Source organism: Pseudaeromonas sp. HNCC25DJ180 (assembly GCF_055413345.1).
The window spans coordinates 286,114-343,784 of the sequence record NZ_JBVAYF010000001.1; the positions used below are offsets into that span (position 1 = coordinate 286,114).

Annotated in this window: 48 protein-coding genes and 1 pseudogene (2 of these 49 only partly in view); 22 read left to right on the forward strand and 27 right to left on the reverse strand. The window is 58.0% G+C overall.

The genetic code is table 11. The annotated features are described in order from the left end of the window. Positions 1–1,515, reverse strand: the 5' portion of a protein-coding gene (locus ACZYTD_RS01355; RefSeq protein ID WP_463888158.1) for an EAL domain-containing protein. It extends 417 nt beyond the left edge of the window; only the first 1,515 of its 1,932 coding nucleotides appear in the window; it begins with the start codon at positions 1,513–1,515; the stop codon falls past the left edge of the window. Positions 1,516–1,776: 261 nt separating this feature from the next. Here ACZYTD_RS01355 and ACZYTD_RS01360 point away from each other — a divergent pair, with 261 nt between their 5' ends. From ACZYTD_RS01360 to ACZYTD_RS01385, 6 genes are all read left to right on the forward strand, one after another. Beyond that, on the forward strand, positions 1,777–3,411 hold the full coding sequence (locus tag ACZYTD_RS01360) for a methyl-accepting chemotaxis protein (RefSeq protein WP_463888161.1): 1,635 nt from the start codon (positions 1,777–1,779) through the stop codon (positions 3,409–3,411). A 129-nt stretch (positions 3,412–3,540) separates the two neighbouring features. Beyond that, on the forward strand, positions 3,541–4,548 hold the full coding sequence (locus ACZYTD_RS01365; RefSeq protein ID WP_463888163.1) for a DUF4424 family protein: 1,008 nt from the start codon (positions 3,541–3,543) through the stop codon (positions 4,546–4,548). A gap of 83 nt (positions 4,549–4,631) precedes the next feature. After that, positions 4,632–4,937 (forward strand): DUF6506 family protein, encoded by a 306-nt coding sequence (locus ACZYTD_RS01370; protein ID WP_463888165.1) that lies wholly within the window; start codon positions 4,632–4,634, stop codon positions 4,935–4,937. Positions 4,938–5,003: 66 nt separating this feature from the next. Further along, positions 5,004–5,834 carry a helix-turn-helix domain-containing protein gene (locus tag ACZYTD_RS01375; RefSeq protein WP_463888168.1) on the forward strand — a complete coding sequence of 277 codons (831 nt, stop codon included), beginning with the start codon at positions 5,004–5,006 and terminating at the stop codon, positions 5,832–5,834. 145 nt (positions 5,835–5,979) lie between these two features. Next, positions 5,980–6,312, forward strand: coding sequence for a cupin domain-containing protein (locus tag ACZYTD_RS01380; protein WP_463888171.1), 333 nt, complete (start codon positions 5,980–5,982; stop codon positions 6,310–6,312). Between the two features lie 15 nt (positions 6,313–6,327). Continuing rightward, positions 6,328–7,080 (forward strand): hypothetical protein, encoded by a 753-nt coding sequence (locus tag ACZYTD_RS01385; protein WP_463888175.1) that lies wholly within the window; start codon positions 6,328–6,330, stop codon positions 7,078–7,080. Between the two features lie 735 nt (positions 7,081–7,815). On the opposite strand, the gene ACZYTD_RS01390 is transcribed toward ACZYTD_RS01385, so the two are convergent. The 3 genes from ACZYTD_RS01390 to ACZYTD_RS01400 are packed head-to-tail and all read right to left on the reverse strand — an operon-like array spanning position 7,816 to position 12,144. Beyond that, the gene (locus ACZYTD_RS01390; RefSeq protein ID WP_463888177.1) at positions 7,816–9,735 is read right to left on the reverse strand and encodes a hypothetical protein; all 1,920 of its coding nucleotides are present in this window, start codon (positions 9,733–9,735) and stop codon (positions 7,816–7,818) included. A 2-nt stretch (positions 9,736–9,737) separates the two neighbouring features. Continuing rightward, positions 9,738–10,379 (reverse strand): hypothetical protein, encoded by a 642-nt coding sequence (locus ACZYTD_RS01395; RefSeq protein ID WP_463888180.1) that lies wholly within the window; start codon positions 10,377–10,379, stop codon positions 9,738–9,740. Next, positions 10,372–12,144, reverse strand: coding sequence for a VPA1262 family N-terminal domain-containing protein (locus tag ACZYTD_RS01400; RefSeq protein WP_463888182.1), 1,773 nt, complete (start codon positions 12,142–12,144; stop codon positions 10,372–10,374). Before ACZYTD_RS01400 ends, ACZYTD_RS01395 begins: the two co-directional genes overlap by 8 nt. A gap of 212 nt (positions 12,145–12,356) precedes the next feature. On the opposite strand from ACZYTD_RS01400, the pseudogene ACZYTD_RS01405 reads away from it, so the two are divergent. Then, positions 12,357–13,175: pseudogene (locus ACZYTD_RS01405) on the forward strand (IS3 family transposase); the annotation flags it as partial. On the opposite strand, the gene ACZYTD_RS01410 reads toward ACZYTD_RS01405, so the two are convergent. The 5 genes from ACZYTD_RS01410 to ssb all read right to left on the reverse strand — a co-directional run bounded on the left by ACZYTD_RS01410 (position 13,168) and on the right by ssb (position 18,307). Then, a complete protein-coding gene (locus ACZYTD_RS01410) occupies positions 13,168–13,938 on the reverse strand; it encodes a hypothetical protein (protein ID WP_463888184.1) in 771 nt (256 codons plus the stop codon). The pseudogene ACZYTD_RS01405 and the gene ACZYTD_RS01410 overlap by 8 nt on opposite strands. Before the next feature lie 14 nt (positions 13,939–13,952). Then, positions 13,953–15,110, reverse strand: coding sequence for a DUF3696 domain-containing protein (locus ACZYTD_RS01415; protein WP_463888187.1), 1,158 nt, complete (start codon positions 15,108–15,110; stop codon positions 13,953–13,955). After that, entirely contained in the window at positions 15,107–16,507 is a 1,401-nt protein-coding gene (locus tag ACZYTD_RS01420; protein WP_463888189.1) for a GmrSD restriction endonuclease domain-containing protein, read from the reverse strand. The genes ACZYTD_RS01415 and ACZYTD_RS01420 overlap by 4 nt, the downstream gene beginning before the upstream one ends. 256 nt (positions 16,508–16,763) lie before the next feature. Further along, a complete protein-coding gene (locus ACZYTD_RS01425; RefSeq protein ID WP_463888192.1) occupies positions 16,764–17,423 on the reverse strand; it encodes a metallophosphoesterase family protein in 660 nt (219 codons plus the stop codon). A 290-nt stretch (positions 17,424–17,713) separates the two neighbouring features. Further along, positions 17,714–18,307: a single-stranded DNA-binding protein gene (gene ssb, locus ACZYTD_RS01430; RefSeq protein ID WP_463888194.1), complete on the reverse strand. Its 594-nt coding sequence runs from the start codon at positions 18,305–18,307 to the stop codon at positions 17,714–17,716. 350 nt (positions 18,308–18,657) lie between these two features. Between ssb and ACZYTD_RS01435 the strand changes: the two genes are divergently transcribed. Both ACZYTD_RS01435 and uvrA read left to right on the forward strand, forming a co-directional pair. Then, positions 18,658–19,311, forward strand: coding sequence for a LuxR C-terminal-related transcriptional regulator (locus ACZYTD_RS01435; protein ID WP_463888197.1), 654 nt, complete (start codon positions 18,658–18,660; stop codon positions 19,309–19,311). 581 nt (positions 19,312–19,892) lie between these two features. Further along, on the forward strand, positions 19,893–22,724 hold the full coding sequence (gene uvrA, locus ACZYTD_RS01440) for an excinuclease ABC subunit UvrA (RefSeq protein WP_463888199.1): 2,832 nt from the start codon (positions 19,893–19,895) through the stop codon (positions 22,722–22,724). A gap of 363 nt (positions 22,725–23,087) precedes the next feature. On the opposite strand, the gene ACZYTD_RS01445 is transcribed toward uvrA, so the two are convergent. Further along, entirely contained in the window at positions 23,088–23,828 is a 741-nt protein-coding gene (locus ACZYTD_RS01445; RefSeq protein WP_463888202.1) for a hypothetical protein, read from the reverse strand. Between the two features lie 468 nt (positions 23,829–24,296). On the opposite strand from ACZYTD_RS01445, the gene ACZYTD_RS01450 reads away from it, so the two are divergent. The 5 genes from ACZYTD_RS01450 to ACZYTD_RS01470 all read left to right on the forward strand — a co-directional run bounded on the left by ACZYTD_RS01450 (position 24,297) and on the right by ACZYTD_RS01470 (position 28,284). After that, positions 24,297–25,148, forward strand: a complete 852-nt coding sequence (locus ACZYTD_RS01450; protein WP_463888205.1) for a sulfurtransferase — start codon at positions 24,297–24,299, stop codon at positions 25,146–25,148. Between the two features lie 383 nt (positions 25,149–25,531). After that, entirely contained in the window at positions 25,532–26,581 is a 1,050-nt protein-coding gene (locus tag ACZYTD_RS01455) for a DUF4382 domain-containing protein (protein WP_463888207.1), read from the forward strand. A gap of 166 nt (positions 26,582–26,747) precedes the next feature. After that, on the forward strand, positions 26,748–27,149 hold the full coding sequence (locus ACZYTD_RS01460; RefSeq protein WP_463888209.1) for a DUF2750 domain-containing protein: 402 nt from the start codon (positions 26,748–26,750) through the stop codon (positions 27,147–27,149). A 24-nt stretch (positions 27,150–27,173) separates the two neighbouring features. Continuing rightward, positions 27,174–27,575, forward strand: coding sequence for a DUF2750 domain-containing protein (locus ACZYTD_RS01465; protein WP_463888211.1), 402 nt, complete (start codon positions 27,174–27,176; stop codon positions 27,573–27,575). Positions 27,576–27,807: 232 nt separating this feature from the next. After that, positions 27,808–28,284 carry a GyrI-like domain-containing protein gene (locus ACZYTD_RS01470; protein ID WP_463888214.1) on the forward strand — a complete coding sequence of 159 codons (477 nt, stop codon included), beginning with the start codon at positions 27,808–27,810 and terminating at the stop codon, positions 28,282–28,284. A gap of 93 nt (positions 28,285–28,377) precedes the next feature. On the opposite strand, the gene ACZYTD_RS01475 is transcribed toward ACZYTD_RS01470, so the two are convergent. From ACZYTD_RS01475 to rimK, 3 genes are read right to left on the reverse strand one after another with little or no spacing between them, the layout of a single operon-like run. Next, positions 28,378–29,109: a hypothetical protein gene (locus tag ACZYTD_RS01475; RefSeq protein ID WP_463888216.1), complete on the reverse strand. Its 732-nt coding sequence runs from the start codon at positions 29,107–29,109 to the stop codon at positions 28,378–28,380. Between the two features lie 45 nt (positions 29,110–29,154). Then, positions 29,155–29,712: an N-acetyltransferase family protein gene (locus tag ACZYTD_RS01480; protein ID WP_463888219.1), complete on the reverse strand. Its 558-nt coding sequence runs from the start codon at positions 29,710–29,712 to the stop codon at positions 29,155–29,157. After that, the gene (gene rimK, locus ACZYTD_RS01485; protein ID WP_463888222.1) at positions 29,693–30,580 is read right to left on the reverse strand and encodes a 30S ribosomal protein S6--L-glutamate ligase; all 888 of its coding nucleotides are present in this window, start codon (positions 30,578–30,580) and stop codon (positions 29,693–29,695) included. Before rimK ends, ACZYTD_RS01480 begins: the two co-directional genes overlap by 20 nt. A gap of 437 nt (positions 30,581–31,017) precedes the next feature. Between rimK and ACZYTD_RS01490 the strand changes: the two genes are divergently transcribed. Genes ACZYTD_RS01490 through malQ form a run of 6 tightly spaced genes read left to right on the forward strand, consistent with a single transcriptional unit; the run spans position 31,018 to position 38,089 of the window. Next, on the forward strand, positions 31,018–32,457 hold the full coding sequence (locus ACZYTD_RS01490) for an aspartate aminotransferase family protein (protein ID WP_463888225.1): 1,440 nt from the start codon (positions 31,018–31,020) through the stop codon (positions 32,455–32,457). Beyond that, positions 32,454–33,425, forward strand: a complete 972-nt coding sequence (locus ACZYTD_RS01495; protein WP_463888228.1) for an alcohol dehydrogenase catalytic domain-containing protein — start codon at positions 32,454–32,456, stop codon at positions 33,423–33,425. Before ACZYTD_RS01490 ends, ACZYTD_RS01495 begins: the two co-directional genes overlap by 4 nt. A gap of 10 nt (positions 33,426–33,435) precedes the next feature. Continuing rightward, complete coding sequence (locus ACZYTD_RS01500; RefSeq protein WP_463888230.1) at positions 33,436–34,110, forward strand: MtnX-like HAD-IB family phosphatase; 675 nt, start codon at positions 33,436–33,438, stop codon at positions 34,108–34,110. Continuing rightward, positions 34,110–35,447 (forward strand): MATE family efflux transporter, encoded by a 1,338-nt coding sequence (locus ACZYTD_RS01505; RefSeq protein WP_463888232.1) that lies wholly within the window; start codon positions 34,110–34,112, stop codon positions 35,445–35,447. Before ACZYTD_RS01500 ends, ACZYTD_RS01505 begins: the two co-directional genes overlap by 1 nt. A gap of 13 nt (positions 35,448–35,460) precedes the next feature. Next, positions 35,461–36,564: a hypothetical protein gene (locus ACZYTD_RS01510; RefSeq protein WP_463888235.1), complete on the forward strand. Its 1,104-nt coding sequence runs from the start codon at positions 35,461–35,463 to the stop codon at positions 36,562–36,564. Then, the gene (malQ, locus tag ACZYTD_RS01515; protein WP_463888237.1) at positions 36,554–38,089 is read left to right on the forward strand and encodes a 4-alpha-glucanotransferase; all 1,536 of its coding nucleotides are present in this window, start codon (positions 36,554–36,556) and stop codon (positions 38,087–38,089) included. Before ACZYTD_RS01510 ends, malQ begins: the two co-directional genes overlap by 11 nt. Here the strand turns inward: malQ and malT are convergent. From malT to ACZYTD_RS01530, 3 genes are all read right to left on the reverse strand, one after another. After that, the gene (gene malT, locus ACZYTD_RS01520; protein WP_463888240.1) at positions 38,043–40,724 is read right to left on the reverse strand and encodes an HTH-type transcriptional regulator MalT; all 2,682 of its coding nucleotides are present in this window, start codon (positions 40,722–40,724) and stop codon (positions 38,043–38,045) included. The two genes, malQ and malT, sit on opposite strands and share 47 nt — an antisense overlap. A 51-nt stretch (positions 40,725–40,775) precedes the next feature. Beyond that, the gene (locus ACZYTD_RS01525) at positions 40,776–41,807 is read right to left on the reverse strand and encodes a LacI family DNA-binding transcriptional regulator (RefSeq protein WP_463888243.1); all 1,032 of its coding nucleotides are present in this window, start codon (positions 41,805–41,807) and stop codon (positions 40,776–40,778) included. Between the two features lie 128 nt (positions 41,808–41,935). After that, complete coding sequence (locus tag ACZYTD_RS01530; RefSeq protein ID WP_463888246.1) at positions 41,936–43,339, reverse strand: GH1 family beta-glucosidase; 1,404 nt, start codon at positions 43,337–43,339, stop codon at positions 41,936–41,938. Positions 43,340–43,629: 290 nt separating this feature from the next. Between ACZYTD_RS01530 and ybaL the strand changes: the two genes are divergently transcribed. Further along, positions 43,630–45,348 (forward strand): YbaL family putative K(+) efflux transporter, encoded by a 1,719-nt coding sequence (ybaL, locus tag ACZYTD_RS01535; protein WP_463888248.1) that lies wholly within the window; start codon positions 43,630–43,632, stop codon positions 45,346–45,348. 9 nt (positions 45,349–45,357) lie between these two features. Here the strand turns inward: ybaL and modC are convergent, their stop codons facing one another. The 9 genes from modC to murJ form a co-directional block, all read right to left on the reverse strand. Next, complete coding sequence (gene modC, locus ACZYTD_RS01540) at positions 45,358–46,455, reverse strand: molybdenum ABC transporter ATP-binding protein (protein ID WP_463888250.1); 1,098 nt, start codon at positions 46,453–46,455, stop codon at positions 45,358–45,360. A gap of 2 nt (positions 46,456–46,457) precedes the next feature. Beyond that, a complete protein-coding gene (modB, locus tag ACZYTD_RS01545; RefSeq protein WP_463888252.1) occupies positions 46,458–47,138 on the reverse strand; it encodes a molybdate ABC transporter permease subunit in 681 nt (226 codons plus the stop codon). 184 nt (positions 47,139–47,322) lie between these two features. Next, positions 47,323–48,624 carry a voltage-gated chloride channel family protein gene (locus ACZYTD_RS01550; RefSeq protein ID WP_463888258.1) on the reverse strand — a complete coding sequence of 434 codons (1,302 nt, stop codon included), beginning with the start codon at positions 48,622–48,624 and terminating at the stop codon, positions 47,323–47,325. Between the two features lie 4 nt (positions 48,625–48,628). Then, entirely contained in the window at positions 48,629–48,979 is a 351-nt protein-coding gene (locus tag ACZYTD_RS01555; RefSeq protein WP_463888261.1) for a DUF3147 family protein, read from the reverse strand. Positions 48,980–49,061: 82 nt separating this feature from the next. After that, positions 49,062–49,994 (reverse strand): 4-hydroxy-3-methylbut-2-enyl diphosphate reductase, encoded by a 933-nt coding sequence (gene ispH, locus ACZYTD_RS01560; protein WP_463888264.1) that lies wholly within the window; start codon positions 49,992–49,994, stop codon positions 49,062–49,064. Then, positions 49,991–50,509 (reverse strand): signal peptidase II, encoded by a 519-nt coding sequence (lspA, locus tag ACZYTD_RS01565; RefSeq protein WP_463888469.1) that lies wholly within the window; start codon positions 50,507–50,509, stop codon positions 49,991–49,993. The genes ispH and lspA overlap by 4 nt, the downstream gene beginning before the upstream one ends. Further along, complete coding sequence (gene ileS / locus ACZYTD_RS01570; RefSeq protein ID WP_463888267.1) at positions 50,509–53,337, reverse strand: isoleucine--tRNA ligase; 2,829 nt, start codon at positions 53,335–53,337, stop codon at positions 50,509–50,511. Before ileS ends, lspA begins: the two co-directional genes overlap by 1 nt. 15 nt (positions 53,338–53,352) lie before the next feature. Continuing rightward, complete coding sequence (gene ribF / locus ACZYTD_RS01575; protein WP_463888268.1) at positions 53,353–54,297, reverse strand: bifunctional riboflavin kinase/FAD synthetase; 945 nt, start codon at positions 54,295–54,297, stop codon at positions 53,353–53,355. A 54-nt stretch (positions 54,298–54,351) separates the two neighbouring features. Continuing rightward, positions 54,352–55,917, reverse strand: a complete 1,566-nt coding sequence (gene murJ, locus ACZYTD_RS01580; protein WP_463888271.1) for a murein biosynthesis integral membrane protein MurJ — start codon at positions 55,915–55,917, stop codon at positions 54,352–54,354. A 341-nt stretch (positions 55,918–56,258) separates the two neighbouring features. On the opposite strand from murJ, the gene rpsT reads away from it, so the two are divergent. Next, entirely contained in the window at positions 56,259–56,519 is a 261-nt protein-coding gene (gene rpsT, locus ACZYTD_RS01585) for a 30S ribosomal protein S20 (protein WP_463888274.1), read from the forward strand. Positions 56,520–56,597: 78 nt separating this feature from the next. Here the strand turns inward: rpsT and ACZYTD_RS01590 are convergent, their stop codons facing one another. Then, entirely contained in the window at positions 56,598–56,897 is a 300-nt protein-coding gene (locus tag ACZYTD_RS01590) for an ArsR/SmtB family transcription factor (protein ID WP_463888277.1), read from the reverse strand. A 52-nt stretch (positions 56,898–56,949) separates the two neighbouring features. After that, on the reverse strand, positions 56,950–57,671 hold the 3' portion of the coding sequence (gene nhaR / locus ACZYTD_RS01595; protein WP_463888280.1) for a transcriptional activator NhaR. The gene runs 211 nt beyond the window's last position; 722 of the gene's 933 nt are visible here — the last part of the coding sequence; the start codon falls outside the window, past its right edge; it ends in the stop codon at positions 56,950–56,952.

A 57,671-nucleotide genomic window follows, 5' to 3' on the forward strand; every position in this document is an offset into this window, starting at 1 on the left:
TAGCAATTGCATCAGCAACCAGCGACGATACTCCCGATCCAGCAGGGTCAGCGGGTGCAAGTTGAGGGCAATCGGCAGTCGCTGCCGTTCGGCCTCAGGCAACAGAGCCAACGCCTGCTGAGTCATCAGCCGATCGAAGGGCAGCTGCATGCCGCTCTTCTCCACCATCACCAGGAACTGACTGGCCGAGAGCAGACGCCCCTGCTCGTCGGGTAACAGCGCCAGCAGCTCCTGCAGTATGGGCGCCTCGGGCTGCCCGGCCATGGCCGACTGCAACTGATAGTGCAGCTGTTTGCTGGCAAACAACCGCTCTAACCGGGTCCGCCAGCGCACTGTCCCCTTATCTGTGGCCTCGAAGCGCAATGGTTTGTCATAGAGAAAGTAGCCGCGCTCCTGCTGCAAGCGAGCACTGCGTAACGCCTGTTCCGCCTGCTCCTCCAACTGGGCCAATTGCTCACCAGGCTGGTAACAGACGGCACCTATGTAGAGGCTCTGCTCCACATCCAGATATGCGGGCAGAGGCAACCGCTCCAGGCTGCGCAGCAGCTGCTCCGTCGTCGTCAGGACTTCCTGCTTACTGAGGTTGGGGATGAGCAGGGCCAGCACGTTACCGGCGTAGCGGGCCAGCACTCCGCCATGAAAGCGCTGCAGATGCTGGTTGAGATAGTGGCTACACTCCAGCAGCAAGGCCTGGCCCCGCGCCTCCCCCTCCCGCTGGCTGACCCACTCCACCGCCTCCAACTCCACCAGCAGTATGGCTCCCGTGCTGGTCTCGGCATCCTTGATGGCGGCTTCCAAGCGGTTATCAAAGAAAATGCGATTGCCGATGGCTAGTTGTTTATCGATGAACACATTGCGACGGATGAAGGTATCGAAGCGACTGCGCTCCTTCTTGGCATCCGCCAGCTCACTCTGTAGCTGGCTGAGGGCTTGACTCACAGACTCAGGCCACTCCTCGCTGGGGTTATGACGCAGCCGATGGCTCTGGCCCTGCAGCAGGCTCTGGCCGCGCAGGGCGAGCAATTCCGCCCCACGCAATTGGCGGCGCACCCAGCGCATGGCCCACCAGAGCCCCAACGCTACCAACGCCAGGCCGGCTAGCAGATAGAGCAGTGGCTGTTGCACATAGGTCAGCGTCAGCAAAGGGGGGAGCACGGAAAAGGCCACATGCAATGAGGGGGTATGCCGCCCACTCAGATGCACCGCCCGCAGCCTGTGTTCCACATCCCGATACTGCTCATCCAGGTAGTAGAAGATAGGCACATCCCCCAGATAGACCATCACCTCCTTGACGCCATTGGCCTCCAGTATGGGGGGGATCCAGGCTTGGAGTATGGGGGCATCCGGGTTGTGTAACGCCTCCTGCTCTATGATCTCCACCACAGCCTGCAACTCCTGGCGCTGGTTGCGGCTGGTTAGCTCGTTAAAGCTGAATGAGGCCACCAGCAGCAATAGCACCACACTGCCGATGACGCACAGGCAGAGCAAGGCCACCAGTTGATTGGTTAATTTCATTTGTCATCCCTAACAAGCCCAGCACGGGCCACTCCATTCTAACAGCCAGGATCCCAGCGACCAGCATGAGATGGCCATTGGCCCTCGCAGCGCGTCGCCAGACTGCTGGCAGCGCGGACAGAAAAGCCCCCTGACAGTGCCGAAAGAGGGAGCGCCCAATACCTAATGTGCGCTTGCGCAAAATTCACGCTTGCAGCACAACCTCCTGTGGCTCACATGACTATGCTTGAAACGCTCACCCCATACCATCAGGAAAACCTTATGTCATTTTTTCTCAATCTCTCCATCGGCAAGAAACTGCTGGCGGCGTTTAGTCTGATGGCTCTCCTCGTCATCACTTTGGGTCTGTTCAGCATCACTGAGCTGGATAAGGTCAACTACAGCAGCACAGTCATAGTGGAAGAGCACCTGCCACGGCTGATGTCTGTCAGCACTCTGGATGTAAAACTGTCCGATTTTCGCCGCCGCCAACTGCGTATGCTGGAGAAGCACGACGAAGCCCAGAGCCGACTCTATGCCGAGCGCCTGCAGCAGGATCAAACCAGCATAGAGGCTGAACTACAAAAACTGGCGCAGATTGATGTAGATCCCGCGCAGGCCAAGCAACTGAGCACGCTGCAGAGTCAATGGCAAGGCTACAGCAAGCTGCAGCAACAGATGGTCAATTTCAACCAGCAGGAGCAACTGGACAAAGCCGCCGCCCTGCTCAATGGCCCAGGTGATGAGCAGTTCCGCAGCATCAAGGCGCTGATTGCCGAACTCAGCAAGGCCAACCAACAGGATGCCAAGGCCGCTAGTGACGAGGGGGATCGCCTGTTTGCCAACGCCAAGCTGCTGATCTGGAGCCTGATAGGCAGTGCTCTGCTGCTGGTCGCCTTCTGTGCCTGGGGACTGGGCAATCTTATTCGCAAACCCATACAGCGCCTGGTGGATCAGGCCGAACAGGTAGCCAATGGCGACCTCACCTCGCATCTGGATTACAGCCGCTTCGCCGATGATGAGATAGGCACACTCGCCAAATCGTTCGGTCGCATGCAACAGAACCTGCGCACCCTGGTGCAGGAGCTAGCCTCCGCCGTGGATCAACTCAGCAGTGCCGCCGAGGAGGTGAGCGCCATAGCCGAGCAATCGGCAGGCGGTCAACAGCGGCAGCAGAGCGAGATCACCTATCTGGCCACCGCCATGAACGAGATGAGCAGCACGGTCAATGAGGTGGCCCGCAATACCACCCAGGCCGCCACGGCAGCCCAACAAGCTAATCAGGAAGCGCTGGCGGGTGGCTTGATAGTCAATGAGACACTGCAAACCATTCAGCAAGTGGCCAATGAGGTCGAGCAGGTAGCCAAGGTGGTCCATGAGCTGGAGCAGGACAGTAGCAAGATCGGCGTGGTACTGGAGGTGATCCGCGGCATTGCCGATCAGACCAACCTGCTGGCTCTCAACGCTGCCATTGAGGCCGCCCGCGCCGGTGAGCAGGGGCGTGGTTTTGCCGTGGTAGCCGATGAGGTCCGCACCCTGGCCCAGCGCACCCAGCAATCGACCCAGGAGATCAATAACATCATAGGTACACTGCAGCAGCGCGGCAAACAGGCGGTCGCCGCCACCCAGGAGGGGCAGCAGATGGTCAGCTTGTGCGTACAAAAAGCCGAGCTAGCCGGGCACAGCATTGAGAGCATAGCGACCGCCGTGGCCGAGATCTCCGACATGAGTACCCATATCGCCACCGCCACCGAAGAGCAAAATTCGGTGGCCGAAGATCTCAATCGCAACATCATCAACATTAACACCGCCTGCAGTGAATTGGCGGAAGGCACGAATCAGACATCCAGCGCCTGCAAGGAGCTCAGTGCCCTGGCCCATCGCCTGAGCGAACTGGCTCGCCGCTTCCACATCTGAGCAGATGAGTGACGGGGCGCCCAAGCGAGCCGTCACTCATCAATTTTCGCCCCTTGAGAAAAATCTCATACGGGTCTGGCCACCCAGATCCGTTATGCTCCCCCCTCTCTCTCTCATCCTCGAGTCCCCATGCGCCTGCACCCCCTGCTACTCTGCCTGAGCAGCCTGCTGCTCCCCCTGACCACTCAAGCCAATGACACCACAGCCCGGGTGGGCGCCGGCGGCATCACACTGCTGCAGAGTGCGGATATCCGAATGGCGGAGGAGCAACTGACCATTTCCCCCAAGCGCATCACGGTGCGCTATCGCTTCGAAAACGACAGCAACCAGGGCATAGACGCTACGGTCGCGTTCCCCATGCCCGCCTATAGCTGGAACCCCGGCTTCACCGCCCTGGATGCCAACAACATGCCCATGAGCTCCTTTCTGGCTCGGATCAATGAGGTGCCGGTACAAACCGTACGCCAACGCCGCGCCATGCTGAATGACAGGGACATCACGGTACCATTGCGCGAGGCGGGGCTTAGCGACGCCCAGCTGTTTGATACCTTTGGCGATGCTACCCCCGACGGCAATGGCCTCTCAGCCGAGCAGGCGCAAACCCTGATCCGACTCGGCGCCCTGAGTGACAATCACCCCAACTGGCAGGTGGCCGAGACCCGGACCTGGCAGCAGCACTTCCCCGCCCGCAGCGCGCTCCGGGTCGAGCATCAATACCAACCCTGGGTCGGAACTGTCTATGATGCCCCCTACCAACAGGGGTTCGAATTCAACACCCTGCTACCCATCCCCTCAGGTGTGAGTCGGGCAGACAAGGCTCCAGGCGAAGCCTGTGTCGATGAGGGCACCCGGCAGGCAGTCGAGCGCCGCATCAAACAGTTGGTCGCCAAGGGGGCCAAGATAGTCTGGGTGACACTGCAGGATGTGGAGTACATCTTGGGCACGGGACGCAACTGGAAGGGCCCCATAGGTGACTTCACCCTGACCCTGGAGAAAGAGAGCCCGGATCAGCTGGTCTCGCTCTGTTTTCCCGGCAAACCCCAGCGCCAAGGCAAACAGAAGCTGGTATTCAAGCAGCACGCCTATACTCCCCAGGATCGACTGGTCGTCTACTTCTACACCATTCGCGGCGACTAGCGCTCTCATGTCGCTTTTTTACAATTCAGCCGGCGCACCGTCCCCTACTCTGGAGCTGTCCCTTATATGACAGGAGCCAAGCAATGACGATTAAAGCCGCCTTTATTTTCGTAGCCCCTCAGGCCGATCCGACACAACACAGAACCACAGTCACCACCCCAGAGGTCGAGGTGACCACAGTGGCCGTAGTGAATTACCAGCAAGCCGAAGAGGTTGCCTTAGCCTTGGTCCAGCAGGGCGTTCAAGCCATTGAGTTGTGTGCCGGTTTTGGTGCCGAGGGCTTGGCCAGGGTCAAGAAACGCCTGGGCGCCCAGGCCGTGGTGGGGGCAGTGCGGTTTGATTGTCACCCAGGGCTGGGCTTTCGCAGTGGCGATGAACTGTTCCAGTAAGCAGCCCTTGGGGCAGCCCCTCAAGCAGGGTAAGCTGATCGGCTCTCGCCCATGACAGGGTCGGCCATGACGCCCCAACTCATATCACAGGGAGCCAGCCGTTGGAGCCTACAACCCAACCCTGTGCTGGCCCCCTTCATTGACCGCATCTGGGGCTATGACGCCTCGGTGGTCACCCCCTTTCCCCTCTTGTTGCCCGGCACCGGCAGCGAGCTCTTCTTCCATCATGGATCCCCGCCACAACAGCCCATGGCAGGCCCTCTGCCTGCCGCCTATCTCATCACCCCGCGCCAGCAGAGTGTGCAGTTATCTATAGCTGGCCCGCTGCACTTCATTGCCGTGCGCTTCAAATCTGGCCAGCTACGCCACTTTACCGACCAACCGTTTGCCGAACTGCATGATCAGATCTTGCCCCTCACCCAACTCTGGGGCCGCACCACAGAACAACTCTACGCCCAGCTATCGCCCAACCCGGGGCGGGAGCAGCAGATGAACCTGTTACAACGCTTTCTAATGGCACAGTTGGCACGCCATCACCACGCCGATGCCGGTTTAGATCAGCTGATCCAGCGCCTCTACTATGCCCCTAATCTGCGTATCGAGCAGTTGGCCGATGAATGGGGCTGGAGTCGACGCCATCTGGAACGGCGCTTCATGCATGCCTTCGCCCTGACCCCCAAATATTTTGCCCGACTGGCCAGGCTCCAACACACAGTACGGCAGATGGCGCTCTCTCCCCATCAGGCGCTGTTGGATCTGGCACTAGAGCGTGGTTTCTGCGACCAATCCCATTTCATCCACGAAATGCGCGCCCTGACCGGGCTGGCGCCCCGTCAATTACAGCTGAGCCTCACCCAACCCATACACTACTACCCGCCCTCACACCCACCCGCATAAGCCAAGCGGGAAGTGCTCGGATGAACAAGCAATTCAGCCACCAGCTTCTACACTATTAATCATAAGCTTCAGTCGATGTGACGCGTGACGGTTGACCCAAGAGCAGCATGAGCAGTTTCCCGCCCCATGAATGGAGCTTGTCACTATGCTTAAACAGAACCTGCTGGCCGACCTTCCCAGCGCCCGGCATGCCGAACAGAGTCAGAGCTTGTTCCATGGCCCTCAGGTCAGGATTGAGCGGATTGTGTCACAGGGGCAGAGTTCGCCCTGGTTTGAGCAAGAGTGGGATGAGTGGGTGCTGTTGGTTTCAGGTGCCGCTCGGCTGATTTTCGCCGATGGCAGCGAGTTGGAGTTGGAGCCTGGAGACTACCTGTTGCTGCCGGCCCACACCCGACACAAGGTGAGCTGGACCACACCGGAGCAGCAAACCGTGTGGCTGGCTGTGCATTGTGGAGCCAGCACCAAGCCCCAGCCATAAGCCGAGGAGAAGAGCATGGACTTGCAGACCATATTCCTGCCTAAAACAGGCAAAACAACGACTCGCGTCTCCGCGTTAGCGACCACGGCAGCTGAGCCCAGCACGCCGACCTGGCTCAAGACCATCATGACAGCGCTGCTCAAACTCACCCTCTTGCTCTGCCTGGCGCCTCATGTCATCACTGTCGTTACCATGCAGCAACTACTGGAACAGACCTACCCCTTTGCCCCACTCCCTTTTGCCTGCGCCGGCTGTGGTGTCATGTTGCTGGCCCTGCTGCTCGGGCGGCTGTGTCATGCCAGACAGCTCTGGCTGGTGACCCTGCTGATGCTAGGGTTTGCCTGGATGCTGACCCAGGCGCGAGGCAGCCTGGGAGAATCGGTACTGCCCATGTTGCTCTACCCTGTGCTACTGCTCTCCAGTATCAATTTTATCTATCGTTGCCGGGTGATCGAACCCTTTCTCATTCTGCTGCCACTGCTCATCTGTGCCACCATTTTCCTGCAGTTGATCTACTCTCCCCTGCTGCTGCTCTGGCTCTATCAGCTGGATGAACCCCAAGCCTGGCAATATGCCTGGCCCTGGGCGCTGCTCCTCTTTAGTCAAAGCCTGCTGCCCTGCCTATTTAGCAGCGCCTTGTTGCTATTTTACCTGGCGGGTAAGCACCTCTATTGCTCCTGGTTCCACTGGGCAAACCTCCTGGTTCACCGCCTAAGCTGCCACCTGCCTGCCGTGGCACCCCACCCAGGGTCCACGCTCCACCAATAAACAAAAAGCCCTGTATATACAGGGCTTTTTTATCAATCTTTACACTTTACAAACACCTATCCTAAAACGGTTCAGTTTATCTGATAACGAAAATCAAACAAAAAAACTTAAAAATCATAAAATTACAAAGAATTATCAAAAAAATGTCAAGTTTTCTGTTAAGAATCGAATCACGACAGCTAACATTCTTTACAATTTTCTTAGTCCCAGCCTGAAATTAACAACGCACCTGACCCAAACGAGGTTCTGCTCAAATCAAGCTCGATTATCTATCATTTACCATATAAAATGAGAGAATAATAATTAAACTCATTATAGTAACGCTAGTCTTGAGCCCAACGCCGAAACACCACGCTGGCATTAACGACCCAAAACCAAATCCGTTTGAGAGATGCAAAACGTCACCAGAATTTACCGCCACGATCACTGGCTTCTTACCACTCGTTGCAGTTTCGGCTAACCACCCAAGTCAGCATTCATACAGCTGCCTTCAGGTCCGCTTGCACCAAATAGCCTGAACTGATCCAGTCCCAGCGAACCAGATCAGCCCTCTTATCGCGGCAAACTCAACCTCGACACTACGTTCGCACCTTCGTTTATCCGGGGCTCACTATTGTTCGCTTACTCTGTGTCTACTAATACTGATTTTGGCTTAGTAGAAATTTGGGGCCGCGGCTATGAGCAAAAAGGAGTCGGTCGGATGCGGCCAGAAAATCGGGGCTAATCAGCCCGATATCATTTGCGGATCTTAGCTAACTCTTTAATCAAGTTGACGTGACTAGGATATATCTTAAATTTCATCTCAGGCCCACTCTGGTATCTGGCTGCACTCGATGCGAGTGAGACTAAGTCAATTTCGGCCTGGTTGAGCAAGTCCTTCAAGTATTCCTTTGGGATCTGGTTTTGCACAAACAGGGGTAGCAGGTTTATGAATGAACAGGGATTGCTGGAGACTAAGGCCAATATCTCCCGTGACGTCGGGGAGGCGGCCTTATCCAGCCATGTACTGTAATGGTCATCATTCGCGTTGTTTGCTTCGAAAGTCCACCGTAGTCGGCGAATGACTAGGTGTTGCTGCATGATTGGCCAGAAGTCGTTACCATAGAAGTCAATGCTCAACATCTCAGTGGTAGCCTCCCACAGCGCTTGAAATAGCGCGGCGGATTGCTTAAGTATTTCGGGATTGAGAGTTTCCTGTGCGTTAGCAGTACAGTCCAGAATCCCTAGACCTACGTCAACCAATGTGCGCATCAGTCCTGAAGCATCCGAAGGTTGCCATTCTTTGGAAATTTTATAAATGGGACGGAATTCGAGAATTTCCCTCAGCGCAACGCTAGAGTTCCACATACTCAGCCAGTGACTGGTGAAGTCATCGCTCAATGCGACGGAATACCCGAGCACCCGGCAAGCATAGTTGTTGGGCTGAGTAGCGTGATATTCACTAACATGGCTTCTAAGCAACTTACCTTTGGAGGAGTTCCACTCGGCAGGTGTCAAGTTCCATTCTTTGATGAAAGCTCTGACGTCCGGTGTCGGAAACCTGTCGGGCTCGTTCGAATGTAGAAGTGCTAGCATGGATTGATAAACCCATGGCTCCCAAGAAAAATTCAATTGCTCGGAAACGGTTTGGAAACAGGGAAGTGGGAGTTTATCGGCTAATGCCCATAATATATCTTGGCTGCCCAGAGGTCTTTTTTGATCCGAGTTGTTATCAGAGAAGTTAAGGTGCTGGCGAGTGAGCCATGTGCCCCAACGCTTGAACAGCCCCACGAAATCGGATCTTTTGGCGACGGTATCTACGAAAGAGGCGAGAAGAGATTCGACGTGCGGCTCTAACACAGAGGGAGGATGTCCATGTCCATCAGCAATGTGAATGACTTTCATACTTCCGAGCCAGAGCAAGCTAGGAAGCAATAGGGCACCATTCCACGAGCCATCGCTTTGGAAGCTTGGTGGAGACCTGAGTGTGAACTGCTCCCACAGATCGTAGTTACGGTAAAACTCTGGGCTGTCGAGTACTCGATTGATCAAGAGTAGGCTTTGTGTGGAGTTCATCCATTTGAATAGTTTGTTGGGATCAAGTTTTGCTAGTAATTCAATCCATGGCCAACTGGATTCGTCGACCCGACGTTCCCTAGAATGCCCGGACCAAATTTCATCGAGGGTGGCTGGATGAGATGGATCAACCCCATATTCCTGAAGCAGCTTTTTTTCAGCATCGACGAAATGTTGTTCGGCTAAATTTAAGAGTGCTTCTTTGAATGCATTATTTTTCAGCGCAATAACCAGTGCCACTTCCGTCCACAAATGCTCAACACACCATGAGTTTCGGACGAGAGCTCTGAAAGCGGTGTACCTGTTTTCGGTTTCTGAAGAGGCCCAGGCCGTTACAATCCCAATCACCAAAGCCGCCTGAACTCTCGGATCGTCCGACGCATCGAAGTCCTCGTTAAAACCACCCAGTTGGGTGGCAAACCTCTTAAGAGCATTCTTGGCATCATCCTGGGTGCAGAAGTATTCTGTAACAGACATGACCAATGCGTCGGGAGGTGCGAAGCGGTCTTGTGCGAAGTCTTCAATCACCGATTCGGCGATTAGGAACGATTTGTACAGCTCTGGTTCATAAGCGGGCGGCAACTGCCATTTTTTGATCATGACTATTTTTTTCCGTTGGCGTTGGCCATCTTCCAAGCTGTATCAAAAAACTGGACAGCCTTATGGGTATCAGCACTCCAGCCTCTGCTCGCGGCGTTTACATCTCGGTGGAAGCCGCCTACAGTAGCGCCAAAATGCCATAGCTCGTCATCAATGATTGCAAAGCGATCGTGAATATAATCGAAGTCTTTGAGGGCAAATGAGAGCTCTACCTTTAAGGGAGTGTCGACCTTGGCGCGCTCATCTGTTACATACTCTTCTAAAACCTCAAATTCTTTCTCGATTTCCGCTTGGTCATCATGATGACCTGTTAAAATTCTTATAGTTTGGATCTGGTTTGTGAGAAACCAATTCACAACTTTCTTTATTCTTCGACTGTGGATAGGATTCTTGCCGTCTTCAGAAAATAGATGCTTATCAATTATCCACACCCGTTGTGCAGTACTTATAGCTTTCTCAAATTCTTTGACTATACGTACGTCATCAACTTGATACCGAGCCATAATCGCATCAATCTCTGGGAAATGATGACGGCTTTCGCCCCGGAGAGTCGCCTCACAAGGTATGAGTAATTGCGGAGTGAATTTCGTCTCTACCACCTGTGGGGTCGTATTGATACTGATTCGTGAAGATAGCTTAGCCATTATTCACATCCTGCGCTCCTTGCTTCATCTGCTCTTCAGCTCCGTCCTCCGCTCGTTGCACCTCCTGCACTTCTTTCGCGTCCTCCACGTCAGCACACAGCGCAGGCTTCTTGGGTGCCTCCCGCGGGACTTTGAAATCATCCAGGGGAATGGCGTTGTTGTAGAGGCGCAGAAGGTGACCGAGGATTTTCTCACCATGGGGTATGCGCATGGTAAGTGTTGGCCGTATACCGATAGAGTTCAGAGAGCTGCCGATCATCCATACACGACCATCGATCGCGATGAATCGATCATGAAACAGGCTGTTTTCCGTATTGGCGACTTTGATTTCAATTCTGTTTTTGTGACGGGCTTGGAAGACAGTCAGGTTTTGCAGCAATGTCTGGTATGCGTCCAGCACCACCTCACGATCGGCTTCGATACCAGCCTCCGCTTCATTGATCTGTTTGAAAGCGCTGCTTGAGGTTAGGATTTGTATCTTGATCTCGTTTCGCTCAATAGCAAATAGGTATTGGGGAATTTGGTTTGCGCTGAAGTAGGGATCAGCGATGAAGATGCTTGAGCGAGCATGTTTGAGCTTTTTCCTGATGTGTTCGAGCGCTTCCTTTCGCTGGCCAACCGTAAACCACGTCTGATCATATAATTGGGCGCTGTGATTAAGGAGTCTCTCGCTTTTCGCGTCTAGCAAACGCTGGAAGGCATTTGTTGTATTCGGTGCTTTACCCAATGTTTGTGAGGACGCTAAGGTTTTTTCTTCGGTGAAGTACTCATTGACTGAGCTCTTCTTTTTATCTGTCTCTGGGGCTGTAACCTTGACCCGTCGCTCGACCCCTTCAATACTCATGTTCATTTGTCGAATGAACTGTCGCATGGGCGTTTGCAGCAAGACCCCGCGTTCTGCGTGTGTGAGGATAAGACCGGAGCCATGGATGGAAGACGGTCTTTCAATCACAACCAAGCCATCCTCCGGTATCGGAACTGTATCGAAGGAGGTGAGCATCCCTTCCTGTCCTTCCATCGAGGTCAAGCTTAGGCCTTGGAGTTTACGACCTGGGTGGGGTTTCACATGGAAGTACAAAGATTCGGAACCGTCCTCTTTAGGATCAACGAACTGTCGGACGGAATGAACGTCGCAATCGGGGACAGCGAGCGTCATTCCACCCAAATATTCAGGATACTCCCTAAAATCGACGTGCATGTGGTGCTCTAGGAATTGGAGGGCTTCCTGGCACTGCTTGCTTTGTCCAGCTATGTCAAGGAAGCTCGGCCATTCCTGACTGTCTGAAATTCGACGTGAAAACCTGATAATGCCAAGATTGCGGAAGGGGAGTGAAGAACGCTCAGATTTCAGCGCGATGTCTTCGCTTTCCATGGGTACGCCCATTACAGGCCAACTTGGAAAGTCACTTAATCTACCAACTGAGAGGGGTTCGCCGTCAGAATTCTCCCGGAAACCATTAAAGGGAGCAGGTGTACGAAATTCTTCCGATGCACTTCGATACCACTGGATGGCTTCTTCTGCGGTCATGACTATACGGTCGACCGCAATAACACCTTCTTTGTTAAATTTTTTAATGTAAGGCTTGGGAGGCCTTGAAGGCGCTTGCCTTCCTGATGCAAGCAACCAGACCGATGCGAACAGCAAACGTAGAGGAGTCCGCTCAGATGTAGAGCTTGGAGTTACAACCACAGCGACATGCACGACCGCATGTTTGAAGCCGTAAGTCAATTTACTATAGGGGTTACTGCTTTCGGTACTTTCCATATAGTGCTCGCTATCAGCCGAAGGCGCTGAGTCAAGATATTTCTGTGAACTATCGCTAATAAGTTCACTTAGCTGGACGCATGACAGTGATTTATATAGCGGAACGGAGGGAGGAAGACCGTTAAAATTCGTTAAGAAATTCAGCCACTTCGTCATCCTGCAACCAGCATATAAGCATTCAGAGGTTTCGGAAAGGGAGTTGACGTGGGTATTTATGTTCAGCCTTTGGTATTGCCACCTCCAGTTACTACGAATGTCGGTCACGCCGGCCTGGAATTGATGCCGAACGTCGGCATCTACGGCAAGAGGTGAACCGTCTGTTCACGCTCAGCCGTGGTGCTGCAGGCAGCCGCATATTGGTCGGTATGATGCGCGGGGCTGGGCATGAAATCGGCCGGTACAAGGTCAGACGGCTCATGAAAGAGGCCAATCTGACTTGTAAGCAGCCAGGCCCCCATGCCTACAAGACGGCGACGGTTGAGCGTCCTGACATTCCCAACCGGCTTGCTCGAGCATTTGACGTGAACAGACCCAATACCGTCTGGTGTGGTGATATCACCTACATCTGGGCAGGAAGCCGCTGGTGCTATTTGGCAACCGTGATCGAGCTTTACAGCCGACGAGTCATTGGCTGGAGTATCTCAGAACGTCCAGATGCCGACTTGGTGGTTAAAGCACTCAACATGGCCTACGAGCAACGGGGCCACCCCAGTGGGGTAATGTTCCATTCTGATCAGGGATGCCAGTATGGCAGCCGGAAGTTCCGCCAACGTCTGTGGCGCTATCGCATGACACAGAGCATGAGCCGCCGGGGAAACTGCTGGGACAATGCGCCAATGGAGCGGTTGTTCCGGAGCTTAAAATCAGAATGGATCCCGGCCACTGGATATCTCAGCATGTCGGAGGCCATGCGAGATATCAGCTATTACCTGATGACATACTACAACTGGCAGTGACCCCATCAACACAATGACGGCCTGCCACCTGCAATAGCTGAAAATCGGTTTAATTTACTGTCCGGGATTAGTTGACCACTACATCAAGTACTGCATCAGGAATACTATTGGCTTCGACTTGAAACCCATGATAAATATTACGATCATTGTGTGTTAACTTATATCGATACCACTTATCACTTTTTTGGTGGTAAGCCCATCGATCATTTTCAAACTCAAATGATGTCAACAAAAGTTCTTGAGCAATACAGTCATCCAAAGGCATTGGTGACACATATTCACCTCGCGTATCATAATAATGTTCTTTGCGATGCTTGGCTGATCTCTCATATTGAGGAAGAAGCATTTTTAACAACTCTTTATTATGAGCATTTTTCACACATATATCGTCAACACCTTGGCTTTGCACTGTTAGTGTTGTTGATTCATGAATGCCAACTCCACCAAAACTAAGCCAATATATTCCTTCAGAAACAGTATTACAGCTAACCATTCCAACAAGCGTTTCATCTACTAGATGTTCATTGCTTACAGAGATATTCTCTTCGGGAACATATGGAGCCTCATCAGCTCGATTTTTAGTATAAATGAACCATTTTCTCTTCAAATCGCCAGCATCAACATCTGGCATTGCTGAAAATGAAGAGAATAAATTATTGCCTTCTATTAGCTCACGCTGTTCAATATGTGAATCGTATATTAACTGAACTCTGCCTGATTGGATCGCCGGAAGCATATAGTCAAAACAGCCAACCAAACTATTCAGATGTTGTAAAACTTGCCCAACATTATGGCACTGCCTATTGACTGAAAGAACGTTTAACCCAAAATAGTACATTTATCTATGCAACCTTATAATTTCGACAGATCATTTTCTATTTGATCGAAAAAACCTTCTGGCCAAGGTGTAAGACGTCCATTCGATTGAGGTGTAATAGAAGTAATGGTTGTAGCATCCCCTACTTTTGAACGATTAAAATTATTTATTTTTACTGCTGAGTGAGAAATAAATCCTTTGGCGACAGCCAAACGGATGCCATTTATCACATGGTCACTATGTGTTTCCAAAAATACCTGTTTGCCAGATGCCGCCATCATAGCGATGAAAACACCTATTCTAGATTGACTGAATGGATGTAAATGCGCTTCTGGATTCTCAACTAATAGAAGGCCATTGGAACGTAAAGCTAAGGCTGCTGTAATAATAGGAAGAGTATATATGAGTCCAAAACCAATATGTGTCGATCTGACAGATGTCTTTGTTGAGTGCGGATCTCGAATAAACCTCACCGATGCTGAATCAGAATGATCGTACTCCTGAGCATCAAATTCTGCACCAGGTAGTATCCACCCGAGCATAGCGTTACACACCAAATCGAGACGACCTTGAGTATTATTCAAATTATCTTTAATATCGATGCCATCCAAATTCAGCGGAGCTTGAGCAAGCAGAGACGCCAACTCACAGGACCAACCGTCCAAAATTATTCCTGCCTTAGCTCGAGCTAAAATTGCTGCTGTATATTCACCATATTTACCCACAAGACCACCAAGGTGTAGCTCTTCGGGCGGCAGGGAATACACAACTCTAGGACCCACTCGTTCGGCATTTAAATAGGCAAAACTGGCTGTTCGCTCGTAAAGAGGACCGTCCAGCTTTTGTGGCTGAACAGCTGTCAGCGTTCTCTTGGCCTCTCTAAGCTCCTCATCACGATTATGACGAAAGGTGAAGCTTAAAGAACTTCCATTAACTTTTAGCTCAATTTTTATCTGATGTTCAGATGCGGGATGAAGAGCATCTTGTGCCGTCCCAGCCTCGTATAGTGGACCAGATAAATGCAAGCTATCAATATTGCCATCTTTATCAGCAGACTGACGAAGCAACAATAAAGTCTGCAAAAAACTGGATTTACCTGACGCATTGGCACCGACTAATATGTTTAAATTACCACAACTAAAACTTGCATTTTTTAAACATTTATATCCATCAATGGAAATATATTCTATCATTTGCAGACTCTCTCTAGCAGTTTTTCTATCATAACAAACCTTGTCGAAACAGATGAAAACTTACCAGTGCTTGAGCTGATGGAACGAGAAAAACTGCCATTTGTTGCAGTTATCAACTTGATAAACTCATTTACAATTTCTGATTTATTTGAAATTAGCACTTGTTCGTCGTATTTATGCACACAGACAGTCCACACCTCAAATAGGGCTTTATTTAATGGCGCCCTACGCCCACCCAATGCATTGAACTTCCTAAAGGAATACTTACCAAAAATATTCCTTGTTTTTATTAGAGAGGATTTGAAATCTTCAGCTAATTTCTCTAATTCATTATCGGTCAATTTGTTTAGCTGCGTCATGGAGTAAAGCAAAAAACCATCTAATTCATTAAACTGTTTGTACGCATCCACACCAAAATGCATGAAAGATAGGGATCTCAGAACTAGTTCACGATCGCTCATCCGTTTACTCTCTACCACTCCCTCTGTGGCCATGAGAAACTCAGAACTTTTCGCTAACTTCCCCAGAAGGATGGTTGCTTTCCCTTGATTCAATGCATGACGAATTTCCTGTGGAGTTAGCTGCATTCCACCGGTATTTACTCTAGAAAAAATTGTAAATTTTGCCTCAATTGGCGTCCCTGGCATTAAGTTGTAAAATAATAACTGGGTGTCATCCTCAATTAGAACTTTGTATTTAGGTGGCAAATCATCAAAATGCTTGCCTTCTAGCTCAACCAAGAACTGAAGCCCGGACAAAGCGAATTCTTGTTCACGACAATAGCGATAGAGTGTAGTCAGCCGTTGAAGTCCATCAACAACATTCCAAGAAACTTGATCAGTTGCATCCAAATAAAATGCAGGGAGTGGAATGCGGATCAATACTGATTCAATTAATCGACTCTGCCTAACCTCATCCCAAACGAATGCTCGCTGAAATTCAGGATTGAGACATATTTCATGCTTCTCGATCTTTCTTAATGCTTGGAACACACTTAGATGTTTGGGCTCCATTTTTAGTTTTACAACATCATATGGCTTAAGAGGAACGTTGTTATTACCATCATTGTCCTCCTCCTCAACAGCAAGTTCACTTCCCTTCTGTTCTAACCAGATGAACCCTTCATCAGTTAGGGAATACTCGGTTTCATCCTTTACAACCCATGTTAATAGCAGCATCTTTTGAAGAAGTTCATCGAGCGACTGAGGTACTTCTAGTTGATAGCAAAGCAACCGTTCTAAGTCACCCTTACTTAAAGAAGAGTGATTACGGAGCATTTGCATAACTTTAACAGCCTCGCTGCCATTGATGCTGTTGTTATGCTCTGCATTTGATGGCGGATTTATCTGCAAGTAACCCTCTCCAATCGATTTAGTTTGATGAACTTTTGTGCTCATTTTGACCTGCACCTCCTTTTTAGTCCAACGGAATTGAAGTGCTAAAATGACTCAATGAAGCACCATCGGTTTCCGCGATGCCTTGTAATGCCCACATAACAAACCTGACACGACCGAAGGGCTTTATTTGAGGCCTCAGCTGCCGCCTGAATCGCCACCGATTTTCTAGATGCCTTCTAATAACCACATGATGAAAAGGTTGTCATTACCAATCACTTGCGATTGGAACCTTTAAGGCGATCCATGTCCAGATAACTTACTGTCCTATCGACGATAGACATGAGGGGTCTAGCTCCATCAGCCCATGGATACCGATATTGAAAGCCGAGTTATCGTCGTAACTGAAAGGATCATGATGGTGACCATGGATGATGGTTGTTGACCCGAGCAACTGAGCCAGGTCGTCGATAGCCTGAAAGCCGTGTGGATGAGCGATGGGTGCCTCATGTGTAACAAGGATATCGGCCTGGAGACCATCGAAGCATTGAATATCCTCGGGGAAAATTGAACTCCGATGTTTGCGTGGTAGACCGCCTCGCCAGAGATTCCCTTTCCCACAATTAGCAATAAAGTCTTGCCTAGTGATGTAGCGAGGGGGTTCTGGGGGATACCAGACCTGGCTGCGGAAGATCCCGCCAAGCCCAGCGATCTTTAAACCATCAATCTCGACAACTCGGCCATGAAGGTTTCGCTCAGGGCAAGCGAATAAGTGATCATGATATTGCTCTTTATCCGTGTCATGGTTGCCATGGATGAACCAGACGTCCGTCAGCTCCAGGATGGCCGCGAAAGTTTGCTCAAACGGCTGTTTCAAGCACAGGTCTCCCAGCATGATCACCGCAGCAGGCTTCGACTGCTGAACACGCTGGATGATATGCTCAAACTCCCCGTGGGGGTCACCACAAAACAAGATCATTGAGTTTCCACTGCTACATGACTAGCTCGTTCGCCGATGATAACTAGGCATGCCTACATTGCACATGACGACACAAAGGGGAAGTAATCGGTTTTTTGGGCGATTACCAGTGCTACCTGAGCCCTGTCTGCCAACTTACTTTTCCCCACGTTTCCGCGAAGAAGCATTCTTTACACTGCTGCATGTGTGAGAGACTTTAAATATGCGAGCAACTATTTTTTACATCTCCCAAAAAAAACATAAACCCCCGCAAGCGGGGGTCTAAAGGTAATACTTTACAAACACCTATCCTAGAACGGGATATCGTCATCGAAGTCCATCGGCGGCTCGTTATAGAGAGGTTGTGCCGGGGCTTGGTTGAAGTTGTTCTGGGGAGCGGGTTGACCGTACCCCTGAGGCGCGGCTTGTTGCGGCGCAGCCTGGGGGGCGGCTTGGGGGGCAAAGCCACCTTGAGGCGCAGCGGCAGGCTGCTGCGGGCGCCCCCAATTACCTTGCTGGCCCTGGGGCTGGCTCTGTTGGCCACCCATGCCGGCTGCCGCGCCACTATTGCGGCCATCCAGCATCTGCATCTCGCTGACGATGATCTCTGTGGTATAGCGCTTCTGTCCCTGCTGATCCTGCCATTCGCGGGTCTGCAGTTTACCTTCCATATAGACTTTTGAGCCCTTCTTCAGGTACTCGCCGGTGATCTCGGCCAGGCGGTCATACATGGTACAGCGATGCCACTCGGTGCGTTCCTGCTGCTGACCCTGCTGATCCTTCCAGGTCTCGGAAGTCGCTACCGTGATGTTGGCCACCGCCTTGCCATTGGGCATGTAGCGCACTTCCGGATCTTTACCCAGATTGCCGATGAGGATGACTTTATTGACGCCACGACTGGCCATAGCTGTACTCCACTCTCTTGGTTTGCCAGGCCAGAGCCTGACCAATATTTCAGATGAGCGCTATCTTACCAGCAGACCCGCACTTTGGCATCTGGCCCCGATTATTTCTGGCGGCAGATCTCATGAAACCGCTACCATTGCCATGCTGCTCACAAAGGACAAATGAGGTGAGAGATTACTCAGTAAGGGTGATATAAAGTATGGCAGGAGGGATCAGCCCCCTTGCTGTTAATGCAGAGTAACATACTGAGTGGCCATACTTTTTTCATGCTTAGGCATGAAACCGCGTTGTTATTCTACGACTTGTAATCCGCTGTGACGGTCGGACGCATACTCTAAGGAAATGGTCTATGCAACACGAGAAACGCATCATCCTGGTAACAGAGAACAATCTACAGGCACACAGTTTTTCTGCCACCCTGGCAGATCTGCTGCATCGCCCTATTCACAATGTAGCCCATCCCAACGAGTTGCTGCCGGAGATCAATCGTGACCAGCTGTTTCTGGTGGATCTCGATTACCTGCGCAACCAACCGGCTAACGGCTGGCACGCGGCCCTCACCTGCAACAAGCAGGCGCCGGAGACCGTGCTGCTCAACGCCCCAAACACCGCCGATCAGGGCTTGCTGCTGCTGTGGCCCCACACCCGTGGCCTCTTCTATCGCCATGATCCGCTGGAGCGCCTGATCGAAGGGCTGCGCAAGATACTGGCCGGTGAGCTCTGGCTGTCGCGCCACCTGCTCAGCCACCTGCTCAGCCACTATCGTCAGGAGAAGGGCGTGCCTCAGCACCCCAACATCATTCTGACAAATCGCGAACAGCAGATACTACAGAAGCTGATGACCGGCGCCTCCAACATGGAAATTGCCGATAGTCTGTTCCTCAGCGAGCACACGGTGAAGACTCACCTCTACAACGTGTTCAAGAAGCTGAACGTCAAAAACCGTACTCAGGCCGTCACCTGGGCAAAAGAGTATCTGGGTACCCCGCTGGAATCTGAATAACAGCCGGACTCAGCCACTTGGCTTGCCATCCTAACGTGTTGCATACCATTTGGGCCCCCTCGGGGGCCCAAATTTTTGTCCGCATGACACAGCGCCACACCTCCGCACTCCCATACCAACGCATTAGCCGAGCCTGACCAAGATCACACTAATTTTTATTTTTCGTTACTATTCATGAAGATAGCCGCAACGTAACAGATATGTAACAACACACTAGCCCACTCATGCCTTTCTACAACTATCCATCAAGAAAACGGATTCATTAGCGGCCTGGCGGGATTTTACTGCTAAAAGTAACAGGCGCCGCCCGCTACTCCCCGCATTGGCTGACCAGAAAAACACTGACTTTTCTGCCACGATTAGCTCAGCCCTGAATCGACACTTGGCCCCCTAAAAAGCAGCAAAACCGGCTGCGACTAACGCAGGAGATGCACCCGGATCTCTAGCTTGCTGCCCAGCCCGAGAGGCCGCGGGCGTCAGGGATTGGTCGGGCCACTCAGCCAGCAGGCATAACTGTCTATCCATCCAGTGCCCGCTGTGCCATACTGGCGTTTATTGCTTGTTTTCCTATCAGGTCTGCCATGGACAAGATCGAAGTTCGCGGGGCTCGCACCCATAACCTGAAGAACATCAGCCTGACACTGCCCCGAGATCGGCTGATCGTCGTCACTGGCCTCTCCGGCTCCGGCAAATCCTCACTCGCTTTCGATACCCTCTATGCCGAGGGTCAACGCCGCTATGTGGAGTCACTCTCCGCCTACGCCCGCCAGTTCCTCTCCTTGATGGAAAAGCCCGATGTGGACCACATCGAAGGCTTGTCACCCGCCATCTCCATCGAGCAGAAGTCCACCTCCCATAACCCGCGTTCAACGGTCGGCACCATCACCGAGATCTATGACTACTTGCGGCTGCTCTTTGCCCGGGTCGGTGAACCCCGTTGCCCGGAGCATGACATCCCGCTGGCGGCGCAGACCGTCAGCCAGATGGTCGATCAGGTGCTGGCCCTGCCCGAGGGGCAGAAGATGATGATGCTGGCCCCCGTGGTCCGCAACCGTAAGGGGGAACACAAGCAGCTGCTGGAGAACCTGGCCACTCAGGGCTATATCCGCGCCCGTATCGATGGCGAGGTGTGTGATCTCTCCGACCCGCCCCCCCTGGAGCTGCACAAGAAACACACCATAGAGGTGGTGGTAGACCGCTTCAAGGTGCGGGAGGATCTGCAACTGCGGCTGGCCGAATCCTTCGAGACGGCCCTGACCCTCTCCGGCGGTCTGGTCTCAGTGCTGGAGATGGATAACGCTGCCGCCGCCCCCATGGTCTTCTCCGCCAACTTCGCCTGCCCCGAGTGCGGCTACGCCATCAGCGAGCTGGAGCCACGCATCTTCTCCTTTAACAATCCGGCGGGCGCCTGCCCCACCTGTGACGGCCTCGGCGTGCAGCAATATTTCGACCCCAGCAAGGTGGTGGGTAACAGCGAACTCTCGCTCTCCGGTGGCGCCATCCGTGGCTGGGACAAACGCAGCTTCTATTACTTCCAGATGTTGAAGGCGGTGGGTGACCATTATGGCTTCAATCTGGAGGCGCCCTTCGAGGAGCTAACCAAGGATCAGCAGCGCGCCATTCTCTATGGCACGGGCCAGACCGAGATCGAATTTCGCTATATGAACGACAGAGGGGACGTGGTGGTGCGCCGTCATCCCTTCGAAGGGGTGATCCCCAACATGGAGCGGCGCTACAAGGAGACCGAATCCAACAGCGTGCGCGAAGAGCTGGCCAAATATATCGCCAACCAACCCTGCCCCTCCTGTAAAGGGAGCCGGCTGAAGCAGGAGGCTCGCAACGTCTTCATCCAGGCCACGAACTTGCCGGCCGTCACCGAGATGTCTATCGCCGAAGCGCTCGCCTTCTTCCAGCAGCTGCAACTGAGCGGCCAGAAGGCGCAAATTGCCGAGAAGATCTTAAAAGAGATCAACGAGCGACTCGGCTTTCTGGTCAACGTCGGGCTCAACTACCTCTCGCTCTCCCGCTCGGCAGAGACCCTCTCCGGTGGCGAGGCCCAGCGTATCCGGCTGGCGAGCCAGATCGGGGCTGGTCTGGTGGGGGTCATGTATGTGCTGGATGAGCCGAGTATCGGCCTGCACCAGCGCGACAACGAGCGGCTGCTCAAGACCCTGTTCCACCTGCGGGATCTGGGCAATACCGTCATAGTGGTGGAGCACGACGAGGACGCCATCCGTATGGCCGACCATGTGCTGGACATTGGCCCGGGCGCTGGTGTGCATGGCGGTCATATCGTCGCCCAGGGCACACCGGCGGAGATCATGGCCAATGAAGCCTCGCTCACCGGCGACTACCTCTCCGGCCGCAAGCAGATCGCCATTCCGGCCCAGCGCACCCCGCTGACCGGCAAGTGGTTGAAACTCACCGGCGCCAGCGGCAATAACTTGAAGCGGGTCAACCTGCAACTGCCCATAGGCGTCATGAGCTGCGTCACCGGCGTCTCCGGCTCCGGCAAGTCGACCCTCATCAACGACACCCTGTTCCGCATCGCCCACCGCGAACTTAACGGCGCCACCGTCGAGCAACCGGCGCCCTATCTGGATATTGAGGGGCTGGAGCATCTGGACAAGGTGGTGGATATCGATCAGAGCCCTATCGGTCGTACCCCGCGCTCCAATCCGGCCACCTATACCGGCCTCTTCACCCCCATCCGCGAACTCTTCTCCGGTACCCAGGAGGCGCGCTCCCGTGGCTATCAGCCAGGCCGCTTCTCCTTTAACGTCAAGGGGGGGCGCTGCGAGGCGTGTCAGGGCGATGGCGTCATCAAGGTGGAGATGCACTTCCTACCCGATGTCTATGTCCCCTGCGATGTCTGCCAGGGCAAGCGCTACAACCGGGAGACGCTGGAGGTCAAATACAAGGGCAAGAGCATCCACGAGGTGCTGGATATGACGGTGGAGGAGGCTCGCGCCTTCTTCGATGCCGTCCCGGCGCTGGCGCGCAAGCTGCAGACCCTGATCGACGTGGGGCTCTCCTACATCACGCTGGGGCAGTCGGCCACCACCCTCTCCGGCGGCGAGGCCCAGCGGGTCAAGCTCTCCCGCGAGCTCTCCCGCCGCGATACCGGCCAGACCCTCTACATTCTGGATGAGCCGACCACTGGGCTGCACTTCCACGACATCCAGCAGCTGCTCAAGGTGCTGCATCAGTTGCGGGATAACGGCAACACCATAGTCATAATCGAGCACAATCTGGATGTGGTGAAAACCGCCGACTGGGTGGTGGATCTGGGCCCGGAAGGGGGCTCGGGCGGCGGCCAGATCCTGGTCACCGGCACCCCGGAGCAGGTGGCCGAGTGCCAGGCCTCCCATACCGCCCGCTTCTTGAAGCCCCTGCTCACCCGCGGCTTCTAGCCGGTCACCGCCTCCCCGCCAGCGGGGAGGCTTTACTGTGCAAATAACCGAACCTAATTATGCTACATCGGCAAGGTAGCACACGCTGACACGCCGTGAACCCCTCCCAGGGGGTTCCGCTGCGCCATCCCTGGCGCAGAGGGTCAGCTTAGTGCTACCCCGTCCCTATGGTGAGGGATCTACTTTTCGGAACAGCTAGTTAGCCAGCATCAACTCCGTTCGCCCTGAATCAGCATCAACTCCGTTCGCCCTGAGCTTGTCGAAGGGTGAGGTAAATTCTTTAAAATCAACAAATTAAATTTTGCTTGTTCATGGTTCGACAGGCTCACCACGAACAGGAAAGTAATCTGTCTGGATAGCACATCAACCTGGCGGGGTTGGTGTTGTTCGGGAAAGGATCCGCCAGAGAGAGAACAGCGCAACCAGCACCCCAGCCAGCATCAGATATAGCTGCTGCTGTTGCTTATCCAGTACACCGGACACAAAATGGTGGTACTCCTCGCAGCCCAGTAGTTGCTGCTCATCGGCCTTGAGCCGCACCGGATAGTAGGTGGATTCCCGCAGCGACTCGGGGTGATAGGGGGTCACCCAGATCTGCCAACGGCTAGCCTCAGGCAATGCCCGCAATTCCGCAGGGCGTTGAAATGTCACTCGCTCCCCGGCATCGGAGAGCAGCTCCAGCTTGCCAGCCGCCGCACGCGACTCGGGCAGCAGGGTGCCACTGACTCTGCGGCTCTGCTCGCAGCGAGGAAAGGTGTCCAGCATGGTGGGCGGTATGCTATAGCCGACAAGCGCCACGGCGAGCAGCAAAAGCCCCCACCATAGTTTGCCTGGCGATTCAGGGCGCCCCCTTCGTCGGGATCGATAGATGCAGTAACAGATCAGCAGAAGTAGCCACCACTCCCAGCCCAGCATGTTGGGGATCTGCGCCTCCCTGTCACGGCGAAACTGGTTATAACCATCGCAGGTTAAGGGCATCCGGCCATCCGGCAAGATCACCCGAGCCGGATAGTAATAGGAGAGTGTTGTACTCGACTGGTAACGCACCAGCGCCACCTTCGCCGCTCCCGATACCCCGATAAGTGGCGACTCAGACCACAACATGACGGGGTAAACCGTTTCAGCAGAGTGGAAACGTATGTAGAAGCGCTTATCGCCACGCCTACTATTTTCAGGCTGATGAATAGCCCCGAAATGACCGCTAATCTCCGTAACCTGCTCGCAATCGGGAAACGAATCCGTGAACAGGGTGATGGGAAAAAACAGGTAACACACTGTGATTAGAACACAGATGATAAAACCGTATTCAAACGACCTGACATCCAACATATTGCTGACACGACTTTGCGGTATCATCCCTCTCCACTCCCTGTGAGATATCCGCTTATTGTATCGGCTTCTGCCTCATATGAATATCAAAGTACCCAGCCTCTGTATCGAGCGGACGGCAGGCTGGATTATCCAGGCTAAGGCCAGTGATATATCAACAAGCGCCCCCATAGGGACTGATAGGATGAGACAGAGAGTGGTAGAGTAACCACCACTCAACCTCTTCTTGCACAAGGAGTTTGCATGACGACTGAACTGACTCTTCCCACCCCGCTGGTCAGCGTGGCGTGGTTGGCGGCCCATCTGGGGGAGCCACAACTGGTGGTACTGGATGCCCATATGCAGCCCCCCTCGGCCCCGGCCAGCAGTGGGCCTGTGGTGCAGATCCCCGGTGCACGCCGCTTCGACTTCGACAAGCAGATCTGTGCTCCCGATACCGACCTGCCCCACATGCTGCCCACGCCAGAGCACTTCAGCCAGCAGGTACAGGCGCTCGGGCTGGATAACGACTCGCTGATCGTGGTCTATGACCGTATCGGCCTCTTCTCTGCCCCCCGCGCCTGGTGGATGCTCCGCACCATGGGCCACAGCCGGGTAGCCGTGCTGGATGGCGGCCTGCCCGCCTGGCTGGCGGCAGGGCACGCCACCGAGCCGGAGCGCCCCTATCAGGGAGCGCTCGGCAACTTCGTCGCCCAGCTGCAGCCGGGCCTCTTCTGCGATGCCGATACAGTTGCCCAGGAGCTGGTCAGTGGCCGCCGCCCCGTGCTCGATGCCAGAAGCGAAGCCCGCTTCAAGGGGCTGGAAGCCGAGCCCAGAGCCGGACTGCGCGCCGGTCACATGCCGGGTGCCGTGAATCTGCCCTTTGGCAAACTGCAACAGAACGGCAAGATGCGCGCCGTAGAGGAACTCAAGGCCGAGTTTGCCCCGCTGCTGGCCGAGGGGCAGGCACCCATCTTCAGCTGTGGCTCTGGCGTCACCGCCTGCATCCTGGCGCTAGGCGCCGAGCTGGCAGGCTACCAGGGGCTCACCGTCTATGATGGCTCCTGGAGTGAATGGGGCAGCGATCCCTCCCGCCCCATCATCAACGAGGCGTGATCACCAAGGCCGGGCTCGCCCGGCCTTGCTATTGGGTTCCGTTGCGCTCTTTTATCCTACCGCCTCGCTAGTGGGTGTACCACTCTGCATATCCCATTCATGCGTACGAATACACTTCGCTATTTGTACCTACGGGTTCCAGTGGGTGTACCACTCTACATGTCCCATTCATGCGTACGAATACGCTTCGCTATTCGTACCTACGGGTTCCAGTGGGTGTACCACCCTGCATATCCCATTCATGCGTACGAATACGCTTCGCTGTTCGTACCTACGGGATCGGGTGAGAGTCCTACTCAATGTCGGCCCTCGCCCCCTGATGTGCGCCAGATCACAGCTGATGAACTAGACTTTAAGCTGTGTTCCCCTCTGGAGTACGCCCCATGAAACGCTTCGTTTTTACCAGCCTATCACTACTCCTGCTCGCCGCCTGTGGCGGGGGCGGCTCAAGCACTAGCGTCACCCCCACCAGTTCCAGCAGCAAGCTTACCCTCGCCATCTCCGATGCCCCGGTCGAGCAGGCGCAAAAGGTGTGTATCGCCGTCAGCAGCCTGCGACTAGCACTTGCCGACGATCCAAACGAGCACATCTGGACCCCGCTGCAATTTTTGCCCACCCCCAGCGAGCAGGATGCCTGCCTGCCGGCGGGCTATACCCTACCTCTGGATAGTGCCGGTCAACCCAGGTTTTTCTATCTGGATCTGCTCAACTATCAGGATGGCAAGCGCCATACTCTGCTCAGTGCTGTGGAGCTCACCAGTGGCAACTATGAACAACTGCGACTGCAGGTGGAGGATGGCCGCAAGAACAGCCTGGAGGGAGCGGGGCTACCCGAGTTTCCCAGCTCCTATGTGCAGGATGCCCAGGGCAAGATCTTCGCTCTGGAGGTGCCCAGCAGCGAACTGAAACTGCATGGCTTCACCGCTCCGGCCGACGGGGTCTTGAGCTATCAGCTGGAGTTCAACCTGCGCCACGCCCTGGTGTTACCGGGCCACAACAAGTATTACAAGCTCAAGCCCAATGGCGTGAAGTTGCTCTCCGTCACCACCCTGACCACGCTTCAGGGCCAGGTGGGTGAGACCCTGTGCAACGGCGATCTGAGCCAGGCCGGAGTCTACCTCTATCCGGCCCGGCTGGGCTCGATGCTCGCCTATGGCGGCCTCGCCAGCAGCACCACGGAAGGGGGCCCCGTCGCCACCACTCTGGTGCAAGCGGCCACCACCACCACAGCGGCTGGCTATGCCATCCACTATGTGGAGCCGGGGAGCTACGATGTGGCGCTGATCTGCAATGCCAGCAGCGATGCCGTACCCGATGAGGGCGAGAGCAGCAGCTTCCTGCCAACCCTGGGCGGCCTGACGCTGAATGTCGCTGTTGATCCCACCCTGAGCAACCCGCTCACAGTCGACCTCATCACCCCCTTGGTTGAGTAAACGCCTGGTTGAATAGGCCAGCCCACGCGCAGCCCTCAGGCCGCGCGTGGGCCAGGTCATAGGCTTGGACAAGTCGACCACAAGATGGGATCATTCCCCTCTATGCCGAGCATAGCTTGCTGCGCCGAGCAGGCCTGCTGCTCTCCCTTTGACCCATGAGGCCATCATGAGCTACGACTTGACCGAAACCGAGCGCAACGCCGCGCTGCAACTCAACGCCGACTACCGCTACGACCACTTCATCAACAAGGTGGCTCAACACCAGCTGCTCTGGATCCTGAAAAATGAACAGGGCCCCCTGATGCTGGAGAGTGAAGGGGATACCTGCCTGGCCCTCTGGCCGCACCCAGATTATACCCAGGCCTGGTTGCAGGGTGAGCTGGCCGGCTATCAGCCCCAGTCCATCACCCTCGAGATGTGGCTGGAGCGCTGGTGTGACAGCCTGACCGAGAACCAGATTGCCGTGGCCATCTTCCCCCTGCCGGACGAGATAGGCCTGGTCGAAGAGGCCAGCGAACTGGCCGACACCCTGATCGCCAAGCTCGAACAGCTGGATGAGCAAGCCTGACTTTTCACAACCTGGGAGCCCCCTATGAGCCAAACCTTACCGCCAGAAGAGTACCAGGCCACTCAGGCCCTGGATGCCGATGCCCGCTACGACCACTTCATCCAACAGGTGGTGGCCACAGGCGAGATGTGGATCTTGAAAGATGAGCAGGGCTGCATGCTGCTGACCGCCGAAGGGGATGATTGCATTCCGGTGTGGCCTCACCCCGACTATGCCAAGGCGTGGGCCGCCGAGGAGTGGGACAAGTGTGAGCCCTATGCTATCTCCCTGAAAACCTGGCTGGATCGCTGGGTCAAGGGGATGGAGGAGGATGGCTTGGCCGTTGCCGTCTTCCCGCTGCCGGAAGCCATAGGCGTGATTGAAGATCCGAGCGAGGTGGCCGACAGCCTGCTGCGCCAGATGAACCGGCAGAATCGCAAGAAGTAAACCTGATCACCACCAAACAGCCCAGGCAGTGACGCATGGGCTGTTTGGCAAGTAGGGCTAGTCCCTACCTTTGCCTCCCAGCTGTCACTACTCTCCCCCCTGTTCCAAACTTTGCTGACCCCAACCCAAATGCCATTTGTGAGCCAACACACAGTGCCTCACGATACTGTATTTATATACAGCCTTCATTTGCTACAATGCTGCAGAATAAATCAGCAACGGGAGCAAGTGTATGGATGTGCATGTAATAGACCAAGAGGCCAAAAACCTCGCCTCTATCCGGGTCATTGGCCCCTACGCCGAGACTATGCCGGGCGGCTTCGAGCGCCTGATGCAGTGGGCCGCGCCACGCAACCTGCTCGCGGGTGACTGGCTGGCCCTCTACTGGGACAACCTCCATGTCACCCCCGCCGACCAATTGCGGGCCGATGTGGCGTTGAGTGTACCGCTCGGCACCCCCGCGGCGGGAGAGGTGGCGCTACAAACCCTGCCCGCTGGCTTGTATGCTAGCCATCGCTGCCGGGTGGAGAATGACGACTTCGCCACTCCCTGGAACGCCCTGTTTAGTGACTGGTTACCGAACAGCGGCTACCAGTTGGCCGAGGGCCCCTGTTTCGAGCAGTACCTGAACAATGGTCGGGAAGCGGGCTACTGGGATCTGCTGATCTGTATACCGGTACGCCCTGAGTCATCCCCAAAGCAACAGTAGCCTCAAAGCAACAGTAGCCTCAAAGCAACAGTAGCCCCATAGCAAAACGCCACCCCAAAGGTGGCGTTTTGCGAGTGACCCCAAGCGCAGGCGTTACTTGCTGGCTGGCGCCGGTAGCGTAAAACGGTAGGTGAGGTGGCTCACCCGATCGGCACCATCTAGCTGGCAGCTAAAGGTGATGGGCAGCCACTTATCACCGGCACGCAGCTGGACCGCCCCGCTTTGCTGGTTGCCATGCACCTTGAGCGCCCCCGCCGAGCCGATGATCTTCTCGGCACCGGTCAAGGCATAGAGTTGCCCCATGCAGAGGTAAGCGACCTTATCCTCCCCCTTCACATGCACCTCGGTATTGGGCTTCTGCAACTCGCGGGCATAGGCGCTGGGAGCAAACGCGTTCGCCAGTTGTGTCGCCCGCTTCTTCAACCAGTTCTGCCGCGGCCCCCAGGCCGCCGAGCCCGGCAGCTCGGCACTCTTGCCCTCTTCGTCCAGCCAGAGGATCAGGTTACCCTTCTCATCAAACTGGTAGCTGCCATAGGGCATCTTGACCGCAAAGAGCTTGCCCTGCTTGAAGTAGTAGCGGGTATCCCCCTGCCACTCCTGCTTCTCATTGAGGATCGGCACCTTGATGATCACGGGGACGCCGTCCATCCAGGCGGTGGCATCCAGCTCGCCGATGGTGTAGACAAAGCTATCCAGAGCCTGACTGGCCGCCTGGTCCATCTGGGCCAACTGCTGGCTCAGGGTCTCGGGCTTGGCCCACACACCACCACTGCATAACAAACAGAGGCCCAGTAGGGGAACACCATAGCCAAGTTTCTTCATCATCCACTTCTCTGCTGGGTCGGCACCTGATGCGCTAGGTGCCGAGAATTATAAATAGGTAGCCTCACCGGGCGAGGGCTCAAGGCGGCGCGTGAGCAACAGGCCGGGGCGACCCAAACCATAATAATGGGGCAAAGCCCGCTGTTCGACAAATCCTTGGTGCCAATAGAGGCGCAATGCGCTCTCATTGTCGCAATCCACCTCCAGGCGCAAGGAGTGTAATCCCAGTTGCCTGGCCCTGGGCTCAACCAGCCGCAATAACTGCCGGGCAACGCCCTGCCCCCGCACCTGCCAGTGTACGGCCAAGGCGCTGATGGCCAGACTCTTCCACCCCTTATGCGGCACCAGGCAGAGGTAAGCGAGTAGCTGCTCACCCTGCAGCAGCAGCCACACCTGCACCTGAGGGCGCCGCAGCAGGTAACGCCAACGCCTATGACCAAAGGCCAGCCAAGGGGAGAAGCAGTAGCGCTCCAGCGAGGCCAATGCGGGCAGATCGGCCAGGGTGGCTAACCTCAGCTGGCGATTCACCCCCAGCAGTTGTTGCGATTCGGGGAGCGTCAGCCACCAGCGTTGCAATGCGGCGGCCTCAGCCATGGGCGCGAGCATGCTTGCTCTCCAGATGATCCAGAATACGCTCGCAGATGTTCACGCCGCTGGCATGTTCGCCGCCCTGCAGACCAGGGGAGGAGTTGACCTCCATCAGCAGCGGCCCACGCCGGGAGCGCAAAATATCCACCCCGGCCACATCCAGCCCCAGACTACGCGCGGCGCGCAACGCCACCTGGCGCTCCTCGTCACTCAGCTGCACCGCCGAGGCCGAGCCGCCCCGGTGCAGGTTGGAGCGAAACTCACCAGGCTGGGCCCGGCGCTCTATGGCCGCCACCACCACCTCGCCCACCACCAGGCAGCGGATGTCACTCCCCTCGGCCTCCCGGATAAACTCCTGGACCAGGATGCGCTGCCCGGTGTGCAAGAAGGCTTCGATGACGCTCTCGGCTGAGGTTTGGCTGTCGCACAGGGCCACGCCTATGCCCTGGGAGCCCTCCAACAGCTTGACCACCAGCGGAGCCCCGCCCACAGAAGAGATCAGGGCGGGCACATCCTCCAGCTTATGGGCAAAACCGGTCATCGGCAGCGGCAGGCCGTGATGGGCCATCAACTGCATGGCGCGCAGCTTGTCCCGGGAGCAGGCGATGCCATCGGAGCCATTGAGGCAGGTAATATTCATCAGCTCGAATTGGCGCAACATGGAGACGCCATAGGCGGTGATGCTGGCGCCGATCCGCGGGATCACCGCCTCTATCCCCTCCAGCGGCTCGCCGGCATGAAACAGGCGCGGCCCCTCTGGTGTGATATTCAGATGCAGACGCAAGGTATCCAGAACCCGCACCTGATGTTGGCGGGCCGTGGCCACCTGACAGAGGCGACGGGTAGTATAGGAATCAGGTTCACGCGAGAGAATGGCAAGTTGCATAGGAATAGGATCAGGACCTGTTGGACTCGGTGACCATCACCGAGATTTGGCACTCAACAAAGCAGAAAATCATGACAAGGCGGTGACAAGCCTCCCACCCCGACTGACAGCAGGTTACCACTCTGCCGATCGGGACGCATGAGATTCCTGCGTCACTACGAATCTTCTCGTATGACCCCCATCTTCCACCCCCTCCATCAAGGTCATGCCTCTGCACTCAAGATTCATCACTCAACTGGCGTCAACGGAGTCAACTCAAACGAAACCGCACCTCGGATAAAACCTGCGCCAACCCGCATAAAACCTGGGCGCAGGCGTAAATTACGCCCCCCAATTGCGCCCCCTGGCACCTTCTGATCACCTGTCAGAACCGGCAATAATGTACTGGCAATATCAAGCCTCCCCCTACGCCAAATTTATTAGTTGAGGACTCAAAAATGGAAGAAGCAATCTGCCATCCAAACTGGGTTAACGACACAAATAATATTCCACCAGCAGCGAATGCCAATAAGAGCCTACGCGACATAGACAGAACCGTTCTCTGCTGGGCTGACACGGTTCATTATCAGGATAACCCCATCATAGTCAGCCACTGTCAGGGGGAAATCGTCACCGACTTGCAAGGGCGCCGCTACATCGACACCCAGATGTGGCACTCCAGCTGCAATTTCGGTTATCAGAATCCGGAGATCACCAAGGCGGTTCATCGCCAACTGGATAACTTGCCCCAGGTGAGCGGCGATTTTCTCCATGCCGAGAAGCTACTGCTGGCCCAGGAGGTGGAAGCGGCCATCTTCGCCCGCACCGGCCTGCACGGCCGCGTCTCCTTCAATGTGGGCGGCACCCTGGTGGTGGAAGATGCCCTCAAGATAGTGCGCAAGCAGACCGGCAAGAGCAAGGTCGGGGCCTTCATGGGCGCCTATCATGGTCGCTCCCTCACCGTCAGCGGCCTCTCCTCCAGCCACCGCTATCGCCAGGAGTTTGGCGACTTCCCCCATAGAGCCGAATTCTTCGCCTTCCCTAATCCGGCCGATTGTTACTATGAACTGCCCGCCGAGGTCGATCAGGCTGACTACTATGCCCGCATGATCAACAAACGCTTCGAGAACGACTTTCACGGTATCGCCTCCGAGGCCGATCAGGAGCTGGGAGCCTTCATGCTGGAGCTGTGTCAGGGTCGCGGCTATGCCATACCGCCTCGTCATTTCTATCAGCAGTTTGTCCCCCAACTCCAGGAGCGGGGCCTGCTGATAGTGGATGATGAGATCCAGATTGGCATGTTCCGCACCGGCAAGCTCTTTGCCTTCGAACACTTCGGCATTACGCCGGACATCATCACCCTGAGTAAGTCGTTCACCAATGGCCTGACCCCCTTGAGCCTGGTGTGGGCGCGCGAAGATCTGGTCAATCCTGACCATTACGGCCCAGGCCATGCCCACAGTAATTTCGCCAATCACTCCCTGGGCACCGCCGCGGCCCTGGCCACCTGGCGTTATATGTTGGCCCAAAATTATGAACAGAGCCTCCCCGAGAAGGGGGCCTATTACTTAAACAAGCTAAGAGAGTTACGGGATAAATATTGGTTTATCGGTGCCGTGGATGGCCTGGGGTTATTGCTGAACATGGTCTTCCAGCGCGCCGATGGCACCCCCCTGGCTGGGCTCGGCAAGCTGGCTGTCACCCTGGCCCAGGAGCATGACTACTTCTATCAGGGTGCCGCCTACCGCCTCATCCTCAACGCCGGGGGCTTTAGCTCGGAAGGGCTGAAACTCGCCCCCTACCTGGACATCACTCATGCCGAGATCGACCGCACCGTGGCCCTGCTGGACCAGGTGATGCAACGACTGGCTCACCACCTGGCGGGAGATCACCCATGAGAAGCCTGCGCCTGACCGCACCCGGAAAACTGGTGTTGGATCCTCACACCTCGCTACCCATACAGCCCGGTTTTCACCTCTGGAAGGTGCGCCATGTGGGGATCTGCAAAACCGACTACCAACTGTTTCACCACCCCAGGAGCGTCAACATCACGCTCGGTCACGAGGTGGTGGTGGAGCATGAGGAGCAGACCCTGGTGCTCAACAACGAGATCGCCTGCGGCCTCTGCAGCTACTGCCAGGAGGGAATGCCCCGCCACTGTGTGCATCTGCATGAGCTGGGGATCAATGCCGATGGCGGCTATGCCGATTTCATCGCCGCCCCGCGCAGCCACCTCTACCCGGTGCACGTGGCCGACTCCGGCAGCGCCGTGCTGGTGGAGCCGCTGGCCTGTGCCATCCACTGTGCCGATCGCATCAGCTGTGCCCTGGCACTGCTGCCGCCGGATGTGGCCCATTTCCGCGTGCTGATCATAGGGGCGGGAACCTCGGGGCGCCTGGTCTCCTACGCCCTCAATCAGCTGCAGCTGGATCTGCAGATGCGGCTCTTTGACATCAGCAGCCAGGCCAGTGAGGCCAGCCAGACATCCTACCTGCGCAGCACGGCCGAGCCGGATCCCGAGAGTGCCCATCTGGTGGTGGAGTGCTCCGGTAGTCGTCAGGGGCTGGCCCTGGCCATCTCGGCGGCACGCCGGGGCGGCGTGGTGGTGCTCTACGGCATGCCGGAGGCCAACGCCACCCTGCCCTGTCCCACACTGGAGCTGTTTGCCAAGGAGCTGACTCTGCTCCCCTCCATGGCCGGTTGCGATGACGAGACCATGAGCCAGGCCATCGACTACCTGCAGCAGGATGAAGCCTTCTTCAGCCAGATGATAGGCAAGCGGGTCAATCTGGAGCAGGCCATGGCTGAGATCGCCGGTGGCCTCCCTCATCCGGGCACCCGCACCCTGGTTACTCTACCCCAATGAGGAGAGCGTGATGTTGCAACTCTTTTGCGATTTCGACGGCACGGTTTGCCAGCAGGACACACTACAGTGGCTGCTGGAGCGTCACGCCCCCCCGCACTGGTTACGTCTGGAGCAAGCCTGGCGCGAGGGGCGGCTCGCCACCCAAGAGTGCCTGCAGCAGCAGTTGGCGCTGATCACCCTGACCCCGGCCGATCTGCAAGAGCTGCTACCCCATACCCGCCTGACCCCGGGCTTCACCGAGTTTGATGCGTGGCGCAAGAGTCAGGGCTTGCCCCTGACCCTGCTGAGTGACGGCATGGAGCCGGTGATCCGCGCCGTGTTGGCTCACCATGGCATCAGCCAGGTGACTCTGTGTGCCAACCAATGGCAACTGGAGGCGCGCCCCCAGCAGGTGCGCTTTCCCTTTGCCCATGCCGCCCACCCGGCCTGCGCCATGTGCAAGGGACACTATCTGCAACAGGCCCGCCAGCCGGGCTGCACCCTAGTCTACATAGGCGACGGCCTGTCGGATCGCTGCGCCGCTACCCAGGCCGATGAGCTGTTTGCCAAGCAGAGCCTGGCACGTCACTGCCAGCAACAGGGGATTGCCTACCACCCCTGGCTGGACTTTCACGACATACTGCCTCAGCTGCGCCGCTGGCAGAGTGAAACCCAGGCGGCACACCAACCCCAGGAGTGCTGCTGATGACGACTCACACAGATGTGATCCAGCAGGGCCCCCTGCGCCTGGCCTGGCCGCTCTTTGTCGAATGGCTACTCACCGTCTCCATCGGCATGGTGGATGCCATGATACTGGGGCTGGTATCGGATCAAGCCGCCGCCGCGGTCGGGGCCGTCAACGTAGTGCTGATCCTGGCCATCACCCTGCTGGGCACCCTGGCCAACAGCGGTGGCATAGTGCTGAGCCAAAATCTGGGAGCCAAACGGCTGGCTGAGGTCCGGGAGTTGCAGAACAGCCTGCTGCTGGCCAACCTGCTGCTGGGCGGGGTGCTCAGCCTGTTGCTGCTGGCCAGCAGCCCCTGGTTGCCACGCCTGCTGGCCGCCCCCGCTGAGCTCCATCACCAAGCCAGCCTGTTTGTCGCCATAGTGGGCGGCGGGCTCATGGCTCAAGCCATGGTCTGGAGCTTCTCCTCCATCCTCAACGCCCGTGGTCACACCCGTTACACCATGGTCAATGCCATCGCCATGAACCTGCTCAATGCCGGGCTCAGCTACTATCTGGTGGTCAACACCCACAGCGGCGTCGTCGGTGTCGCGGCGGCCACTGTGCTGGCACGCCTGCTGGGCGCCCTGAGCCTCTACCTACTGCTGCGGCTAAGATTAGGCATACGGGTGACCCCCAATCTGCCTTGGGCTCGTTTCTGCCGGCAGTGGCAACAGATCATCAAGATCGCCCTACCCGCCACCCTGGAGCCCCTCTCCTACTATGGTAACCAGGCGGTGCTCACCCTCATTATCGCCTCCTTGGGGGTGCTGGCCTTGGCCACCAAGACCTATGTGCTAAGCGCCGTGGCCCTGCTGGAGGTCGGCGCCTTCGCCCTCGCCCAGGCGGCCCAGATCCTCACCGGACATCTGGTGGGCGCCGGACGCTGGCAGGAGGCCGATGCCCAGAAGTGGCGCTGCGTCGGCTATGCCCTGGGCTTCACCCTGCTGGTCAGCCTGCCCGCGCTACTATGGCGAGATGCCCTGCTGGGGCTCTTTACCCAAGAGCCGGAGATCATCCGACTGGGCAGCCAACTGCTGCTGGCCGCCCTGCTGGTCACCCTGCTCAAGGCCTACAACTTTGTGGCGGGCTCCTGCCTGCGGGCGGCGGGCGATGCCCAATTCACCGCCTCGGTCTCCCTGCTCTGCATGTGGGTGATCCTGATCCCCCTGAGCTATCTGCTGGTCTTCCCTCTGGGCTATGGCCTGCTGGGGATCTGGCTGGCGCTGGGAATTGATGAACTCTGTCGCGCCCTGTTGATGGGTTTGCGCTGGCATTCCGGCCAGTGGCAGCACAGATCCCTGATCCTGCCATCCTGATAAGGAGTTGCTCATGGCTCAGTCCAATGCCTTCACCCGTTTGACTATCTACTTCGACCTCAGTGGCCCCTCCAGCCGCTACCTGCACACCCTGTGCGATCGCTTCGAACGCGAGCAGGGCGTGCAGCTGGTGCGCCACGAGCTGGACATCCACACCCTGACCCGGCGCCTGTGTGGCCCCGAGCCCCTACCCGATCTGGCGCTGGTGCCCTCGGATCTGCTGGCGTTGGCCGAACGGTTGCGCTTCTCGCCCATACCCGATGAGTGGGCGCTGCCCGCCGTCACCCCCTTGAGCGAGGCCACCCTGCAACTGGAGTATCGTCAACTGGGGGTGCCTATCCTGGCGGGCAACCATCTGCTGCAATTTTATGACAAGCAGCAGGGAGAGCCGCTGCAGGAGTGGTTGCAGCCCGATGAAGCCGGGCTCTGCAGCTGTTGTGGCATAGACTTCGAGGAGCCCTACTGGCTCATCCCCTTGCTTATCCGCTTTGCCGGCTGGCCCCTGGGCCACCAGCGTATCCAGCTGGACTCCCCGGCCATGACCCACGCCCTGCAGTGCCGCCAACGCCTGCAGCGCCAGGGACGCCTGCGCCACTTTCACTATGAGCAGGATCTGGGCTCGGCCCTCATTTCGGGTCAAGTTCCCACTATCATCACCGGGGAGTGGGAGTATGCCGCGTTGCATGAGAGCATGGGAGATCGGCTGGGCATAGCCCCCCTCCCCACCTACGGTGGCCTGCCCTGCCGCTCCTTCTTCTCGACCCTGGGTCTGGTCTTCCCCGGCGAGAGCCTACAGGGGCCTCACGCCCCTCTGCTGCACGCCTTTGCCCAACTACTGCTAAGCCAAGCGGTACAGCAGGGGTGGCTGAACGAAGCGGCCCGCCAACCGGTACGCCAGGATCTGCAGGGTCATGCTACGCAACCGGAACGGGCCATGATCAGTGCCTGCATAGAGCAGTGCTGCATCAGCCCCACGCATCCGCTGATGAACCATGCCTGGCAGGCCATGGCCTCCGGTCTCAAACACTCCCATCTACCGCCACTGGCTCCCCCGGGCCGTCTGGGGCAGCAGATGCAACACTTCGCGCGTCACCAGGAGGTATCCCATGCCCACTGAACCCCGCCGCTCCGGCGTACTGCTGCACCCCACCTCCCTGCCTGGCCCCCACGGCATAGGCGATCTGGGGGCCGGTGCCCGCCACTTCATCGACTTTCTCGCCCACTCAGGCCAGAGCCTCTGGCAGATCCTGCCCCTGGGCCCCGTGGGAGCCGATGGCTGCCCCTACTCGGCCCTCTCGGCCATGGCCGGTAACCCTCTGCTGCTGAGTCTGGAGGATCTGCTGCCCCATGGCCTGCTGTTTGCCGACGAGCTGGCCGCCCTGCCGACCCAGAGTGAAGGCTACATGGATCTCCATCTGGCAGGTCACAGCAAGCTGCCCCTGCTACGCCGCGCCCTGAGCCGGTTGCGGGGCGGATTGCGCCAGGAGTTCTATGCCTTCTGCTATGTGGAGCGCCACTGGCTGGATGACTATGTGCTGTTTGCCAGCCTCAATCATGAACAGGCCGCCCCCTGGTATGAGTGGAGCCCTGAACTTAGAGATAGAGAGCCGCTGGCCATGGCCGAGGCGCGCCGCCGCCTGCAAGAGGAGCGGCGCTTCCACGCCTTCTGCCAATTTATCTTCCAGCGCCAGTGGCAAACCCTGCGCCGCTATGCCCGGGAGCAAGGAGTCGAGATCATGGGCGACATGCCCATCTATGTGGGGCTCAACAGCGCCGATGTCTGGGCCCATCGCCACCTCTTCTGCCTGGATGAGGTCGGTCACCCCAGCCTGGTGGCGGGCGCGGCACCGGACCGCTTCTTCGATGCGCGGGGCCAGCGCTGGGGCAACCCGGTTTATGACTGGACGGCCATGGCCAACGAGGGCTATCAGTGGTGGGTGGAGCGGTTGGCGCAACTGCTGCGCCTGGTGGATCAGGTACGGATCGACCACTTCCGTGGCTTCGAATCCTTCTGGGCCCTGCCCGCCGAGGAGCAGGATGCTCGCCGTGGCTTCTGGTCTCCGGGGCCGGGGCAGGCGCTGTTCAATACCCTGCGTGAACACTTCCCCGAGTTGCCGCTGCTGGTGGAGGATTTGGGCTTCATCACCCCGGCGGTGGAGCAACTGCGCGATGATAACCAGTTGCCGGGCATGGCCGTATTACAGTTTGCCTTCGGCAGCCCGGAACGTGCTAACCCCTACTACCCCCATCTCATTCGGGAGAATCAGTTGGTCTACACGGGCACCCATGACACCAACACCACACTCGCCTGGTATCAGAGCCTGCCCGAGGAACGGCGTCAGGAGCTGGATGCCTACCCGGCGGCATTTGGAGTGACCCCCATACAGTGGCGGCTGATCCAGATGGCCTGGCAAAGCCCGGCCCGTTATGCCATCGCCCCCATGCAAGATCTGCTGGGGCTGGGTGCAGAGGGGCGCATGAACTGCCCCGGTGAGGTGAATGAGTACAACTGGCGCTGGCGACTGACCGAGGCCGTCTTCCCCGATGCGCTCAGCCAGAGACTACGCACTCTGAGTGCCCGCAGCGATCGCCTGCTTACTCCGGCGTCTGCAAGGCATCCGGTAGCTGACATGCACGAGTGATGGCCTGTTCCCGGTTATCCACCTGCAGTTTGCGATAGATACGGCGAATGTGGCTCTTCACCGTGCAGTGGGCCACATACATACCGTCGGCGATCTGCTCATTGCTCAGGCCATTGGCGATACCCTGCAGTACCTGCCACTCCTTCTGGGTCAGGGCCAGATGTTGGGCGGCGGCAGGCAAGGCCTGGGCCAAGCGTACCGAAGAGCCGGAGCCGGCACTCTCCTTGTGGCCGCCCGATTGCAACAGCAGGTAGCGCACGAAGGGCCACTCCCGCTCCTGCTGCAACTGGCGCAGCAGCGGCTGCAGCCCTTCACCATTCAACAGCCAGGGCCCCACACAGCCGGAACTCTCGGCCGCCAACAGCGCCGGTTGCACCACCAGCCGCGCCTCGGCATCCCGCCGCAACCCCTGTAGGGCCAGCGCCTGATAGAGGGCAATCTGCTGTTCAAACAGCGGCAACTGGCGTGACTGGGTCTCGCTCTGCAGCAGCGCCAACTGGCGCAATGCCAGCCGGTACTTGCCCAGGCCCAGCAGGGCGCGCGCCCGATTGATGCCCAACAACTGCAAGAAGTGGTTGCCCGCCAGCAGGACAGGCGCCTGTTGACGCAACCAGTCGCGCACTGTCTGCTGCTGGCCGGTGCGCAGCCAGAGATCCAGCCGCGCCGAATCGGCATTGGCGCGCCAATCCGCATGGACTTGATAACGCGCCCCCAACCGCTCCAGCTCGGCAGCCCAATGCTGGGCCTCCAGCAACCGCTCCTGGCGCATGGCCAGTTGCAAACGCCCGGTATAGAGCGGATAGAGCCAACGCTCCTCCTCTCCCTCAATGATGGTGGCCATACGCTGCAAACAGTGCTCGGCCCGGGGCAGATCCTGGCGCAGCAGCGCCAGCTTGCACCAACAGCGGTAGACAAACTCCATCACCTGCAGTTGCTCCAGGTGCTGGGCCTTGCCCTCGGCTTCAGCCTGCTGCAACCGTTCCTCGGCTCGGGTCAGTTGGGCCAGATTGATCTGCGCCTCCGCCAACTGGCTCAACTGCCACACCACGTTGATGTGTGCCTGCTGGGCATAGGCCAGGGCCAGAGAGCGGCTCAACTGCTCCAGCGCCGCCTCGGATTGCCCCTGGCAGATACACACCTCACCGCGTACGGCGAGGCCGATGGCCAGCTCCCGCTGCTGCTCGGGCTGCAGTTGGGCGAGCACCTGGGCGGCCAGCCGGTCAGCCAGCTCCCACTGTTCACGCTTCAAGGCCAGCTGAGCCTTGAGCAGGGTCATCTCCTGGGCCATGGCCTGCTGGGCCCCGATGGGCAACCGGGGCAACCACTGCTCAGTCTCGGCCAGGGTGCCGCTGAAGTACTCCATGTCGTAGTCGTAGATGGCGCAACGGGTGCGCATCAGCAACAACAGCGGGTTCAACTCTATGACCCGGCGCGGCAGGCTCTGTAGCTGATTGCGCACCAATAGATACTGGCCCTGCTGCATCAGCGCGGCGCCATGTTCGCTGAGTATGGTCGCCAGACGCACCGACTCCTCCGCCCGCTCCGCATGGCGCATGGCCTCCACCACCCGCTGCCGGCTCAACAGTGCCTCGCAGGCTCGCAGGTGTACCTCCCGTTTGCGTTGGGGCTCCCGGGCCAGACGCAGGCGTAAGAAGTCGCCAAATACTGCCTGGTAGCGATAGCTATTCTGCTCGCCATCCACCCGGGCGATGAAGAGACCGTTGCGCTCCAAAAACTCGATCTGCTCGTGGCAGCTGGGCAACGCGGCCACCTGGCAGGCCAGCGCCTCGTCAAACCACTCCAGCACACTGGAGGCCAACAGGAAGTCACAAATCTCCTGGGGCAGCTCGTTGAACACCTCTTCGGAGAGATAGGCGTTGACCGCCTGAGGGTTGCCCTCCATGGCCTCGGCCAGAGCCGAACTGGCCCGCTCCCGCGCCAACAGACAGAAGAGCTTGAGACCACCGGGCCAGCCGGCCAGCTTGCTCCACACCTCTTGCAGCTCTTCGGGTGCCAGGGTATGACTCAACTCCTGATGCAAAAACTGTTGGGCCTCCGGCAGGTTGAACTGCAGATGGCGTGCCTCGATGCAGGTCGCCACCCCCTTGACCTGCAGACCGGCCACCCCCAAGGGCGGCAACAGGCGCGAGGTGATCACCAGCTTGATGTGGGGCGGCAGATGCAGAATGAGCTGGCGCAACAGCTCGTGGATGCGCGCCTCCTGGATCACGTGATAATCATCCAGCACTAACAATAAGGGGGTCTCATCCCGGTTCATCAGTTGCAGCAGGGCCGGCAGATAGGCTTCCAGCGGTTGATTGGGGCCCGGTCCCCCCTCGGAGGAGAGTGCACGGGTGCGCGCCAGTTGCAACGCCCCATACAGGTGGGAGAAGAAACGCACCGGGTCGTTATCGGAAACATCCAGTGAATACCACCCGGCGTGGCCCGTCATCTGCTGAGCCCACTCCAGCGCCAGGGTGGTCTTGCCATAGCCGGCCGGAGCCGACAGCAACCAGAGGGCAGGCGCCGAGGCGCTGGCTAGGGGTGAACCCAGGCGTGTGCGGGGAACAACCAGAGGATGAGCCCGCGGGAGCGAAATTTTAAAGCGCAGGAGCGCCAGGGCACTGTCATCCATGGACCGTCATCTCACCAACTAAAAAATCAAAATTAACCACAGGGCTCACCATCATGGTTTGCACCCACTGGCCATTGCGGTAGGGCAACAGGCGCGCACCGAGTCACGCAACTTCAGCTCCCCGGTAAAGGCCGCCACCGCCATCAGCGTTTCCCCCGCGGCCAGGGCTAGAGCCTGCTGCACCGCCCGAGCCGTCATGGCTTCAATCGGAATGTGTACCGTGCTGAGGCTGGGGCTTAGATAGGCCGAGGCCGGGGCATCATCAAAGCCAAACAGGGAGATCTGCTCCGGCACCCGCTTACCCGCCTCTTGCAGGGCACGCAAGACTCCCAACGCCATGTCATCATTGCTGACAAACAGAGCGCTAAATTTGACATCGCGGGCCAGCAGCTGCCGGCACGCCTGATAGCCACCCGCCACCAGATTATCGCCCTCGACGATCGTCGCCTCATCCGGCGTCAGCCCGGCCTGTTGCAGGGCTTCCCGATAGGCGGCCAACCGCAACTGGGCGGTCAGGGTCGTGCCTGGGCCACTGATACAGGCAATCGCTGTGTGGCCCAGCGCCAGCAGCTGGGCCATGGCCGCCAGCACACTGCCACGCTGATCGAACTCGACGCTGCGCTCCGGGTAACCGGGGACGGGGCGATTCATCACCACCAAGGGGACGGGTAAGCGGGTCATCAGCATCTGCAGCCGCTCTGCTGGCATGTAGCGGCTGTAGAGTATGATGGCATCGCAGCAGCGATCCACCAGCAGCTCCACCGCCGCCTGCTCACGCAGGGGATCATCGTGACCATCGGTCACCACCAGTTGCTTGCCTGCCAACTCGGCCTGCTGGGCCATGCTCTTGAGCAGGCGGCCAAAGTAGGGCCCCTCGAAATTGGAGACCACCAACCCCAGCGTATTGGACTTCTGCTGGGCCAGCGCCTGGGCCAGGGAGTTGACGCGAAACCCCAGCTCATCGATGGCGGCTTGGACCCGAACTCGCGTCGCGTCGCTGATCGCCACCTTGCCGCTGAGCACCCGGGAGACGGTGGACTTCGCCACCCCGGCGCGATCGGCCACATCCTGCATGGTCACCATGACGCCCCCTGATTGGCAAACTCGCTAGCAAAAAGTCCCGGCACAGCGAGGCTGTCCGGGACCTGTCATTATCTACACCAAACCGGTTACCCAGCAAGTTAAGTTAAGCCTCAGCAGAGACTCTGGGGCTAGCGTCGGGCACCATTGCTGGCGATCACCTCCTGATACCAGGCAAAGCTAAGCTTTTTCTTTCGTTTCAGACCCTCAGCCTGATCGATATAGACGAAACCATACTGCTTCTGGTAACCGTTGAGCCAGGAGAGCAGATCGATGAAGGACCAGGGATAGTAGCCGCGCACATCCACCCCCAGGCGGATCGCCTCCGCCACCGCGCCGATATGGCTGCTCAGATAGTCGATGCGCGGCTGATCCAGCACTTCGCCGTTGACGATCGGATCCTTGGCCCCCAGACCGTTCTCTGTGATATAGACGGGCACATTGCCATAGCGCGCCTTGAGCCGCAGCAGAGCCTCGGTCAAGCCTTCCGGGTAGATCTCCCAATCCCAGTCGGTGTAAACCCCCTTGGGATTACGCACCTGCTTGAAGAGCCCCTTGAAGCCAAACTCCTTGCCCGCCCCCTTCTCACCCGTGGTGTTGATGCGGGTATTATCCACATCCGGGTTGGCGGCTATCATCTCGCGCTTGTAGTAGTTGACGCCGATAAAGTCGCAGATGTTGTTCTTCAGCAACTCGGCATCCCCAGGCGCAAACAGCGGCGTCCCGAAATGAGCCTGGGCCATGGCCAGCAGCTCGGCCGGATACTCCCCCTTGAGCACAGGGTCGTAGAACCAGTGGGTGTAAACCCCCTCGGCCAACTGCCAGGCGGCGAGATCCTCGGGCTGCTCACTGATCGGGTCATTGGGCTGCAACACATTCACAAAGCCGATCTGACCCGCCACCTTCATCTGGCGGAAGGCTTGCACCGCCAGGGCATGGGCGACAAAGACATGGTGACAAGCCTGCAGGCCACGTCGGGTATCCTGCACCGCTGGCGGATGCGCCCCGGTCACATAACCCATGCCGATGAAGACCACGGTTTCATTGAAGGTGGACCAGAGCTTGACCCTATCCCCGAAGCGCTGATAGCAGAGGCGGGCATATTCAACGAAGGCCTCGGCGGTCTGCCGAGACTCCCAACCGCCCAGCTCATCCTGCAACGCCTGGGGGAGATCCCAGTGGTAGAGGGTGATCATGGGCTCGATGCCAAACTTCAGCAGCTCATCGATCAAATCGCTATAGAAGCGCACCCCGGCCTCATTCACCGCTCCGCGACCGGCAGGCAACAGGCGGGGCCAGGAGATGGAGAAGCGATAGCTCTTGAGCCCCTGTTCGGCCATCAGGGCCACGTCCTCCCGGTATCTGTGGTAGTGATCCGCCGCCACATCACCATTGGTGCCCAGATAGGTGGTCCCGGGCTGATGGGCGAAGCGATCCCAGATGGAGGGCCCCTTGCCATCGGCGGCAAAGCCACCCTCTACCTGATAGGCCGCCGTGGCGGCCCCCCACAGAAAATCGGCTGGAAACTGACGCATTACCGGACTCCTCGCTATCGGCTTCAGGGGCTAGCAGGCTGGCAACCCCCACTGCTCTCTACCTTAGTACAGGAAAACAGCCAGCGCAACCGGTTGCATCGCCGCAATACCGAGCATTACTCCGGCCTCTCATCGGTTTTTGTTTATTTTAGGTTAAGGCTTTCCCGCTATTTCGCCCTGCGCGAAATGACAATAGTTGTTATCCTCTCTTCACCCCCTACTTCTACCCCATAGCGGTTTCTTTTCACCACACGCCGATACAGCATCGGCGCCCAACATGAGGTGACGGCATGCATCACTCGCTCCCCCTGATCTCCACCCTGGTCGGCTCCCTGGTGCTGGCCTTTCTCTTCGGCATGGTGGCTCATCGCCTGCGTATCTCTCCCATGGTCGGCTACCTGATCGCTGGCGTGATCTGCGGTCCCTTTACCCCTGGCTATGTGGCCGATCAGGCGCTGGCTCCCGAGCTCGCCGAACTCGGCGTCATACTGCTGATGTTCGGGGTCGGCCTGCACTTTTCGGTGAAGGATCTGCTAGCCGTCAAGCGCATCGCCATTCCCGGCGCCCTGGCCCAGATCGCCCTCGCCACCCTGATGGGCATGGGGTTGGCGGCCGCCTTGGGCTGGAACCTGATCGCCGGTCTGGTGTTTGGCTTGTCGCTATCGGTGGCCAGTACCGTCGTCCTGCTGCGCGCCCTGGAGGCCCAAAACAACCTGGAGAGTCCGGAAGGGAAGATCGCCATCGGCTGGCTGGTGGTGGAAGATCTGGTGATAGTGCTGGTGCTGGTGCTGCTGCCGCTGCTGGCCAGTGTGAGCCAGGAGGGGGCCGGCCCCATTGTCTGGTCAACGCTACTGAGTGAAATCGCCATCACCCTGGGTAAGGTAGTTGCCTTCGTCGCCCTGATGCTGATCGGCGGCCGTCGCGCCATCCCCTGGCTGCTGGCGCGCAGTGCCGCCACCGGCTCCCGGGAACTCTTCACCCTGGCGGTGCTGGCCATAGCCCTGGGCATCGCCTTCGGCGCCGCCAAGCTATTTGATGTCTCCTTCGCCCTGGGTGCCTTCTTCGCCGGCATAGTGCTCAACAGCTCTGAGTTGAGTCACAAGGCGGCGAACGATTCCCTGCCCCTGCGCGATGCCTTCGCCGTGCTCTTCTTCGTCTCAGTCGGCATGCTGTTCAACCCGGCTATCCTGCTGGAGGCACCGCTGACTGTGCTGGCAACCCTGGCCATCATAGTGGTCGGCAAGTCTCTGGCCGCCTTCGCCATAGTACGGCTGTTCGGCTATCAGAAGGGGACGGCGCTGACTATCTCCGCCAGCCTGGCCCAGATAGGGGAGCTCTCCTTCATACTGCTGAGTCTGGCCATCACGCTGCAGATACTGCCACCTCAGGCCCGCGACATAGTGTTGGCCGGAGCCATTCTCTCCATACTGCTCAACCCGCTGCTCTTCAGTTGGCTGGGGCGCTACGCCAGCCGCCAGCAGGCCACACCGGAGAATGAGCCGCGACCTAGCCCCACGCCCTATGATGAGGTGCATGAGCAGCCCCCCATGGCTAACCATGTGGTGCTGGTGGGGTATGGCCGCGTCGGCCGTCGGGTGACGAAGCTGCTGCAGGAGCGAGAGCTCCCCTTCGTGGTGATCGAGCATGATGCCCAGCGCGTGGCCGAGCTCAGAGCAATCAAGATCCCGGTCGTGCGCGGCAATGGGGTGCTCCCCTGTGTGCTGGAGGCCGCCCATCTGGCCCACGCCAGCCATCTGCTGGTGACCATACCCAATGGCTTCGAGGCGGGAGAGGTGGTGGCCCAAGGCCATCTCTATCCCGACTTGCAGATCCTGAGCCGCGCTCATCTGGATGAAGAGGTGGAATACCTGCGCCAGCAGGGCGCCCAGCAGGTGATCTTGGGCGAGGAGGAGATAGCCCGGCAGATGGTGCTGGGGCTGACAACGCAGAATAACGCCGAGCGGCATGAAAAAACGGTGCACGCTATGGCCGTCAGCCGAGCCGAGTGAGGGCCGCCGCTACTCCACCAGCGCGACCGATTTCACCTGCAGCCAGATGGCCTGCCCTACCGTCAGCTGCAGGGCATGAGCCGAGCGGGCGGTGAGGCGGGCAATGAAGGCCGACGAATGCTCACCCTCGCCCACCCGCACCCGTACCAGGGTGAGGCCTGGGTGCTCATCGGCCAGCATGGCTTCCACCACACCAGGCAGATGATTCTGGATGCTGGAGTCGTGGTGGGGGAGCAGACAGAGGCTCACATCCCGAGCCAACACCCGGATCCGCGCCTTCTGCCCCAGAGGGCGGCCGGTATCCCGGGCCCAGAGCTGACCACCGGGGAACGCCAGGCGGATGAGATGCCACGCCTCATCCCGCTGACTGATCTGCCCCTCCAGCACCACGCCCGCCTCCTCACCCAGGCGAATGGGTAAGTCCAGACGACTCAAGGTCTCGGCCAGAGGGCCACTGGCCAGTACTCGTCCCTTGGCCATCACCACCAGATGATCCGCCAGTCGCGCCACCTCATCGGGAGAGTGGGTCACATAGATCACCGGGATCGCCAGTTCGTTATGCAACCGCTCCAGGTAGGGCAAGATCTCCCGCTTGCGCGCCAGATCCAGCGCCGCCAGGGGTTCATCCATCAGCAGCAGTTGCGGGCTGACCGCCAGGGCGCGGGCAATGCCGACGCGCTGCTTCTCACCGCCGGAGAGCTCGCCCGGCTTGCGCGCCAGCAAGGGCTCAATGCCCAGCAAGGCGATGGCCTGCTCCAGGGCTACGGTGCCCGGCCCCCCCACCCGCTTCTGACCATACTGCAGGTTCTGCAACACGCTCAGATGAGGAAAGAGGTTGGCATCCTGAAACACATAACCGATGGGCCGCTTGTGAGCCGGCAGCCAGTAGCGGCCCTGTTGCCAAAGGGTTCCCTTGAAGGCGCACTCCCCCTCCGGGCGAGCGCCCAGACCCGCCAGACAACGCAGCAGCGTGGTCTTGCCGGAGCCTGAGTGGCCAAACAGGGCGGTGATCCCCCGCCCCGGCAGGCAGAGATCCACCTCCAGGCTAAAGCCATCCCACCCCTTGCGAAAGCGCGCCCGTATCTGATCCTTGCCGCTATCGCTCATCTTCAACGTCCTCTCCGGGATTGAGGTCGCCAGGCATACACCGCCAGCAGCACCAGGAAGGAGAAGCTCACCATGACCGCCGCCAGACGATGGGCATCCCCATACTCCAGAGCCTCCACATGATCATAGATCTGCACCGAGGCCACCCGGGTGATACCCGGCAGGTTGCCCCCTATCATCAGCACCACCCCGAACTCCCCCACTGTATGGGCAAAGGTGAGAATGCTGGCGGTCAGAAAACCGGGGCCCGCCATGGGCACCACCACACTAAAAAACGTATCCAGCGGCGAGGCACGCAGGGTAGCCGCCGCCTCCAGTGGACCATTGCCAATTGACTCGAAGGCGTTCTGCAGCGGTTGTACCATGAAGGGCAGAGAGTAGAAGACAGAGGCCAGCACCAGCCCACCGAAGGTGAACGCCAGAGGCGCCAACCCCAGAGCCGACATGAGCTGGCCTAGCGGACCATGGGGCCCCATGGCCAGCAGCAGGTAAAAACCCAGCACCGAAGGGGGTAACACCAGGGGCAGCGCCACCACTGAACCTATGATCCCCTTCCAGCGAGAGGGGGTGCGGGCCAGCCACCAGGCCAGCGGCGTGCCCAGCAGCAGCAGGATCAGGGTGACCAGGGTGGCCAACTTCAAGGTCAGGCCTATGGCCTGCAGATCCTCGGCAGATAACAACATGAACATCCTTATGCCTCTCTTCCCAACCCAATGTCGCGACGAGCTGAGACAGCCCGGGTTAACCACCAGTGCACAGTATGACCCGCCTTGGTGACGCCCCTTGGTCGCTTTGCGACAAAACCGCGCTATATAGCCGAGCATACCGCTTGATGGGGAACGAAAAGCAAGGATCAGGCCAGCCTGGCTACCGCTCGCCCTTATCCTGAGGTTGCTTGCGTCTGTATTCCGCCACTTCGCTCAGTTTGAGCTCGGCGGGCAGGGCGCTCAGTTTGCCCGCGCCTACCCGCTGGGAACGGTAGATGCTGGAGTAGCCCGAGAAGAGGTAGCTGACCACGCAGGCGACCCCGGCATAGAGCCCTATTTCCGCACCAAACAACTCCATGGCCATCAGGGTCGACGCCAGGGGGGTATTGGCAGCGCCGGCAAAGACGGCGACAAAGCCCACACCGGCCAACAGGGGAAAGGGCAGATCCAGCAGCGGCGCCAAGGCATTGCCCAGGGTGGCGCCGATGAAGAAGAGTGGTGTCACCTCCCCCCCCTTGAAGCCACTGGCCAGGGAGGCCACGGTAAAGCCCAGCTTGCCGATAAAATCATAGGCCGGCAGGGGCTGCTCGAAAGCCTGGAGTATAGTGGGGATCCCCAACCCCAGATAGCGGTCAGCCTGGGTGAACCAGGCCACGGTCGCTATGGCCAAGCCGCCCAGCAGAGGGCGCAGCGGGGCATATCTGACCCACAGCTTGAAACGGGCGCTGAGCAGATGGGTGGAGACGGCAAACAGTTTACCGGTCAGGCCAAACAGGGCCCCGGCAATCAGCATGGCCAGCAGGCTCCAGTAGGAAAACTCGGGAATGGAGGGGATGAGGTAGTGGGCATGGTGTACCCCCCAGAGCAGCCCCACCTTGTCGGCAACGATGGCGGCGATGAAACAGGAGAGCAGGGCATCGTAGCGCATACGCCCTATGGCCAGCACCTCCAGACCAAACACGGCGCCGGCCAGCGGCGTACCGAATACCGAGGCGAAACCGGCACTGATCCCCGCCATCAGCAAGATGCGGCGCTCTTCGCGTCCCAGCCGGAAGAGCCGGGTCAATTGATCGGCCAGGGCACCACCCATCTGTACCGCCGTCCCCTCGCGCCCCACCGAGGCACCGAACAGGTGGGAGATGACAGTGGCCACCAGCACCAGAGGCGCCATGCGCAGGGGGATCACCTTCTTGGGATCATGGATCTCGTCGATGAGCAGGTTGTTGCCCGCCTCCACCTGTTGCCCCACCTTGAGGTAGATCCAGCCCACCCCGAAGCCGGCCAGGGGCAGCAACCAGAGCAACCAGCGGTAAGCCTCATGGGTGGCCGTTGCCCACGCCAGGGCAAACAGAAACAGGGCGGAGGCCGTCCCCGCCAGCACGGCCACCAGAGTCGAGAGCAGCAGCCACTTGGCCAGATAGGGCAGTAGCGTCAGCTGCGCAGTAAAAGGGTTAGATTTCATCGGCTCACCATAACGCGATCCCGAAACGACGCACCAGCAGAGAGAACAACACAAACGAGACCAGGGTGATCACCACGCTCGCCCCCAGCGTCAGCCAGAAACCGAGCCGCGGCAACAGCAGCGGGAAGAGGAGAAACATGGGCAGGGTCGGCACCACATACCAGAAGGTGTACCAGGCGTGGTTGGCGATCTTCTGCTGGGGTTGCTGCTCCAGATAGAGCCAGATCAGGGCCAATACCGTCACCAGCGGCAAGGCCGCCACCAGGCCGCCCAGCTTGTCGCTGCGCTTGGCCACTTCCGAGACCAAGACCACCACGGCGGCGGTTAACAAGTATTTCGTAATAAGCCAGGCCATCACCCCTCCTTGGGCATGGGGCTAGGCCCCAGGCTAAAACAAACGCCCCGCAACTGCGGGGCGATAGCGATCAGGTACATCCCTAGATGCGCAGTTCCATCGGCACCTCGAACACCACATCCTCGGGCTTGCCGCTGTACTCCTCCACCTCACCGCCGCCTATGGCGCGGATGCGATCGATCACCTGCTGCACCAGCACCTCGGGAGCCGACGCCCCGGCGGTGACGCCAACGGCCTGCACAGAGGCAAACCAGGCGGGATCCAGTTGCGCGGCCTCATCCACCAGGTAGGCCTGCGTGCCCAGGCGCTCGGCCAATTCACGCAACCGATTGGAGTTGGAGGAGTTGCGCGAACCCACCACGATGAAGAGATCCACTTGGCCGGCCAACTCACGCACCGCATCCTGACGATTCTGGGTGGCGTAGCAGATATCATCCTTACGCGGCCCCTGGATCGCCGGGAACTGGCTCTGCAGCGCCGAGATCACCTCTTGGGTCTCATCGACACTGAGCGTGGTCTGGGTAACGAAGTGCAGCTGGCTCGGATCCTTGACCTGCAGGGCGGCCACATCGGCGGCATCCTCCACCAGATACATGCCCGCCGCAGCGCTCTCGTACTGGCCTATCGTCCCCTCCACCTCGGGATGGCCGGCGTGACCTATCATGATCACCTCCTGAGCCTTGCGACTGGCGCGATGAACTTCCATATGCACCTTGGTCACCAGGGGGCAGGTGGCATCATAGACGCGCAGACCCCGCTGCTTGGCCTCTTCCCGCACCGCCTTGGAGACACCGTGGGCCGAAAAGATGACGATCTGCTCATCCGGCACTTCGCGCAGCTCTTCGACGAAGATGGCGCCGGCTTGCCGTAGCGTCTCCACCACGTAGCGGTTATGCACCACCTCGTGGCGCACATAGATGGGGGCACCAAATTTCTGCAGGGCGTTTTCCACTATGGTGATGGCGCGGTCAACGCCGGCACAGAAACCGCGCGGGTTAGCCAGCACTATCTTCATGACTTGGACTCGCTATGGTTAGGCACAGGTTGGGGCTTCTTGCGCAGGCCATCCAGCACTATCATGGCCGCCCCCACCGTGATGGCGCAGTCGGCTATGTTGAAGGCCGGGAAGAAGTGGCCCTGCCAGTAGAAGAGCAGGAAGTCCACCACATGACCATAGGCCAGGCGATCGATGAGATTGCCGATGGCCCCGCCGATAACCAGCACAAAGGCGATATTGGACCACCACTGGCTCGCCGCCTGACGGCGCAGGGCCACCAGCATGGCGGCCGAGACGCCGATGGCAAACAGCGAGAAGAACCAGCGCTGCCAGCCCGGCTGATCGGCCAGGAAGCCGTAGGCGGCCCCCTTGTTATAGACATGCACTATGTTGAAGAAGGGCGTCACGTTGATGCCTGGGCCACCGTAGGGCAGGTAGTGCAGGATCGCCAGCTTGGTCAGCTGATCCAGCACTATCACCAGCGGCACCAGCCAGAGCCAGCGCAGCCCGCTTTGTTTGAGCGTCAGCGGCATCATGCAAAGGCCCTCGTTTCACCAGCGCCTTCCACATTGGTGACACAACGGCCACAGATGCCCTCATGACCGGCAATGGTGCCCACATCGGCCACATGGTGCCAGCAGCGCTCGCACTTGACGGCGGCGGTGGCCGTTACGGTCAACCAGAGACCGGCCAGCTCGGTGGCTTGAGCGTCAGTGGGGGCGACAGAGACCACTTCCAACTTGGCCTGGGAGGTGATGAGCACAAAGCGCAACTCCTCACCCAGACGGGAGAGCTTCTCGGCCAGCGCCGGTTCGGCGTAGAGGGTCACCTCGGCCTGCAAGGAGCTGCCGATACGCTTGTCGGCACGGGCCGCTTCCAGCGCCTTGTTCACCTCGCCACGCACCGCCAGCAGATCGGCCCAGTAGCCATCATCCATGGCTTCGCCATCCTTGAGACCAAACAGCCCATCAAACCACTCTTCGGTGAAGACAAACTTGGCGCGCTCACCCGGCAGCAGCGCCCAGATCTCGTCGGCGGTGAAGCTCATGATGGGCGCCATCCAGCGCACCATGGCCTCGGCGATGAGGAAGAGGGCGCTCTGGCAGGAGCGGCGGGCCAGGCTGTCGGCCTTGGCCGTGTACTGGCGATCCTTGATGATATCCAGGTAGAAGGAGCCCATCTCCACCGAGCAGAACTGCATCAGCTTCTGGGTTACCAGATGGAAGTCATAGTTCTCATACGCTTCCACTATCTCTTGCTGGGCCTTCTGGGCACACCCTACGGCCCAACGATCCAGCACCACCATCTCGTCGGCCTTGACCATGTGCTGAGCCGGGTCGAAACCATTCAGGTTGGCCAGCAGGAAGCGGGCTGTGTTACGGATACGGCGATAGGCATCGGCGGAGCGCTTGAGGATCTCGTCGGAGACCGTCATCTCACCGCTGTAGTCGGTAGAGGCCACCCACAGGCGCAGAATATCGGCGCCGAGTTTGTTCATCACCTCTTGCGGGCTCACCACGTTGCCCAGGGACTTGGACATCTTGCGCCCCTGACCATCGACGGTGAAGCCGTGCGTCAGCACCTGGTTGTAGGGGGCCTGATGCTTCATGGCGACCCCTATCATCAGGGAGGACATGAACCAGCCACGGTGTTGATCCGACCCTTCCAGATACATGTCGGCGCCATGACCGTTAAATTCCGGGCGCACATCCACCACTGAGGCATGAGTCGAGCCGGAGTCAAACCAGACGTCCAGGGTATCCTTCACCTTGTCGTAGTGTGCGGCATCGTCACCCAGCAGCTCGGCGGCATCCAGATCCCACCAGGCTTGAATGCCGGAAACCTCGACGCGCTTGGCCACCTCTTCCATCAGTTCGACGGCACGCGGGTGCAAGGCTTGGGTCTCTTTATGCACGAAGAGGGCAATGGGCACACCCCAGGTGCGCTGCCGGGATATACACCAGTCCGGACGGTTCTCCACCATGGCCTCGATGCGGTTCTGGCCCCACTCCGGGATCCACTTCACCGACTTGATCTCCGAGAGTGCCTTCTGACGCAGACCCGCCTGCTCCATGCTGATAAACCACTGAGGGGTGGCACGGAAGATAATGGGGGTCTTGTGGCGCCAGCAGTGGGGATAGGAGTGCTGGATGGCCTGATGATGCAGCAGGGCACCGCGCTCCTTGAGCACCTCGACCACGGAGGCGTTGGCCTTGAAGACATGCTGACCGGCAAAGAGTTCAGTATCCGGCAGGTAGACGCCATTGCCCCCCACAGGGTTGGCTACTTCCAGACCATATTTCTGGCCTACCACGAAGTCTTCCTGACCGTGACCGGGCGCCGTGTGCACGGCACCGGTCCCTGACTCCAGGGTGACGTGATCACCCAGGATCACCGGCACATCAAAGCTGTAGAAGGGGTGCTGGAAGCGCAACAGCTCCAGATCGACACCCTTGCAGTAGCCCAGGTTGTGGTAATGGGTGATGCCGGCGCGGTCCATCACGGACTTCACCAGATCGGCGGCCAGGATCAGACGCTCCGGCTGTTCGCCCTCCACCTGCACCAAGGCGTAATCGAGTTCAGGGTTAAGCGCCACGCCACGGTTGGCCGGCAGCGTCCAGGGGGTGGTAGTCCAGATCACCACAAAGAGCGGGCCTTGGCCCGGATGCCCGACCGCGCAATCAAAAGCAGCGGCTACCTGAGTCTCATCCACGGCACGGAAACGCACATCGATGGAGGGAGAGCTCTTGTCGTAGTACTCCACCTCGGCCTCGGCCAGCGCCGAGCCACAATCGGTACACCAGTGCACCGGCTTGGAACCCTTGTGCAGGTGGCCGTTGTCGATGATCTTGCCCAGCGAGCGAATGATGTTGGCTTCGGTGTTGAAGTCCATGGTCAGGTAGGGCTTGTCCCATTCACCCAGTACCCCCAGACGCACGAAGTCGGCCTTCTGGGCCTCGACCTGGCTCTTGGCATACTTGCGGCACTCGGCGCGGAACTCGGCGGCAGAGACCTTCTCGCCCGGCTTGCCCACCAGCCCTTCCACCTTCAGTTCGATCGGCAGACCGTGGCAATCCCAGCCCGGCACATAAGGGGAGTCAAAACCCGCCATGCCCTTGGACTTGATGATGATGTCCTTGAGGATCTTATTGACCGAGTGACCGATGTGAATATTGCCGTTGGCGTAGGGCGGGCCATCATGCAGGATGAAGGATTTCTTGCCCTTCTTGGCGCTACGGATCACGCCATAGAGATCCTGCTCATACCAAGCCTTGAGCATATCCGGCTCACGTTTGGCCAGATCGCCACGCATGGGAAACGGGGTTTCCGGCAAATTCAGGGTATGTTTATAGTCGCTCATCAGTCCTGGGTTCCATTACGATTCAATAGGGGTTACCGCGAGGCCGAAATAACGGCGGGCAGTGTCGGCATCCTGGTGGATTTGGACCTGCAGGGCGGCAAAAGAGTCAAACTTCTTCTCGTCTCTGAGCTTATGGCAGAGCCGCACACGAATGTGCCGACCATACAGATCGCCCGAGAAATCGAAAATATGCACTTCGAGTTGTGGCCTATGGCCGTTTACCGTGGGACGGGTGCCCACGTTGGCCACGCCATAATGGGTGTGGCCGGAAAATACCACTTCTACCGCATAGACGCCACTGACCGGGGTGACCCGGCGCTTAAGATGGACGTTGGCGGTAGGGAAGCCAATGGTGCGGCCCAGCTTGTCGCCATGAGCCACCCGACCGCTGACGGTATAGGGCTCACCCAGCATGGCATGCACCTCGGCCAGACGATCACCGCGCAGCGCCTCACGCAACCGGGTACTGCTCACCCTCTGCTCGGCCACGCAGAAGCTCTGGGTGCTGACCACCTCGAAACCAAACCGCTGACCGGCCGCCTGCAGCAGGGCAAAATCCCCGGCTCGCCCGCGACCAAAACAGAAATCATCGCCAATCACCAGATAACGCACACCTAGCCGCGCCACCAGGATCTCCTCGATGAAGCGATCCGGCTCCAGGTTGGCAAAGTCGTGGCCAAAGCGCACGCAGAGCAGGCGATCCAGCCCCAGCGCCTGCAGAGCCAGAAATTTGTCCCGCAAGCGGGTCAGGCGAGCGGGCGCCCCCTCCCGCACAAACAACTCCATGGGCTGAGGCTCAAACAGCATGACGCAGGCAGGCAGCCCTAACTCGGCCCCCTTGAGCTGCAACTGACGCAACACAGCCTGATGGCCCAGATGAACGCCATCGAAGTTGCCTATGGTCAACACGCAGCCGCGATGCCGAGGGCGCAGATTATGAATGCCGCGGATCAACTCCATGAAACGTCCTGTCGTTGCGAAATCGCTGGATTATATAACGAAGCCAGCCAGCAATCAGCCTTCGCTCACAGTTTTCAGGTCGCCGAGCCGCACACCGCTGGCTAACGCCAGCAATAGATAGCAGCCGCCACCCAGCAAGAGCAGCTTGCCCAGCTCCAGACCGGAACGCAGCAGGCTCCAGTTGACCCAAACCTCCAGAGATGGGCTCAGCCAGGCTAACAGGAGATACATGGCCAGGGTCGCCGCAGCCAACCGCAAGCTGAAGATAAGGGTTGCACGACCAGGACGATAGATACCACGGCGATAGAGTCCCTGAAACAGGGAAATGGCATTGATCGTACCCGCAAGAGCGGTCGAGAGCGCCAGACCGATGTAACCGAGGGGATAGATCAATATCAGGTTGAACCCCATGTTGGCGACCATGGAGTGCACACCATAACGCACCGGCGTCTTGGTATCCTGGCGGGCATGGAAGCCGGGCGCCAACACCCGGGCCAACATCAGGGAGAGCAGGCCGGAGGTGGAGGCCAGCAGGCTGGCGCTGGACATCATCACCTCGTGGGGGCCGAACTCCCCGCGCATGAAGAGCACCCGCAGTATCGGCTCGCGCAGCACCATGATGCCGCCCATGGCGGGCAGCCCGAGAAACAGCACCATGCGCACCCCCCAATCCATGGTGTCAGAGAAGCGTTTCGGATCCTGATCTACATGTCCCTTGGCTAGAGCCGGCAGTATCACGGTACTGATGGCCACGGCAAACATCCCCAGCGGAAACTCCAGCAGCCGATCCGAGTAGTAGAGATAGCTGATAGCGCCCGTGGCCAGAAATGAGGCCAGCATGGTGTTGATCAGCAGATTGATCTGGCTGACCGACACCCCGAACAGCGCCGGGATCATCAGGGTACGGATCTTCACTACCCCAGGGTGATGCCAACCCCACTTGGGCCACACCAGCATCTTCATCTGGTAGAGGTAAGGGATCTGGTAGAGCAGCTGCACCAGACCACCGATGAAGATACCGATAGAGAGGCCCACGGCCGGCTCATCCATATGGGGTGCCACCCAGATCGCCACAATGATCAGCACTATGTTGAGAAAGGTCGGAGTAAAGGAGGAGACACCGAAGCGTCCGAAGGTATTGAACACGGCGCCGGACATGGCGGTGAAGGTGACAAACCAGAGATAGGGAAAGGTGATCTTCAGCAGCCAGCTGGCCAGCTCGAACTTAGCCCCATCGGCCTCCCCATGCCACCAGGCCATAAACCAGCCCCAACCAAACAGCGCCGAGACCACAGTTGACCCCAGCACACCGAGAATGGTCACCACAGTGATGACGGCCCCCAGTGTGCCCATGGTGACGGCCAGCAGATCCCGCACCGCAGCCTCATCCCCCTTCGCCTTGTATTCGGTCATTACCGGCACAAACGCCTGATTGAAAGCGCCGTCGGCAAAGAGACGCCGCATGAAGTTGGGGATGCGATTGGCAAAGAAGAAGACATCCGAGGCAACCCCCGCCCCCAGCAGATGAGCGATGACGATATCCCGTACCAGCCCCAGTACCCGCGAGGCCAGGGTGGCGGCCGACACCACTAGCCCGGATCGGATCAGCTTCTTGCTCAAGATAACTCCTTAAAAAGATGACAGCGCGATGAAAGCTGCTAGCAACGACCCGACAGTGCAACCGCTTATCGTGCAGCAAACTTTGCAAAAACGGTGACAGCGCGATGAAAGCTGCTAGCAACGACCCGACAGTGCAACCGCTTATCGTGCAGCAAACTTCGCAAAAACGGTGACAGCGCGATGAAAGCTGCTAAAATCGGCCGACAGTTTAACTAGCCGTTACCTTGTAGTCACTGGGTTGCGGTGGTTATTTGCACAAATCATTTGACATTCTCGGGTTGAGAAGGCATATTTTTTGCCCTTTTCAGCACACTCGCTAAGACAGTTTTAGGAGTTTTACCTTGGCTAACATCAAATCTGCTAAGAAGCGCGCGATTCAGGCAGAAAAAGCCCGCAAGCACAATGCCAGCCGTCGCTCTATGACCCGCACCTACGTTAAAAAAGTAGTTGCTGCCATCGCCGCCGGTGACAAGGCTACCGCCCAAGCCGCTTTCGAAGCTGCTCAGCCTATTCTGGATCGCATGGCCACTAAGGGCCTGATCAGCAAGAATAAGGCTGCACGCCATAAGTCTCGTCTGGCTGCCCAAATCAAGGCACTGTAAGACGTTACTGATGACGAAAAAAAACCGGCTTCTGCCGGTTTTTTTTCGTCTGCGATTGCTGTTGAGAGTACCGCGGTATTACACAGTACGGCAATAGAAACTATGTAACACGCCTATGATGGCCTGTACCTCTTCGCTCTTCAGCGAGTAATAGACTGTCTGGCCCACCTTGCGAGTCGCCACCAGCTCATCCCGCCGCAATACGGCCAGATGCTGGGAGAGCGCCGACTGACTCAAGCCTAACCGCTCGTTGATCTCCCCTACCGACAGCTCCCCGCCCTGCAGATGGCAGAGGATGAGCAACCTGTGCTCATTGGCCAACGCCTTCAATAACCCCACCGCCTTGCCTGCCTGGGTCTGCATCGCTTCGATTTGCATCTACGTCATCCTGCCTCACGCCACTTCCGGCATGATAACAGTATCTACGACTTTAGAAAGAAACCGCCGTCGGAGTAAAAGCGGAGATATCCTCCTCACCACTGAACAGGGCCGAAAAATCACTCTCACAGATTTTCTTCACTGCCGGATGCTGGATCATACGTTCGGCGAAGATGACGTAGTACTCCTCTTTCAACTCCTGGGTCTGGCCGATCAACTCGACCTCCTCCCCATCCAGTATCTCGCCCTGGTAGATGGAAGGAGCCACGAAGATACCCTGATTGAAGTAACCAAAGGCCTTCATCAGCGCCGCATCATCAAACTCGCCCAAGATCTGCGGGGAGAGCCCCTTCTCCTCGAACCAGCGAGTCAGTTGACGCCCCATCGCAGTGCGTCGCCCCGGGATCAGCAGCTTGCGCTCTGTCAGACAAGCCGGGAACGGCGTCTGAGGTCGGGGAGCCTTACAGAAGAAACTCACCCCACACTCGCCTAACTTCTTGGAGAGCAGGCCCCCATGCTGGGCCGAATCCACCGGGCAGTCCGAGAGGATCATATCCAGCTTGTGCTCGCTTAACTGCTCTAGCAACAGTTCATGGGTTGATTCAAAGCAGCGCAGGTGGATGGAGCCATCGGTGGGGATCACCGAGAGCAGTACCCGGCTGGCCAACCGCTTGGAGAGTGCATCGGCAATGCCCACATCAAAGATGATCTGGTTTTCCTTGCGGTAATTAACGACGTCCATCATCTCGTAGGAGAGCGAGAACATCTTGTCGG

Excerpts from the sequence above, each read along its gene's own strand:
- modC (WP_463888250.1), bottom strand. The coding sequence starts at position 46,455 with ATGAGCGATAGCGGCAAGGATCAGATACGGGCGCGCTTTCGCAAGGGG.
- ACZYTD_RS01530 (WP_463888246.1), bottom strand. The coding sequence starts at position 43,339 with ATGCGTCAGTTTCCAGCCGATTTTCTGTGGGGGGCCGCCACGGCGGCC.
- lspA (WP_463888469.1), bottom strand. The coding sequence starts at position 50,509 with ATGCCGCTGACGCTCAAACAAAGCGGGCTGCGCTGGCTCTGGCTGGTG.
- uvrA (WP_463888199.1), top strand. The coding sequence starts at position 19,893 with ATGGACAAGATCGAAGTTCGCGGGGCTCGCACCCATAACCTGAAGAAC.
- ACZYTD_RS01370 (WP_463888165.1), top strand. The coding sequence starts at position 4,632 with ATGACGATTAAAGCCGCCTTTATTTTCGTAGCCCCTCAGGCCGATCCG.
- ACZYTD_RS01400 (WP_463888182.1), bottom strand. The coding sequence starts at position 12,144 with ATGGAAAGTACCGAAAGCAGTAACCCCTATAGTAAATTGACTTACGGC.
- ybaL (WP_463888248.1), top strand. The coding sequence starts at position 43,630 with ATGCATCACTCGCTCCCCCTGATCTCCACCCTGGTCGGCTCCCTGGTG.
- ssb (WP_463888194.1), bottom strand. The coding sequence starts at position 18,307 with ATGGCCAGTCGTGGCGTCAATAAAGTCATCCTCATCGGCAATCTGGGT.
- ACZYTD_RS01360 (WP_463888161.1), top strand. The coding sequence starts at position 1,777 with ATGTCATTTTTTCTCAATCTCTCCATCGGCAAGAAACTGCTGGCGGCG.
- rimK (WP_463888222.1), bottom strand. The coding sequence starts at position 30,580 with ATGCAACTTGCCATTCTCTCGCGTGAACCTGATTCCTATACTACCCGT.
- ACZYTD_RS01425 (WP_463888192.1), bottom strand. The coding sequence starts at position 17,423 with ATGATCTTGTTTTGTGGTGACCCCCACGGGGAGTTTGAGCATATCATC.
- ACZYTD_RS01380 (WP_463888171.1), top strand. The coding sequence starts at position 5,980 with ATGCTTAAACAGAACCTGCTGGCCGACCTTCCCAGCGCCCGGCATGCC.
- malQ (WP_463888237.1), top strand. The coding sequence starts at position 36,554 with ATGCCCACTGAACCCCGCCGCTCCGGCGTACTGCTGCACCCCACCTCC.
- ACZYTD_RS01505 (WP_463888232.1), top strand. The coding sequence starts at position 34,110 with ATGACGACTCACACAGATGTGATCCAGCAGGGCCCCCTGCGCCTGGCC.
- modB (WP_463888252.1), bottom strand. The coding sequence starts at position 47,138 with ATGTTGTTATCTGCCGAGGATCTGCAGGCCATAGGCCTGACCTTGAAG.
- ACZYTD_RS01445 (WP_463888202.1), bottom strand. The coding sequence starts at position 23,828 with ATGTTGTGGTCTGAGTCGCCACTTATCGGGGTATCGGGAGCGGCGAAG.
- malT (WP_463888240.1), bottom strand. The coding sequence starts at position 40,724 with ATGGATGACAGTGCCCTGGCGCTCCTGCGCTTTAAAATTTCGCTCCCG.
- ACZYTD_RS01435 (WP_463888197.1), top strand. The coding sequence starts at position 18,658 with ATGCAACACGAGAAACGCATCATCCTGGTAACAGAGAACAATCTACAG.
- ACZYTD_RS01475 (WP_463888216.1), bottom strand. The coding sequence starts at position 29,109 with ATGATGAAGAAACTTGGCTATGGTGTTCCCCTACTGGGCCTCTGTTTG.
- ACZYTD_RS01495 (WP_463888228.1), top strand. The coding sequence starts at position 32,454 with ATGAGAAGCCTGCGCCTGACCGCACCCGGAAAACTGGTGTTGGATCCT.
- ACZYTD_RS01480 (WP_463888219.1), bottom strand. The coding sequence starts at position 29,712 with ATGCTCGCGCCCATGGCTGAGGCCGCCGCATTGCAACGCTGGTGGCTG.
- ACZYTD_RS01385 (WP_463888175.1), top strand. The coding sequence starts at position 6,328 with ATGGACTTGCAGACCATATTCCTGCCTAAAACAGGCAAAACAACGACT.
- ACZYTD_RS01590 (WP_463888277.1), bottom strand. The coding sequence starts at position 56,897 with ATGCAAATCGAAGCGATGCAGACCCAGGCAGGCAAGGCGGTGGGGTTA.
- ACZYTD_RS01375 (WP_463888168.1), top strand. The coding sequence starts at position 5,004 with ATGACGCCCCAACTCATATCACAGGGAGCCAGCCGTTGGAGCCTACAA.
- ACZYTD_RS01550 (WP_463888258.1), bottom strand. The coding sequence starts at position 48,624 with ATGAAATCTAACCCTTTTACTGCGCAGCTGACGCTACTGCCCTATCTG.
- ACZYTD_RS01410 (WP_463888184.1), bottom strand. The coding sequence starts at position 13,938 with ATGTACTATTTTGGGTTAAACGTTCTTTCAGTCAATAGGCAGTGCCAT.
- ACZYTD_RS01510 (WP_463888235.1), top strand. The coding sequence starts at position 35,461 with ATGGCTCAGTCCAATGCCTTCACCCGTTTGACTATCTACTTCGACCTC.
- ACZYTD_RS01470 (WP_463888214.1), top strand. The coding sequence starts at position 27,808 with ATGGATGTGCATGTAATAGACCAAGAGGCCAAAAACCTCGCCTCTATC.
- ACZYTD_RS01525 (WP_463888243.1), bottom strand. The coding sequence starts at position 41,807 with ATGGTGACCATGCAGGATGTGGCCGATCGCGCCGGGGTGGCGAAGTCC.
- ACZYTD_RS01390 (WP_463888177.1), bottom strand. The coding sequence starts at position 9,735 with ATGATCAAAAAATGGCAGTTGCCGCCCGCTTATGAACCAGAGCTGTAC.
- ispH (WP_463888264.1), bottom strand. The coding sequence starts at position 49,994 with ATGAAGATAGTGCTGGCTAACCCGCGCGGTTTCTGTGCCGGCGTTGAC.
- ACZYTD_RS01450 (WP_463888205.1), top strand. The coding sequence starts at position 24,297 with ATGACGACTGAACTGACTCTTCCCACCCCGCTGGTCAGCGTGGCGTGG.
- ACZYTD_RS01365 (WP_463888163.1), top strand. The coding sequence starts at position 3,541 with ATGCGCCTGCACCCCCTGCTACTCTGCCTGAGCAGCCTGCTGCTCCCC.
- ACZYTD_RS01500 (WP_463888230.1), top strand. The coding sequence starts at position 33,436 with ATGTTGCAACTCTTTTGCGATTTCGACGGCACGGTTTGCCAGCAGGAC.
- ACZYTD_RS01455 (WP_463888207.1), top strand. The coding sequence starts at position 25,532 with ATGAAACGCTTCGTTTTTACCAGCCTATCACTACTCCTGCTCGCCGCC.
- ACZYTD_RS01465 (WP_463888211.1), top strand. The coding sequence starts at position 27,174 with ATGAGCCAAACCTTACCGCCAGAAGAGTACCAGGCCACTCAGGCCCTG.
- ileS (WP_463888267.1), bottom strand. The coding sequence starts at position 53,337 with ATGAGCGACTATAAACATACCCTGAATTTGCCGGAAACCCCGTTTCCC.
- ribF (WP_463888268.1), bottom strand. The coding sequence starts at position 54,297 with ATGGAGTTGATCCGCGGCATTCATAATCTGCGCCCTCGGCATCGCGGC.
- ACZYTD_RS01420 (WP_463888189.1), bottom strand. The coding sequence starts at position 16,507 with ATGAGCACAAAAGTTCATCAAACTAAATCGATTGGAGAGGGTTACTTG.
- ACZYTD_RS01460 (WP_463888209.1), top strand. The coding sequence starts at position 26,748 with ATGAGCTACGACTTGACCGAAACCGAGCGCAACGCCGCGCTGCAACTC.
- ACZYTD_RS01395 (WP_463888180.1), bottom strand. The coding sequence starts at position 10,379 with ATGGCTAAGCTATCTTCACGAATCAGTATCAATACGACCCCACAGGTG.
- ACZYTD_RS01415 (WP_463888187.1), bottom strand. The coding sequence starts at position 15,110 with ATGATAGAATATATTTCCATTGATGGATATAAATGTTTAAAAAATGCA.
- ACZYTD_RS01490 (WP_463888225.1), top strand. The coding sequence starts at position 31,018 with ATGGAAGAAGCAATCTGCCATCCAAACTGGGTTAACGACACAAATAAT.
- ACZYTD_RS01555 (WP_463888261.1), bottom strand. The coding sequence starts at position 48,979 with ATGGCCTGGCTTATTACGAAATACTTGTTAACCGCCGCCGTGGTGGTC.